At 41.1% G+C, this 56,382-nt stretch carries 60 protein-coding genes (1 of these 60 only partly in view); 38 read left to right on the top strand and 22 right to left on the bottom strand.

Annotation, left to right across the window (positions count from 1 at the left end; genetic code table 11):
- From ACFVS1_RS23715 to ACFVS1_RS23690, 6 genes are all read left to right on the top strand, one after another.
- A protein-coding gene (locus ACFVS1_RS23715; RefSeq protein ID WP_241593478.1) for a DUF1700 domain-containing protein crosses the window boundary here: on the top strand, positions 1-64 show its 3' portion. The gene continues 491 nt to the left of window position 1, outside the view; 64 of the gene's 555 nt are visible here — the last part of the coding sequence; its start codon lies beyond the left edge, outside the window; its stop codon occupies positions 62-64.
- Positions 57-851 carry a DUF4097 family beta strand repeat-containing protein gene (locus tag ACFVS1_RS23710; protein ID WP_387551206.1) on the top strand — a complete coding sequence of 265 codons (795 nt, stop codon included), beginning with the start codon at positions 57-59 and terminating at the stop codon, positions 849-851. The genes ACFVS1_RS23715 and ACFVS1_RS23710 overlap by 8 nt, the downstream gene beginning before the upstream one ends.
- 241 nt (positions 852-1,092) lie before the next feature.
- Complete coding sequence (locus ACFVS1_RS23705) at positions 1,093-1,506, top strand: PAS domain-containing protein (RefSeq protein WP_387551203.1); 414 nt, start codon at positions 1,093-1,095, stop codon at positions 1,504-1,506.
- Positions 1,458-2,054 (top strand): GGDEF domain-containing protein, encoded by a 597-nt coding sequence (locus tag ACFVS1_RS23700; protein ID WP_387551201.1) that lies wholly within the window; start codon positions 1,458-1,460, stop codon positions 2,052-2,054. The genes ACFVS1_RS23705 and ACFVS1_RS23700 overlap by 49 nt, the downstream gene beginning before the upstream one ends.
- A 138-nt stretch (positions 2,055-2,192) precedes the next feature.
- Positions 2,193-3,389, top strand: a complete 1,197-nt coding sequence (locus tag ACFVS1_RS23695) for an MFS transporter (RefSeq protein ID WP_387551198.1) — start codon at positions 2,193-2,195, stop codon at positions 3,387-3,389.
- A gap of 166 nt (positions 3,390-3,555) precedes the next feature.
- Positions 3,556-7,881 (top strand): hypothetical protein, encoded by a 4,326-nt coding sequence (locus ACFVS1_RS23690; RefSeq protein ID WP_387551195.1) that lies wholly within the window; start codon positions 3,556-3,558, stop codon positions 7,879-7,881.
- A gap of 109 nt (positions 7,882-7,990) precedes the next feature.
- Here ACFVS1_RS23690 and ACFVS1_RS23685 read toward each other — a convergent pair whose 3' ends face one another.
- The 3 genes from ACFVS1_RS23685 to ACFVS1_RS23675 form a co-directional block, all read right to left on the bottom strand.
- Positions 7,991-8,239 (bottom strand): hypothetical protein, encoded by a 249-nt coding sequence (locus tag ACFVS1_RS23685; RefSeq protein ID WP_387551192.1) that lies wholly within the window; start codon positions 8,237-8,239, stop codon positions 7,991-7,993.
- Positions 8,240-8,295: 56 nt separating this feature from the next.
- Positions 8,296-8,829, bottom strand: coding sequence for a hypothetical protein (locus ACFVS1_RS23680; protein ID WP_387551189.1), 534 nt, complete (start codon positions 8,827-8,829; stop codon positions 8,296-8,298).
- Between the two features lie 314 nt (positions 8,830-9,143).
- A complete protein-coding gene (locus ACFVS1_RS23675; protein ID WP_387551186.1) occupies positions 9,144-10,070 on the bottom strand; it encodes a glycine-rich domain-containing protein in 927 nt (308 codons plus the stop codon).
- A gap of 252 nt (positions 10,071-10,322) precedes the next feature.
- Here ACFVS1_RS23675 and ACFVS1_RS23670 point away from each other — a divergent pair, with 252 nt between their 5' ends.
- From ACFVS1_RS23670 to ACFVS1_RS23650, 5 genes are all read left to right on the top strand, one after another.
- Positions 10,323-10,553 carry an excisionase family DNA-binding protein gene (locus ACFVS1_RS23670; RefSeq protein WP_048687214.1) on the top strand — a complete coding sequence of 77 codons (231 nt, stop codon included), beginning with the start codon at positions 10,323-10,325 and terminating at the stop codon, positions 10,551-10,553.
- A 221-nt stretch (positions 10,554-10,774) separates the two neighbouring features.
- Positions 10,775-11,794, top strand: a complete 1,020-nt coding sequence (locus ACFVS1_RS23665) for an AI-2E family transporter (protein WP_352926209.1) — start codon at positions 10,775-10,777, stop codon at positions 11,792-11,794.
- Between the two features lie 338 nt (positions 11,795-12,132).
- Positions 12,133-12,954: a basic amino acid ABC transporter substrate-binding protein gene (locus ACFVS1_RS23660; protein ID WP_387551181.1), complete on the top strand. Its 822-nt coding sequence runs from the start codon at positions 12,133-12,135 to the stop codon at positions 12,952-12,954.
- Between the two features lie 78 nt (positions 12,955-13,032).
- Positions 13,033-13,689, top strand: coding sequence for an amino acid ABC transporter permease (locus ACFVS1_RS23655; RefSeq protein ID WP_352926213.1), 657 nt, complete (start codon positions 13,033-13,035; stop codon positions 13,687-13,689).
- A complete protein-coding gene (locus ACFVS1_RS23650; protein ID WP_241593495.1) occupies positions 13,686-14,408 on the top strand; it encodes an amino acid ABC transporter ATP-binding protein in 723 nt (240 codons plus the stop codon). The genes ACFVS1_RS23655 and ACFVS1_RS23650 overlap by 4 nt, the downstream gene beginning before the upstream one ends.
- A 64-nt stretch (positions 14,409-14,472) precedes the next feature.
- Here the strand turns inward: ACFVS1_RS23650 and ACFVS1_RS23645 are convergent, their stop codons facing one another.
- The 3 genes from ACFVS1_RS23645 to ACFVS1_RS23635 form a co-directional block, all read right to left on the bottom strand.
- Complete coding sequence (locus ACFVS1_RS23645) at positions 14,473-14,844, bottom strand: hypothetical protein (protein ID WP_387551177.1); 372 nt, start codon at positions 14,842-14,844, stop codon at positions 14,473-14,475.
- Positions 14,845-15,002: 158 nt separating this feature from the next.
- Positions 15,003-15,887: a cidABC operon transcriptional activator CidR gene (gene cidR / locus ACFVS1_RS23640; RefSeq protein ID WP_352926217.1), complete on the bottom strand. Its 885-nt coding sequence runs from the start codon at positions 15,885-15,887 to the stop codon at positions 15,003-15,005.
- Between the two features lie 153 nt (positions 15,888-16,040).
- Positions 16,041-16,466 carry a universal stress protein gene (locus ACFVS1_RS23635; RefSeq protein WP_241593501.1) on the bottom strand — a complete coding sequence of 142 codons (426 nt, stop codon included), beginning with the start codon at positions 16,464-16,466 and terminating at the stop codon, positions 16,041-16,043.
- A 164-nt stretch (positions 16,467-16,630) separates the two neighbouring features.
- Here ACFVS1_RS23635 and ACFVS1_RS23630 point away from each other — a divergent pair, with 164 nt between their 5' ends.
- The 5 genes from ACFVS1_RS23630 to ACFVS1_RS23610 all read left to right on the top strand — a co-directional run bounded on the left by ACFVS1_RS23630 (position 16,631) and on the right by ACFVS1_RS23610 (position 21,992).
- The gene (locus tag ACFVS1_RS23630) at positions 16,631-17,026 is read left to right on the top strand and encodes a MerR family transcriptional regulator (RefSeq protein WP_352926219.1); all 396 of its coding nucleotides are present in this window, start codon (positions 16,631-16,633) and stop codon (positions 17,024-17,026) included.
- A gap of 73 nt (positions 17,027-17,099) precedes the next feature.
- The gene (locus tag ACFVS1_RS23625; protein WP_387551172.1) at positions 17,100-17,867 is read left to right on the top strand and encodes a 3-hydroxyacyl-CoA dehydrogenase; all 768 of its coding nucleotides are present in this window, start codon (positions 17,100-17,102) and stop codon (positions 17,865-17,867) included.
- 80 nt (positions 17,868-17,947) lie between these two features.
- Positions 17,948-19,093 (top strand): acyl-CoA dehydrogenase family protein, encoded by a 1,146-nt coding sequence (locus ACFVS1_RS23620; protein ID WP_387551169.1) that lies wholly within the window; start codon positions 17,948-17,950, stop codon positions 19,091-19,093.
- A 33-nt stretch (positions 19,094-19,126) separates the two neighbouring features.
- On the top strand, positions 19,127-20,278 hold the full coding sequence (locus ACFVS1_RS23615; protein ID WP_387551166.1) for a thiolase family protein: 1,152 nt from the start codon (positions 19,127-19,129) through the stop codon (positions 20,276-20,278).
- A 133-nt stretch (positions 20,279-20,411) separates the two neighbouring features.
- Positions 20,412-21,992, top strand: coding sequence for a fatty acid--CoA ligase (locus tag ACFVS1_RS23610; RefSeq protein WP_387551163.1), 1,581 nt, complete (start codon positions 20,412-20,414; stop codon positions 21,990-21,992).
- Between the two features lie 386 nt (positions 21,993-22,378).
- On the opposite strand, the gene ACFVS1_RS23605 is transcribed toward ACFVS1_RS23610, so the two are convergent.
- From ACFVS1_RS23605 to ACFVS1_RS23595, 3 genes are all read right to left on the bottom strand, one after another.
- The gene (locus ACFVS1_RS23605) at positions 22,379-22,564 is read right to left on the bottom strand and encodes a YfhD family protein (RefSeq protein ID WP_352926229.1); all 186 of its coding nucleotides are present in this window, start codon (positions 22,562-22,564) and stop codon (positions 22,379-22,381) included.
- 109 nt (positions 22,565-22,673) lie between these two features.
- On the bottom strand, positions 22,674-22,796 hold the full coding sequence (locus tag ACFVS1_RS23600; RefSeq protein ID WP_081088510.1) for a YfhE family protein: 123 nt from the start codon (positions 22,794-22,796) through the stop codon (positions 22,674-22,676).
- A 53-nt stretch (positions 22,797-22,849) separates the two neighbouring features.
- A complete protein-coding gene (locus ACFVS1_RS23595; protein ID WP_352926326.1) occupies positions 22,850-23,770 on the bottom strand; it encodes a TIGR01777 family oxidoreductase in 921 nt (306 codons plus the stop codon).
- A 125-nt stretch (positions 23,771-23,895) separates the two neighbouring features.
- Here ACFVS1_RS23595 and recX point away from each other — a divergent pair, with 125 nt between their 5' ends.
- Complete coding sequence (gene recX / locus ACFVS1_RS23590) at positions 23,896-24,693, top strand: recombination regulator RecX (RefSeq protein WP_387551159.1); 798 nt, start codon at positions 23,896-23,898, stop codon at positions 24,691-24,693.
- Positions 24,694-24,768: 75 nt separating this feature from the next.
- A complete protein-coding gene (locus ACFVS1_RS23585) occupies positions 24,769-25,080 on the top strand; it encodes a YfhH family protein (protein ID WP_125163529.1) in 312 nt (103 codons plus the stop codon).
- 41 nt (positions 25,081-25,121) lie between these two features.
- On the opposite strand, the gene ACFVS1_RS23580 is transcribed toward ACFVS1_RS23585, so the two are convergent.
- Positions 25,122-25,277: a small, acid-soluble spore protein K gene (locus tag ACFVS1_RS23580; protein ID WP_034305387.1), complete on the bottom strand. Its 156-nt coding sequence runs from the start codon at positions 25,275-25,277 to the stop codon at positions 25,122-25,124.
- A gap of 113 nt (positions 25,278-25,390) precedes the next feature.
- Between ACFVS1_RS23580 and ACFVS1_RS23575 the strand changes: the two genes are divergently transcribed.
- Positions 25,391-25,657: a YfhJ family protein gene (locus tag ACFVS1_RS23575; RefSeq protein WP_101225953.1), complete on the top strand. Its 267-nt coding sequence runs from the start codon at positions 25,391-25,393 to the stop codon at positions 25,655-25,657.
- Between the two features lie 49 nt (positions 25,658-25,706).
- On the opposite strand, the gene ACFVS1_RS23570 is transcribed toward ACFVS1_RS23575, so the two are convergent.
- On the bottom strand, positions 25,707-26,684 hold the full coding sequence (locus ACFVS1_RS23570; RefSeq protein WP_387551154.1) for a metal-dependent hydrolase: 978 nt from the start codon (positions 26,682-26,684) through the stop codon (positions 25,707-25,709).
- Between the two features lie 216 nt (positions 26,685-26,900).
- Between ACFVS1_RS23570 and mutY the strand changes: the two genes are divergently transcribed.
- On the top strand, positions 26,901-28,010 hold the full coding sequence (mutY, locus tag ACFVS1_RS23565) for an A/G-specific adenine glycosylase (protein WP_352926329.1): 1,110 nt from the start codon (positions 26,901-26,903) through the stop codon (positions 28,008-28,010).
- A gap of 153 nt (positions 28,011-28,163) precedes the next feature.
- On the opposite strand, the gene ACFVS1_RS23560 is transcribed toward mutY, so the two are convergent.
- Positions 28,164-28,388 carry a hypothetical protein gene (locus ACFVS1_RS23560; RefSeq protein WP_352926234.1) on the bottom strand — a complete coding sequence of 75 codons (225 nt, stop codon included), beginning with the start codon at positions 28,386-28,388 and terminating at the stop codon, positions 28,164-28,166.
- Positions 28,389-28,456: 68 nt separating this feature from the next.
- Here ACFVS1_RS23560 and fabL point away from each other — a divergent pair, with 68 nt between their 5' ends.
- The 5 genes from fabL to ACFVS1_RS23535 all read left to right on the top strand — a co-directional run bounded on the left by fabL (position 28,457) and on the right by ACFVS1_RS23535 (position 32,731).
- Positions 28,457-29,206, top strand: a complete 750-nt coding sequence (gene fabL / locus ACFVS1_RS23555) for an enoyl-[acyl-carrier-protein] reductase FabL (RefSeq protein WP_063234820.1) — start codon at positions 28,457-28,459, stop codon at positions 29,204-29,206.
- A gap of 82 nt (positions 29,207-29,288) precedes the next feature.
- Entirely contained in the window at positions 29,289-29,561 is a 273-nt protein-coding gene (locus ACFVS1_RS23550) for a gamma-type small acid-soluble spore protein (RefSeq protein WP_352926236.1), read from the top strand.
- A 161-nt stretch (positions 29,562-29,722) separates the two neighbouring features.
- Positions 29,723-29,977 (top strand): YgaB family protein, encoded by a 255-nt coding sequence (locus ACFVS1_RS23545; protein WP_063577340.1) that lies wholly within the window; start codon positions 29,723-29,725, stop codon positions 29,975-29,977.
- Between the two features lie 234 nt (positions 29,978-30,211).
- Positions 30,212-30,742: a nucleoside tri-diphosphate phosphatase gene (ntdP, locus tag ACFVS1_RS23540; protein ID WP_063234823.1), complete on the top strand. Its 531-nt coding sequence runs from the start codon at positions 30,212-30,214 to the stop codon at positions 30,740-30,742.
- A gap of 240 nt (positions 30,743-30,982) precedes the next feature.
- A complete protein-coding gene (locus tag ACFVS1_RS23535) occupies positions 30,983-32,731 on the top strand; it encodes an ABC transporter ATP-binding protein (protein ID WP_387551147.1) in 1,749 nt (582 codons plus the stop codon).
- A gap of 75 nt (positions 32,732-32,806) precedes the next feature.
- Here ACFVS1_RS23535 and ACFVS1_RS23530 read toward each other — a convergent pair whose 3' ends face one another.
- The 5 genes from ACFVS1_RS23530 to ACFVS1_RS23510 form a co-directional block, all read right to left on the bottom strand.
- Positions 32,807-33,727 (bottom strand): EamA family transporter, encoded by a 921-nt coding sequence (locus ACFVS1_RS23530; RefSeq protein ID WP_387551144.1) that lies wholly within the window; start codon positions 33,725-33,727, stop codon positions 32,807-32,809.
- Positions 33,728-34,020: 293 nt separating this feature from the next.
- Entirely contained in the window at positions 34,021-34,368 is a 348-nt protein-coding gene (locus ACFVS1_RS23525; protein WP_387551141.1) for a hypothetical protein, read from the bottom strand.
- Between the two features lie 13 nt (positions 34,369-34,381).
- The gene (locus tag ACFVS1_RS23520) at positions 34,382-34,912 is read right to left on the bottom strand and encodes an NAD(P)H-dependent oxidoreductase (protein ID WP_063234827.1); all 531 of its coding nucleotides are present in this window, start codon (positions 34,910-34,912) and stop codon (positions 34,382-34,384) included.
- 18 nt (positions 34,913-34,930) lie between these two features.
- Entirely contained in the window at positions 34,931-36,550 is a 1,620-nt protein-coding gene (locus ACFVS1_RS23515) for a DHA2 family efflux MFS transporter permease subunit (RefSeq protein ID WP_387551137.1), read from the bottom strand.
- 40 nt (positions 36,551-36,590) lie between these two features.
- On the bottom strand, positions 36,591-37,229 hold the full coding sequence (locus tag ACFVS1_RS23510; RefSeq protein WP_387551134.1) for a biotin/lipoyl-containing protein: 639 nt from the start codon (positions 37,227-37,229) through the stop codon (positions 36,591-36,593).
- 322 nt (positions 37,230-37,551) lie between these two features.
- On the opposite strand from ACFVS1_RS23510, the gene ACFVS1_RS23505 reads away from it, so the two are divergent.
- Positions 37,552-38,010 carry a MarR family winged helix-turn-helix transcriptional regulator gene (locus ACFVS1_RS23505; RefSeq protein WP_352926243.1) on the top strand — a complete coding sequence of 153 codons (459 nt, stop codon included), beginning with the start codon at positions 37,552-37,554 and terminating at the stop codon, positions 38,008-38,010.
- A gap of 56 nt (positions 38,011-38,066) precedes the next feature.
- On the opposite strand, the gene ACFVS1_RS23500 is transcribed toward ACFVS1_RS23505, so the two are convergent.
- From ACFVS1_RS23500 to ACFVS1_RS23485, 4 genes are all read right to left on the bottom strand, one after another.
- The gene (locus ACFVS1_RS23500; protein WP_352926244.1) at positions 38,067-39,158 is read right to left on the bottom strand and encodes an FUSC family protein; all 1,092 of its coding nucleotides are present in this window, start codon (positions 39,156-39,158) and stop codon (positions 38,067-38,069) included.
- Between the two features lie 326 nt (positions 39,159-39,484).
- Complete coding sequence (locus tag ACFVS1_RS23495) at positions 39,485-43,957, bottom strand: glutamate synthase-related protein (RefSeq protein WP_387551129.1); 4,473 nt, start codon at positions 43,955-43,957, stop codon at positions 39,485-39,487.
- Between the two features lie 339 nt (positions 43,958-44,296).
- Complete coding sequence (locus tag ACFVS1_RS23490) at positions 44,297-45,586, bottom strand: glutamate-1-semialdehyde 2,1-aminomutase (protein WP_387551127.1); 1,290 nt, start codon at positions 45,584-45,586, stop codon at positions 44,297-44,299.
- 156 nt (positions 45,587-45,742) lie between these two features.
- Positions 45,743-46,051 carry a hypothetical protein gene (locus tag ACFVS1_RS23485; protein ID WP_387551126.1) on the bottom strand — a complete coding sequence of 103 codons (309 nt, stop codon included), beginning with the start codon at positions 46,049-46,051 and terminating at the stop codon, positions 45,743-45,745.
- 151 nt (positions 46,052-46,202) lie between these two features.
- Here ACFVS1_RS23485 and ACFVS1_RS23480 point away from each other — a divergent pair, with 151 nt between their 5' ends.
- The 11 genes from ACFVS1_RS23480 (at position 46,203) to perR (ending at position 54,608) form a co-directional block, all read left to right on the top strand.
- On the top strand, positions 46,203-47,210 hold the full coding sequence (locus ACFVS1_RS23480) for an ABC transporter ATP-binding protein (protein ID WP_352926249.1): 1,008 nt from the start codon (positions 46,203-46,205) through the stop codon (positions 47,208-47,210).
- A 48-nt stretch (positions 47,211-47,258) separates the two neighbouring features.
- On the top strand, positions 47,259-48,050 hold the full coding sequence (locus ACFVS1_RS23475) for an ABC transporter permease (RefSeq protein WP_192207891.1): 792 nt from the start codon (positions 47,259-47,261) through the stop codon (positions 48,048-48,050).
- 4 nt (positions 48,051-48,054) lie between these two features.
- Positions 48,055-48,840 (top strand): ABC transporter permease, encoded by a 786-nt coding sequence (locus ACFVS1_RS23470; protein ID WP_048678294.1) that lies wholly within the window; start codon positions 48,055-48,057, stop codon positions 48,838-48,840.
- Between the two features lie 301 nt (positions 48,841-49,141).
- Positions 49,142-49,627, top strand: a complete 486-nt coding sequence (locus ACFVS1_RS23465; protein WP_387551121.1) for a DUF2975 domain-containing protein — start codon at positions 49,142-49,144, stop codon at positions 49,625-49,627.
- 35 nt (positions 49,628-49,662) lie between these two features.
- On the top strand, positions 49,663-50,142 hold the full coding sequence (locus ACFVS1_RS23460; RefSeq protein ID WP_352926252.1) for a DUF2975 domain-containing protein: 480 nt from the start codon (positions 49,663-49,665) through the stop codon (positions 50,140-50,142).
- 10 nt (positions 50,143-50,152) lie between these two features.
- Complete coding sequence (locus ACFVS1_RS23455; protein ID WP_096339021.1) at positions 50,153-50,371, top strand: helix-turn-helix domain-containing protein; 219 nt, start codon at positions 50,153-50,155, stop codon at positions 50,369-50,371.
- Positions 50,372-50,840: 469 nt separating this feature from the next.
- Positions 50,841-51,260 carry a potassium channel family protein gene (locus ACFVS1_RS23450; protein WP_101225970.1) on the top strand — a complete coding sequence of 140 codons (420 nt, stop codon included), beginning with the start codon at positions 50,841-50,843 and terminating at the stop codon, positions 51,258-51,260.
- A 62-nt stretch (positions 51,261-51,322) separates the two neighbouring features.
- Complete coding sequence (gene bcp, locus ACFVS1_RS23445; RefSeq protein ID WP_352926254.1) at positions 51,323-51,793, top strand: thioredoxin-dependent thiol peroxidase; 471 nt, start codon at positions 51,323-51,325, stop codon at positions 51,791-51,793.
- A gap of 11 nt (positions 51,794-51,804) precedes the next feature.
- Positions 51,805-52,914 (top strand): aminopeptidase, encoded by a 1,110-nt coding sequence (locus tag ACFVS1_RS23440; protein WP_387551116.1) that lies wholly within the window; start codon positions 51,805-51,807, stop codon positions 52,912-52,914.
- 149 nt (positions 52,915-53,063) lie between these two features.
- Positions 53,064-54,008 (top strand): D-2-hydroxyacid dehydrogenase, encoded by a 945-nt coding sequence (locus tag ACFVS1_RS23435; RefSeq protein ID WP_352926256.1) that lies wholly within the window; start codon positions 53,064-53,066, stop codon positions 54,006-54,008.
- Positions 54,009-54,164: 156 nt separating this feature from the next.
- The gene (perR, locus tag ACFVS1_RS23430) at positions 54,165-54,608 is read left to right on the top strand and encodes a peroxide-responsive transcriptional repressor PerR (protein WP_076371177.1); all 444 of its coding nucleotides are present in this window, start codon (positions 54,165-54,167) and stop codon (positions 54,606-54,608) included.
- A gap of 99 nt (positions 54,609-54,707) precedes the next feature.
- On the opposite strand, the gene ACFVS1_RS23425 is transcribed toward perR, so the two are convergent.
- Positions 54,708-55,061, bottom strand: a complete 354-nt coding sequence (locus ACFVS1_RS23425; RefSeq protein ID WP_101225973.1) for a YgzB family protein — start codon at positions 55,059-55,061, stop codon at positions 54,708-54,710.
- A 175-nt stretch (positions 55,062-55,236) separates the two neighbouring features.
- Between ACFVS1_RS23425 and ACFVS1_RS23420 the strand changes: the two genes are divergently transcribed.
- Entirely contained in the window at positions 55,237-56,112 is an 876-nt protein-coding gene (locus ACFVS1_RS23420; protein WP_241593563.1) for a nucleotidyltransferase-like protein, read from the top strand.
- The last annotated feature ends 270 nt before the right edge of the window (positions 56,113-56,382 follow it).

Here is a 56,382-nt window from a genome sequence, read left to right as displayed (position 1 = left end):
AGGATTCATTCGCTATTTAAAATTTAACGCTTCTCTTGTGAAAGGCGGTTTGAAAAATGATTAATGTAAAAAAATTATCGATCATAGCACTTGTATTGTTATTGATCGGAGTAATAGGAAGTCTGTTTACGTTTTCCCAAGTGACGAATAAGGAAACGACTACCGAGAAAAAAACGATTTCGGAAATCGTAACGGACATTCGGATCGACACGGATAATGCAGCTGTAGAGATCGTTCCAACCAAGGATAAGGAGACAAGGATAGAGTTGGTTTCAAAAGGGATGGATGTTTCCAAGTTGGATTTCACCGCAGATGTGGTAGGGAAGAAGCTTTCGGTACAATTAAAAGATCGATGTACCTTTAGCTTTGGCTTTCATATTCAATCCTTACATTTAAAGGTGTATGTGCCTGATGAATCTTATAAATCCTTTGTCGTCGAATCTGATAATGGGAAATTGCAACTATCAGGATTGAAAAGTGATGATCTAAATGTGAAATCTCAAAATGGCCGGGTAGAATTAAATGATATAATGACCGAAAAAGTTGAAGTGAAATCCGCTAATGGAAAAGTAGAGCTTAATAATGTGGAGGGAAAACTGGTTGGGTCATCGAATAACGGTAAAATCACATTGGTCACGAAAGACTTGGATAGGGAGATCGATTTCGAAAGTAATAATGGTAAAATCATGATCAAAACGGAGAATGAACCAACAAATACAACTTTCGATGTTCATGTTGACAATGGGAGAGTGGATATCCTTGGTAAGTATGAGGGAGATACTGTCATTGGCAAAGGTGAAAACCTAGTGAAATTGGAAACGAATAATGGGAAAATCGAGATAACGAAATAGTCGCGAAGCATGAAAAAGCCGATTCAATTGGAGTCGGCTTTTTTCAATTATGCGGCCATTGCGAGAAGCATCCCTCTTTACTTAAGGAGATAAGGAAAAACATTTAAAGTTTTTCCTTTTAGATATTTTGGAATTATAATATATTAAGGATAATTATGTTAAAAGTAATGCGTGTAAGTCCGCCATCAAATCTAAGGAAAAGATTTTAATGAAAATGACTTCAAAGTATGGGGGCTGTGGAATGAAATTCAATAAATTGTCATTTGATATATTTAAACGTACGATCTTCACTCGCAAGAAAAGGGAAAAGGACTATCAGAAGAAAGGATTCGAAGTGCAAAAAAGGGTTTTTAATATAGTGGAAAGTTCTAAGGATATTATTTACTGCTACGAAACAAACCCAAATTCCAAGTTCAGGTATCTAAGTCCATCCATCAATACACTTTTAGGTCAAGGCGTCTTGGAAGAAGCGTACAATGACCCTTCCTCCCCTTTCGAAAGGATTCATCCTGATGACTTTGAAATTCTGAATGAAAAAATATACGTTGGGATTGATTATACTAAGCCGGTCATTCAACGCTGGAGAAATATCGAGGGGGATTTCTTGTGGTTCGAGGAATATGCTACACCATATATGAAAAAGAGCAATTGGTAGCCATTCAAGGAATCATTCGCAATATCGATGAAAGAGTGAGATTCATACAGGATATTGAGTATCAAATGTCCCATGACCCATTAACGAATATCCATAATCGACAGTTTTTTGATAATATGTTTGCCAAATCCAATCTGGATTTTGATACTCCGGTTGCCATGATTATATGTGATCTAGATGAGCTGAAATATATAAATGATACGTATGGCCATAATAAAGGGGATGAATTGATTAAAGAAGCGGCAAATCTATTGAAACGGATTTTCTCGGACATCGCTGTTTTAGCGAGAGTGGGAGGAGATGAGTTTGCCATTCTGCTGATTGATAGAAGCAAGCGAGAAGTAGAATCTCTTTGTGAATTATTAAAGGAAGAACTCCTTTTGCAAAACTCCCTAGAAAAAGGCCCTCACATCAGCATGTCATTTGGGCATGCTTACCGTTCGCATTCCAAAGGGAATATGGATAGTGTATTCATGGAAGCGGATCAAAAAATGTTTCAAGATAAACGGCGAAGAAAAGAACAGAAACTCGTTCGGGCGGGTAGATGAAAGATATAGGGGGAGTCCAGTGGCATACTGGGCTTTTATTTATATATATATATTTAGGTACACGAAATAAATGGCTCGCTTATTTTAACCAATTTTAGTAAACTGGCAATGACTATTTTAATTAGAAGGTGAAGGGATATGAGGGAAACCTTAGTGGATGAACGGGTAAGAGGGACTGATAAGATCTGGACACGTGATTTCATCATGATCTGTTTGGCAAATATGTGCATCTTCATGGGGTTTCAAATGACGATGCCGACCCTCCCGCTGTTTGTGGAACAGCTTGGCGGTGACGATCGACTGGTGGGGGCTGTCCTTGGAATCTTCACTTTTTCGGCCTTGCTCGTTCGGCCAATTGCCGGCAGATTATTGGAGACGAAGGGAAGGCGCATGGTTTTTCTTGCCGGTTTAGTCATTTTTGCATTGTCAGTGGGATCCTTCGGTTTTATGGGGAGCATCGGCTTGTTATTCATGATGCGGATTGTACAGGGCGTCGGCTGGGGATTTTCTTCAACGGCTTCAGGAACGATTGCTTCCGATATAATCCCTGCTAAACGGCGTGGTGAGGGGATGGGGTATTATGGATTATCGGGTAACTTAGCATTGGCATTCGGGCCATCATTAGGTCTTTTTCTAGTTACGGTCCTTCCGTTTCAAGAGTTGTTCTTGATCTGTTCATTATTAGGATTGTTTGCCATCGTTACAGCATCACTTATTCGGTATCAAAAAGTGGAAAGTGATTCTTCCGCGGCTGTCAGAGCAAAAAGGTTTGATATATATGAAAAGAGTGCCCTTCAGCCATCATTGCTCATTTTCTTCATTTCCGTTACATTCGGTGGAATTGCAACCTTCCTTCCCCTATATACAGCGGAAAAAGGGGTAGATGGAATTCAGTGGTACTTTTTAGTATATGCAATGGCCCTCATGGTCACGAGATTATTCGCGGGTCGATTATATGACAGAAGGGGACATCGAGCCATATTCGTGCCTTCAACAGTACTCATCATGGCTGGGATGCTCCTGCTTGCATGGATGCCGAGTGAAGCGGCCCTTTACATTGCGGCAGTGCTTTATGGATTTGGATTCGGTTCTGTCCAGCCGGCGCTGCAGGCATGGTCGATTGAAAAGACGGCACCTAATCGGAAGGCGATGGCGAATGCCACATACTTTTCATTTTTCGATCTTGGAGTGGGCATAGGTGCCATCGTGTTCGGGCAGATAGGCTTCCTCTTCGGCTATAGGACCATCTATATTACGGCAGCCGCCTCGATTTTCATTTCAATGATCGTTTATTTATGCATTATCAGGAGTGAGGATAAAGTACAATCCATATAGGGACGTTGGATGGCTTCAATGGAAGTCATTCTTTTTTTTGTGAGCAGTAGGAACACCCAAGGTGCATTATCCTAAATATTTTAAAAATGGAAAAACTTTGTTATTATCGAAAAGGGAATATACATAAGATGATAGAAGGTCTATTTGAAGGAAGGGGAAGCTTGGAATGAATGATTCTTCAAACGAAGAAATGACATTAGATAGAAGGAAGCGTATTTTCCAAGAAGAGCTGGATGTTTTATGGGAAAGGCGGCTCATCCCTAAATCAGAATATATCCGGATTAGCAGGGCATACAATCGGCATTTCCAATTAGCCCTCCATAAACAAAAGCGTTTAGAGCAAGAAAAAAAGAAATCCACCCATGGAAATGAAACGATAATCGGTGAAAGTGCCGATAAGAGGGTTCAAGATAGCCTGATTGAAGAGTCTTCATTTGAATTACAGGAATCCGGTGGATTGAACGAATCGATAATGAAAGATGAGAAGGCCAGGTATGCTCCTATTGAATCAGGTATCGAGGAAAGCCTTGAACCTATCAAGGAAATCATTGATAGGAAACTGGTTATTCAACAGCAGGCCATCAAACGGGAGAAACCGGTAAAAGCGGAAAAGCCGAAGAAAACACCTGAGCAAATCAGGGAACGGAATATTTCTGTCATCCTGCTCACTGGGGTCATATTGCTTCTGTTTGGCGGGTTGATTTTAGCAACCACTTCATGGGGGGATCTGAATGCGGCCCTGAAAGTTCTCTTCATTGGAATGATTTCCGTCATTTTTGCAGGGATGGCCTTCATCGCTTCGAAGCTGAAAATTACACAGACCTCTTTTGCATTCCTGACGCTAGCCGGTTTATTCGTTCCGATTACGATTTTATCAGCTTCATATTATCGGATTTTTGGAGAGTATCTTTCACTTAATGGTGGTGGGCGGGGGCTTCTGGGGTTTCTTGGGGGATTACTCTGCTTAGCCATTTATTGTAAGATTGCTGACTACTTCAAGTCGAAAATATTCATTTTCATTTCACTATTCACGTTTGGCATTACTTGCTATTTCGGATTGGCTTTTGTGACGCCGACTTTTGAGTGGATGTTTTTGGCGATTGGCATTCTTAATTTAATGCTAATATGGAATATTGAGCAATTGAAAAATCAAAAAGCATTAACGTTATTTAAACCATTCATTTTTCAATTTATCCAGTTTAAGATTATCGTGGAGGCCTTTGTAATCCTGACGTTATTTTCAAGCAACTTTGTGTATTCGTTAACGTTGATGGTCTTTTCTGTTTTGTTTTTAATTTTTTCGGTCAAATTCCAAAAAAAATATTATGAAATGGCTTTTAGCGCCGTTTTCACGTATGCATATATCCATCTTGTTTATAACTCGTTTTTAAGTGAGTACATGATCATTGCATTTGCACTTGTACCGATCATTTTTACTATGCTATCGAAATATCTAGCTAAATCCAAAAAAACTAAGCTTTCCAAGAACTTCATGTTCACCAGTTTGATTGGGAGCGGGATCGTTTTCTTATATAGTAACGCGATGGTGTACCAGGAGAACTATGCGCAAATATTCGTCGCGCTCATGTTAGTATCCGCGCAGCTTGCTTATGTTTCCCTTCAATCGAGAAGTTCAAGCCTCACGTACCCGGCTGTTGTTATTTTCGATTTAGCGTTACTATATCTTTTCTTTGCATTGCCAATCTCTTTTTCTACCATCTTAAATCTGATTTTTGTTATTCAGGTCATTCAATATCTTGGAATATATTTATATAATCGTCACCCAAGGTATAGCCTGTTTAAGAAAAGTATCTTACTTATCTCCCCATTGCTCATGTTAGTGATACTGACCATTAAATTCAGCGAAATGGATTGGATTGCAGTTAGTGCTGCGCTCGCCATGATCTCTGGGCTTTTCTTCATCACATATATAAAAGACGAATCAAAGCATATGAAGGAAAATGCCTTATACGGATTTCCAATCACTTTCGTACTGGCTTTGGTTGCTTTGTATCCATATTTGATGGAGAGTTTTGAATGGGTTCAGTCAAAGATCCCGCTCAGCGTCTATTTAATGGGTGTTTCACTGATTTCCATCGGTGCAGCTTACACATTTAAAAAAGGATACCATAAAATATTTCCAGTTTTTGCATATAGCGGACAGATTCTTTCCTTCCTTTCCTTGATATCGATTCCATTCGATTCACTGAATCCTTTGGAGGCAAGCGGAGTGATTGCCGTCGCTACTGCAATAAACGGCTGGTCCGTCCACATCCATCGGAAACACATATTCTGGGTGCCTGTCGTGATTACTAGTGCCAACTTATATGCTTCACTCTACGATGTTTTTGATTTTGGTTCAATGGTGTTGAAAATTGCGTTCGTGTTGCTCGGCCCTATTATCTTTTTCCTATTAGGAGAATGGCTTGGTAAATATTCGAAAAAGGGGAAACTGTATTTCTTTTATGCAAGTCACCTTGCCAATTTACTGGCGATTCCTGTTGGATATTTGGTCATTATGTATACGGAAAGCTCACCGTTACTATATGTTGCACAACTGTTGATTTATATTTTAAGTGCTTTAAGGGCGCATGTGAAATGGGAAAAATGTGTTTTTACGTACCTAGGGTTTTCGGTCCTTTTCCTACAGGTCCATTTATTTGTGGTAAACATGGAGCAAATGGTATTCATTACATCAATATGCATGATGATTACAGCAGGACTCATAACCATTCTGTGGGCGTTATCCAATAAGAATTGGAAAGGCATCATGGAGTATTACCTTATTCCATTCATTCATTTAGGGATAAGCCTATCCATTTTGGAAACGGCAATCCGGGACTTTCCACTTAACCGGGAGCTGGTCTGGGTAGGGGTGATGACTGCACAGCTCTTGTTTGCCTGGTATCTGCTCATGCAAAGGAATTGGCGGAACTATGTTGTGGTTCCTCTAGGCCTGGCGTACATCTTCTATAATATGTATGTAAATACATTACCACTGGTTATGGCGATTATCGTATTGCTTGTATGTATGGGTGTGATGGTCATGGCTAGCAGACGACTTTTCAAAGGATTGCTCAACGAAGAGGGAACGAAGAGAGTCATTGATTATTATCGGATTTTTGGCTTGTTATATCTGTGTACTCTGAATCTGGAAGTGTTTATGAGCGATACAGATTCTGCGATTTTGGGGATTTTTGTTTCCCTGCTGTTGCCGGGCTACTTCATCCTAATGGAAAGATTCACGATCTTTAAGAAAGAAAAAAGCATTTACTCAGGGCTAGCAGCCATTATCGGCCTTTTCCCGTTCATCAATATCTTGGACTATGCCCATACACTCCCAATCGTCACGAGTTTGGCAGTTCTTTTTGGCTGTATGGCAGGAATGTTGTTGTTAAGCAGGCTGTATTCCAGCGGATTACTCAAGAAAAATGAATCAGGTATCATCAGTTTTGATCCTTTCAGGATTTATGGTTTATTCTTTTTGATCGATATGAATGCAGAGGTTTTTAATGATACTAAGCATCAGTTACTTCAAGTCTTTGTATCGCTGCTGTTAACCGCTTATTTCATTTTCCTGAGAAGCTTGACAGCGGAAAAGCCAGAAAGGAAAATCTATTGCAATATTGCTGCACTAGTCAGTCTGTATCCCTTCGTAATCATCGTCGGGTATGCCGACAGCTTATCGGTTGTAATGGGATTGTTGTTCCTTTTCGTCTGTATGTCAGTGGTGCTGCTTTTAAGCCGGCGCTATTTCGATGGTTTAATCAAAAAGGAAGAAACAGGAATTGCCATCGATGCATACAGGATATATGGCCTGCTGTTTTTACTGGCCATGAATATGAATGTTTTGCCGGTGGAGCCTGCACATTTCATTCTGGAAATTACCGCAGCCCTTCTAATACCAACATATTTCATCCTGATGAGAAGCATGACAGCAGGAATGATAGAAAGAAAAATCCATTTGGCTGCAGCGATATTGTTAAGTCTATATCCGTATTGGGTCATCATCAATCAAATCACGATACCTGTTGTCCTTGAGGAAGAGGCAGATATTCTCCCGCTGTTCATCGTCAGCACCATTCTGCTGAGGAAAGTCTATGTTAAAGGCAAAATCACGCAATATATTGAGATTGGCATCGTCTTTCTCTTGTTTTTGGACTTGATCATTGATGCAATGGCAAGCAATACCTTATATGATGCGCTCATTATTGGTACGGTGTCGTTGGCGGCCATGCTCTTTGGATTCATGATGAAATATAAATCCTATTTCATCGCTGGAACTGGCACCATTTTGTTCAATGTTTATAGTAACACCAATTCGATGTGGGGCGAGATGCCATGGTGGCTGTATTTAGTCATCGGCGGAGGGCTGCTTATCGGAATTGCCTCTTTCTTTGAATGGAAAAAACAAAAAGATAACCGGACATCGAAGGAGGTTCTTGAGAAAAATAAACAAAGGATCAAGAATTGGTTCAATCGCTGGAATTAATGAAGAAGGAAAGGGAAATGCGTCAGAGGCGCCCAATCTCTTAACATTGGACAAAAGGGGTTCGGAATTTATAAATTCCGAACCCCTTTTGTCTACAAACCGAGAGTACTTAAAAGCTCTCTTTCTCTGCTTCTATTTTTTTTATTTCCTCTTGCCAATCATGAATTTCTATTTCCCACTGATCTATATTAGTTTGCAAAATATTAATTAAAAATGGAGAAAGAACATTTTTATATTTTTCTAATTCTTGAATTAATTTTATTCGATCTTCATTTAAACCTTCCACTAATTTTTTTTTGCTTTCCAAATTTGCATATACAAAAACTGGCCTGAATTTTCGTATCTCATTATCATCCATATCAGTAGTAACTCCTTACAAAAGATAAATTAAATATAATTTTTAAAATTTTATAATCACATTATAAACCAAGTGATTGCCCGAGCAAAAGAATCGGCAATTTGTAAAGAATATTTAGAAGGTACCCCAGCATTCTTTAAATAAGTATTTAATCGTGATTTAATTGTTGATTGAGTAACACCCTCAGCTTCATCAATCCAATTATCAAGTTTATCTAATGCTTTTGTCATTTTAGATGAATTACTTTTCACATATTTAGCAGCATCTTTATCTAAAAACTTTAGAGCATAAGACAAGATACTTCCACCTTGTTTTACTGCTACTTTAAGTGCATCAATCCCAATTTGTATTGCCCATCCTTTAAATCCAGCAGGTTGAATTCCTACCACTCCTGAGGATGTTTCTTCTGTAGCAAATTCATATGAATTGTTATACATTGAATCTGCTGTATTAGTTGAATATTCATCAGTCATATCTACATCTTCTTCAATATTAACTGTTGTCTTATTCCCAACAGCAAAACTAAATGTTGGAGCAATAGTGGAAAACATTAAAATCATTACTAAAATTGCTAAAAAACGTTTTTTCATTTTTTCTTCTCCTTTTAATTAATAATCTAAAAGCTATAAATTAAATTCTAAAAAAATTAATAGAGGACATTGTTCCAATTTTGGTTAATATCTTGTCAATTTTGAATTATTTTCTGAAAAAACCAAACTCATAGTAGAATCACTCTTACTTTCATGGAGCTGGTTTTGAAGTCTTTCAAAACTTCTAGGATTAAGTTTGTGAAGAATTAGTAGAAATTCATTATGAGGACATCATCAAAATCACAAAAAACCACTCTGAAAACATACTGAGTGGTTTTTTCGCGTTTATTCAAATGTTTTTCCAAGCGAAAAGCTCAAGACGAGCAAGAACTGCATGAAGAGCAGCTAGATGAGGAATCAGAACTGCTGTCATGGGAGCTGCTATGTTCACCATGACCGGCATGGCCGGATCCAGAGGAAACTGTGTTCGATACATTTCCGAAAATATCTTTAAATTTGCTGTCAAAATCATCGGTGCTCGTATAAGTGAAATAGGCAGGAGTTGCGTAGTCCGTCTGGTCGTACGTTTTCCGCCAATTCAATTCTGTCATGGGGCAATTTTCTTTAAATTGGGAAGTGAAAGATTCAAAGGTCCGTTCCGCTTGTATACTTGTCGGTTTCCGCATATATTTCTCTTTTAACTGCTCCAGCTCCAACGTTTCAAAATCGCGGAGAAGCGTTAGCCCTTTATCATGTTTGAAAAATTTGCCCCATTTTTGAATCGAATGGGAGTCCACCGTAAATAGCTGTACATAGTAAAAGTCAAAAAGAGTGCGCTCATCGGGTTTGAAAACAGGTTCTGAATGAGGGTGGTGTTGAATGGTCCTACCGATGAAAGCCTGGCAAAACTCATCATATTCCTGTCTATAGTTCAGCATGATATGCCATAACTCATCGATAACTGAATTAAACATTTCAACTTTTCCAAATACAGCAGCCATGATCAAGTAGCGTTTCAATTCACGCCAAGCCTGATTGACCTTTAACTGTGAGTCCCGTGGATGCTTCAGTCGGAATTCAGTATTGACCCTTTCCATATAATTGAAATCCAGTGCTGTATTAAGCTTTTCTATCAATGCTTCTGAAACGATTTCCGTTGCATGCAGATCTAAAGTTTCACCATGGTATTTGCGGAATTCATTTTGATAGCGTTCTAATTTTGCAGGTTCACTTAGCCCTTTAAAGAAATTGACCAGGAAAACAGCAAAAATCGCCGCAAGAATGATATAAAAGAAGGTCATTTTTTTTCCACTCCTCTTAATATATGGATATATTGCAATAACATTATCTTACAAGTTATTGGAAGTAATTGTAAGTTTTTTTGTCCGAAATGTTCCATTGGTGGAAATTGATAAAGCTGGTGAGGTTGCAGGACAATACCCTGAATCGTGTATCGTCATTTCTTTGGCATGTAAGGGGTCGTCAGTTAAAAATCAAGCGCTTCAAATAATGCCTCATATCTAGTATAGTTAGAGAGGAAAAGGGGTGAAGGCATGTACTTGACAGTAAAAGAGACTGCGGAATATCTATCGATGCCGGAATCTTATATAGAAAGTTTGATCGTTCAAAATAAAATTCGCACCGTTCATGATGGTGAGCAGCATTTGATTTTTAAAGATCAGTTTAATATGCATCTTGAACAGATGGAGAAATATAAGAAGGACTTAGCGGATTATTATAACGAACCCATCCCCGAAGATATCGATGTGAAAGATGAAGATTAGCATCTGTCCATTTGGCAGATGTTTTTTCATGCAGAACTGGCTGTGAAATTAATGATCAATTTTCGAAAAAGGTCTTAACTGCGTCTCCATCCTGGGTCTTACTGATCATTCAAATAATTTTGTTGTCAATCGAAGGTAATTGTAGTAGAATCCCTCAATTCCGTGTAAAATGAAAGGTAGATGGAATTATCACGGCAGAATGGTAGTTAGGAGATAGGTAAGTGGTAAAAGAGTATTTGCAAAGCGAAGGTTTTTCAAGGTTAATTACATTAATTGTGTTAGTCCTCTTTTTAATAAGCATCGGCAGTATGGTTAATATCGTGTTATTTACATTTGTTTTCACTTTCCTGATGGGAAGGCTGGAGCAATTTATCATGATTCGGCTGAATAAAGTGATGCATATCAACTCCAAGGTTGTTATAAGCTTTTTATATGTAGTCGTCATTTCTTGTTTAGCCATCGTACTTTATAAATATCTACCGGTCATTACGCTGCAATTCACGGAATTAGTGACACAGATCGTTTTCTTCTTTCAACATCCACCAGATAGCAGGGTCATTCAATATGCCATTAATATAATGAACGAGCTGGAATCGCCGCTCGATCTTCAAAAACAGATGAATACACTCTATCTTTATATATCTGATTTCGGTAAACTGGCATTTCAAATTTTCATTTCCATGTTGCTTAGTCTATTTTTCTTATTGGAAAAAGATAAAATCATTCGTTTCACTTCTAAATTCAAGCGGGCCAAATTTAAATCTTTCTTTATAAACTTGAGCCACTTTGGCGTCAAGTTCATCAATTCATTCGGAAAGGTGATTGAGGTCCAGTTCTTGATAGCCATCACGAATGCTGTCCTATCTGTAACTTTCTTATGGATTCTTGGCTTCCCTCAGTTGCTCGGTCTAGGAATCATGATTTTCTTCCTTGGTTTGATTCCGGTTGCAGGGGTCATCATCTCCCTCATCCCGCTTAGCATGATTGCCTATAGTATCGGCGGCATGCCCAAAGTGATTGCTGTATTAATCATGATTGTTGTGATCCATGCAATTGAAAGCTATATTTTAAATCCGAAATTCATGTCGGCAAAAACAAATCTTCCAACATTTTTCACCTTCATCATCTTATTGTTTTCCGAGCATTTCCTTGGAATATGGGGATTGATCATCGGAATACCGATCTTCATCTTCCTGTTGGATATGTTGGATATTGAAGAGGGGAATAAGGAAGTCCCATAATAATCATTTGAGCAGCGACCACTAATATGGCCGCTGCTTATTTTTGTTCTATTAAACCTTTTGAAAGGTAGCGCTAACTGTTTTCAATATAATATCCATTAATTCGAGTAAATGGGGAAAGGGTGCAACTTTCCCTATTAGAGCATAGTTGCATTTTTGATTTACCAAGTTAATTGATTAAAATTTTATTTTACTAAAGTTATTTATCGACTTTTTATTGCATAAAAAAACAAATAAACGTATAATATTCTTACAAGAATATACTGAAAGTTCTCTAAAGTTAGATTTATCTGTTTTTTTAAAAAAAGAGAGTTTACGAGAGAGAAGAGGGGATTATTTTGAAAAAGGTTTCTTTTTTAGTGTTTGCCATGGTTGCTTCTTTGTTACTAGTCTTGACAGGATGCGGGAAAGATAAGGAAGTCTCGACAACTGGTAAAGAGGAAGAGTCTAATGGGAAAACACTCAGAGTCGTGACGGACGCCAACTATGCTCCATTTGAATATCTCCAAGGAGATAAGATTGTAGGATTCGATGTTGATTTCATCAATGCCGTTGCAAAAGAGGCGGGTTATGAAGTTAAAGTGGAAAGTGTTGGCTGGGATCCGATTTTCGTTGAAATCGAAGGTAAGAGAGCGGATGTCGCCATATCTGCGATTACAGTGAATGACGAAAGAAAACAATCTTATGACTTCTCTGTTCCGTATTTCTTATCCACAAATAAGATTCTCGTTCCTGAGAAAAGTGATATAAAATCAGGAGATGAATTGAAAGGAAACGTCATTGCCGTTCAGACTGGTACTACTGGACAGGAAGCGGTAGAGAAACTCCTTGGAAAGAATCACAAGGATATCAAAAAATTCGAAAACAATAACCTGGCCATTCAGGAATTACTAAAAGGCGGGGCTGCGGCTGTCGTAGCTGATAATACGGTTGTTGAAGAATATGTGAAAAATAACCCCGATCAAAAACTGAAAGTCGTTGAAGATAGCAAAAGCTTCAATGAGGAGTTTTATGGTCTTATGTTCCCAAAAGGCAGTGAATTGAAATCGGAGTTCGATAAAGCCGTGAATGCCATTTATGAAAATGGGAAATATGCAGAAATCTATAAAGAGTGGTTTGGTACTGATCCAGATATTGAAACTCTGAAAGCACAACAATAAAAACAAATGGAAAGTAAAAGATTGCGTAACTTTACGTGTGAAGTTACGCAGTTTTTTTGGTCATAGGAGGGAAACAAAATGAGTTTTCGCTGGGATATTATTTTTGAATATGCTCCTTTTTTACTAAAAGGAACGTTGCTTACAATAGGGCTGTCGGTTTCCTCCATCCTCATCGGTACTTTTTTGGGGTTATTGATCGGTTTAGGGAAACTTATGAGAAACAAAGTGCTTGCCTTTCCATTTTACTGTTATGTCACGGTTTTTCGCGGAACACCGCTTTTAGTTCAAATCTTTTTAATCCATTTTGGAATTGTGCCCTTTTTTACCGGGGAAACGAATGCAGTAACTGCCGGTGTCATTGCTTTATCTTTAAATGCAGCCGCATATATTGCCGAAATTTTCCGGGCGGGGATTCAATCCATCGATAAAGGGCAAATGGAAGGGTCGCGTTCATTGGGAATGACCCATATCCAAACAATGATACATGTTATATTGCCCCAAGCTTTCAAACGGATGATTCCTCCATTAGGAAATGAATTCATCGTATTATTGAAGGATTCATCCCTGCTTTGTGTCATTGCTGCCCCGGAATTGATGTATTGGGGGAAAGCGATGGGGAGTCAGTACTTTAAAGTGTGGGAGCCATACTTGGCGTGTGCCTTCATCTATCTATTCCTTACCCTCATTTTAAGTTTTGTATTAAATAGACTCGAAAGAAGGTTGAAAACAGAATGATAAAGGTGGAGAATCTTAAGAAGTCATTTGGCCAAAATGATGTATTGAAAAATATCAATGCAATCGTTTCCCCTCGCGAAGTAGTCGTGGTAATTGGTCCTTCTGGATCGGGAAAGTCCACTTTCCTGAGGTGTATCAATCAACTTGAAACGATAACGGGAGGCCATATTTTCATTGAAGGACTTGATACGACAGACAAGAAGGTCAATATCAATAAAGTCCGGACGGAAGTTGGCATGGTATTTCAGCATTTTAACTTATTTCCACATAAGACTGTTCTTGAGAATATAATGCTTGCGCCTATAAAGGTCCGCAAAATATCCAAAGAACATGCTTCCCAAAGAGGGATGGAACTGCTTAAGAAAGTCGGACTTGCCGAGAAAGCGAACGCTTATCCGGATTCATTATCAGGGGGACAAAAGCAGCGCGTCGCAATTGCCAGGGCGTTGGCGATGGAACCGAAAATCATGCTATTCGACGAGCCGACTTCCGCTCTAGATCCGGAAATGGTCGGCGAAGTCCTTGAGGTCATGAAGCAGCTGGCTAAGGAAGGAATGACCATGGTAGTTGTGACCCATGAGATGGGGTTTGCAAAAGAAGTGGGAGATCGCGTGATTTTCATGGACGAAGGTTATATTATTGAAGAAAATATTCCTAGTGAGATTTTCAATAACCCCCAGCAGGAAAGAACTAAAGCCTTTTTGAGTAAAGTGCTTTAATTACACCTAAAGAAAAAAACCTTCCATAAAGGGAGGTTTTTTTTTTGGAGTATATCAGGGGACTTCATTTGATGGATGAAGCGCCTAAAAGCGATTCAGGGCTTTTACCGAGCACAAGCATGCTGATTTTGGCATATCCAATATTTTTATTTTGGGAGAGGGTCTGAAGTAATGCCTGGATATTCGGATCATCCTTTAACTTTTGAACTTCCTCTATATATAATCCGATAACGGAGGGCATAACGAATTCAGGGGTATATTCGTTAGGGTTTTCATCCATGAGTAATGTGCCCATAAATTGATATTTAAATTGAAGAGCCCGTGTTAAAGCAACGACATGGAGCAGTTTATCAAATAGTTCGGGGTATGAATATTTAATTTTCTCCAGCGCTGCTTCTGTTGCCATTAACTCATCGACACTAGATAAAGTGATCATGAATATCTCCTTTTTAGAATATATGGATCCATCAGCATGTACCGTGCTATTTCCTTATTCTAGTCTAACCCCGCCCTAATCCATTGTAAAATGGTTAGATGTTATCATGTGCATAACCTAAATCTATGATAGTGCTTACATCAATCAAGCTGGATAATTCACTGCCTATGTGATAACGCTTCCCTCGTATATTTCAGCCATTCTTTTGCAGCGTATGAAAGGTAATGCTCCTTACTCCAAATAAATCCTAAATTCCAACTAATGGAGGGATTTTTAACCTTGATTGTCTTAACGCGCTCATCATGGCGGCATAAACTTTCAGGTAAAAGAGCAACGCCAAGTTTACAGTAAACCATTTCCTCAATAAAATCCCAGCGTGAGCTTTCCGTGACGATATGTGGAGAAAAGCCAGCTTCATTACAGGATGAAGTGATGAGATCTCGAAGGACGTAATCTTTATTGAATAAGATGAAAGATTCATTTTCCAGGTCGGCCAAATCAATTTCTTCCACACACGCATGCCGATGGGAGGGATGAACAATCAAGTTGATGTCTTCTTCCAAAAAAGCAAAATGATGAAAAAGTGCGGTGTTGGTTGGCAGGACTATTAAGCCTATATCAATTAAGTCATTTTGAACGGATTCTTCTATTTTCTTTGAACCATCCTCTACTAATTGAAAGGTAATATTAGGATAATCCTCGTGAAAACGGCTAAGTATCCGGGGGAAGAAAGAAGCGTCTATTATTGGCGGAAGCCCGATGCGTATATGTCCCTTTTTCAAACCTAATAAATTGTCCATTTCCGTTTCTAAATTGTGAAAGGCCTTATCAATCAATTTTGCCTGCTCTAAGACGACCCTGCCTGCATCGGTCAAGATCAGTTGCTTTCGTGAACGATCAAAAAGCTCAACGCCTAGCTCGGTTTCCAGGTTTTTAATCATCTTGCTGATGGTCGGCTGGGTAATGAATAAATGATCGGCAGCCCGAGTGAAGCTATTGAAATTGGTAACCTCTATAAAGTATTGCAAATGTTTAATATCCATTGCTTCACCTGTTATCCTCGTTTAAAATTAGTTTCATTTTACCCGTAAACGGAAGTGTTTGTAAAACATGATAAGTTCAGTTTCCTGCATAAATAAGCTGGATCCCTAAGGGGGACCCAGCTTATGAAAGGGCTGGCTAGTAACCCGTAATTTTTATTTGATCAACAAGACGGGCACTGGGGAATGTTGAACGATATAGTGGCTCACGCTGCCTAGGAATTCCTTGAAACCACTTAATCCGCGGCTGCCCATGATGATAAGGTCACAATTTTGGGATTTTGCATGTTCCAATAACGTCGTGATCGCTGAACCCTCTACCACAAATGTTTGGGATGCATTCGGGATTTCGGATAAAAGCGCTTCCGCCTTTTTTATTACTTCCTTGCCATACTTGAGCATGGATTCTTCAATTTCCTGAAAGGCATTGCCATATATATTTGGCTTGATTGGAAGCGTAACAGCGTGAAGCACCTGGATTTCGATAGCGGGATCCAGCTTCGCTAATTCAATCGCTTTTTCTAAAGATTTTAGTGCCAATTCAGATTCATCATAAGCAACTAATATTTTTGAACATAGCATGGAGCGATCATTCCCTTCTTTAAAAGAATATATCCTTAGTATATCAATTTAAATCTTTCATACAGTTTCATATATTATAAATTTTGTGAATAATTATTGAAGTTTACGTTAACGTCAATGTTAAAATGAAGGTAAATAATCCCTTTGCAAAGTGTGGTTTTAACATGTACACCATTTCTGATTTAGCAAAAGAATTCGGATTGACGACAAGGACCCTCCGATATTATGAGGAACTGGGTATGCTTAGACCAAAGCGTACCGAAACGGGAAAAAGGGTTTATGGAAAGAAGGAATATGCACAGCTCAAAATCATAATGCGCGGTAAGAAGTATGGATTTTCGTTAGTGGAAATAAAGGATATCGTCCTTTTATTCGATAAGGATAGGACAGGTATAAAGCAATTGGAAAAAACGATTGAAACAGCAGGACAGAAGCTAAACGAAATAAATGAACGCATTAAAGAGCTGGAGGGGTTGAAGCAGGATTTTGAACAGGTAATTAAAGGCTTTACCGAAACCCTTCATGACTTGAAAGTGAACGATAAAACAGGCAAGCGGTGAAATTAATCTTGAAAATGGGTTTTGATGATAGTGAAAGATGAATATATATTCTAGAAACAAATGGGGTGAGGATTTGGAAATTCAAGAAACGATTGCAGTTGTGACAGGAGGAGCTTCAGGTCTTGGAGCCGCGACAGTAAGAAACATCATTAAAAAAGGCGGAAAAGCGGTCATATTTGACCTCTCTGAGGAAAAAGGCGCTAAAATGGCTCAGGAATTGGGAGATTCAGTTCTGTTTATTAAAACAGATGTAACAAGTGAAGAAAGCGTATCGGTGGCAATGGATGAAGGGATGAAAAAATTCGGGAGCATCAATGCGGTCATCAACTGTGCAGGCATTGCAATTGCAGAGAAGGTCATAAGCAGAAAAGGTACACATAAATTGAAAGCGTTCTCAAAAGTCATTCAAATCAATTTGGTCGGTACGTTTAACGTAATCCGGCTTGCAGCGGAAAAGATGGTCGAAAATGAACCGAACCAAGAGGGGGAGCGTGGGGTCATTATCAATACAGCTTCGGTCGCTGCATTTGAAGGGCAAATCGGACAAGCCGCATATAGTGCCTCCAAGGGAGGGATTGTTGGTATGACTTTGCCAATCGCAAGGGAGTTAGCCAGCAAAGGGATACGTGTCGTATCAATTGCACCGGGTCTATTCCATACTCCGATGTTCGATTCGTTACCTGATGAAGCTAGGACGTCATTAGGGAAAACCGTACCATTCCCATCGAGGCTCGGGTATCCAGAAGAGTACGCTAAACTAACGGAAAGCATCATAACGAATCCAATGCTGAATGGGGAAACCATCAGACTGGATGGGGCCATTAGAATGTCACCGAGGTAAGTTGTTAATTCCTTCAGGGCAATCCATTCTAAATCCAGGAAAAGAGCCTCCGACAAAGAATTGGAAAGGAGATAAAACAGATGAAACATCCATACCTAAGTGAAGATCATGAGATTTTCCGTAGGTCATTCCGAAAGTTTTTAGAGAAAGAAGCAGTTCCCCACTATGATCGATGGGAAGAAGAGAGGATCATACCCCGGTCTTTTTGGATGAAAATGGGGGAACAGGGTTTTTTATGTCCGGACCTCGAAGAAAATTATGGGGGTTCCGGGGGAGATTGGGGATTTGCCGTCATAATTAATGAGGAATTGGAAAGAGTCGGTTCTGGGTTCATTGGTTTCGGACTTCACAGTGACATCACTGTTCCTTATATTTCCGCCTACGGAAATGAGTCGCAGAAACAGCGTTGGCTTCCCAAATGCACGACGGGGGAAATCATTACAGCCATTGCCATGACAGAGCCTGGTACAGGTTCGGATTTGGCCAATATTAAAACGACTGCCATTTTGGATGGAGATCATTACATAGTAAATGGCCAAAAGACATTCATCACGAATGGCATACATTCCGATTTGGTCATCGTTGCCTGTAAAACGGATCCAAATGCCGTTCCGAAACATAAAGGAGTTAGCTTAGTCGTAGTCGAAAGGGATACACCCGGGTTTTCCAGGGGGCGAAAACTGAAGAAGCTTGGTTTGCACAGTCAGGATACAGCGGAGCTCATCTTCGAGGATTGCCGTGTTCCAAAGGAAAACCTGCTTGGTGAAGAAGGCAAAGGGTTTAATTACCTAATGGATAAACTGCAGCAGGAACGACTTGTGGTGGCTATTTGTGCTCAAACAGCATCTGAAGATATGCTGGCCGATACGATTGAGTATGTGAAGGGCAGGGAAGCATTCGGAAAATCCGTAAGTCAGTTTCAAAATACTCAATTCAAAATCGCGGAAATGGCAACGGAAATCAAAATGGGGCGTGCCTTCCTAGATCAATTGATCGCCAAACATATGGCTGGTGAACAGGTTGTAACGGAAGTTTCGATGGCAAAATGGCGTTTGACGGAGACTGCCAGAAAAATATCCATTGAATGCATGCAGCTCCATGGCGGCTATGGATATATGGAAGAATACAAGATTGCAAGAAGGTATCGGGATGTTCCGGTAGCGAGCATCTATGCCGGGACAAATGAAATCATGAAGAAGATCATCGCTAAGAATATGGGTCTTTAATTTTAAAAAAAGGTTGAGAAGGGAAGAGAGTATATGCGGGAAGTGGTTATCGTTGAAGGGATTCGCACGCCAGTAGGCAGAAGGAACGGTGTCTTGAAAGACGTCCGCCCTGATGATCTGGCAGGGGAAGTATTGAAGAAGCTGATTGAAAAGGCGGGCATCGATCCGGCTATTGTCGATGATGTCATTTTAGGCTGTGTTTCACAGTCGGGCGAACAGGCTGGTGATATAGCAAGGGTTGCTGCACTGATTGCTGGATTTCCGATTGAAGTGCCGGGAACGACGATTGACCGTCAATGCGGATCAAGTCAGCAGGCAGTCCACTTCGCTTCCCAGGCCATCTTGTCGGGTGATATGGATGTGGTAGTGGCAGGTGGAGTGGAAAACATGTCACGAGTTCCCATGGGGTCTAATTATCAAGGTGCTGTAACAAGCCAAAAGTATATGGACCTTTATGAGGTGATCAACCAAGGATTATCAGCTGAGAGAATTGCCGATAAGTGGGGAATAACACGTGAAGATTGTGATCAGTTTTCCGTGGAGAGCCATGCCAAGGCAATACGTGCCCAAAAAGAAGGACATTTTAACCGTGAAATGATATCAGTATCGGGTAATGATAAAGAAGGAAATCATATCGAAGTTACGGAAGATCAAGGCCCAAGGGGTGGAACTACGCTTGAAGTACTTGCTGGATTGAAACCGGTTTTCCAGGAAGACGGTTTAATCCATGCGGGGAATTCAAGTCAAATCAGTGACGGTGCTGCAGCATTATTATTGATGGAACGCAGTAAAGCCATAGAGCTTGGATTGAAACCGCGCTTTAAAGTGCATACCCGGGTTGTTGTCGGGTCAGATCCCACCCTGATGCTTACGGGGCCGATTCCCGCCACCCAAAAAGCTTTGGAAAAAGCAGGTCTTACAATTGATGATATCGACATCTTTGAAGTGAATGAGGCTTTCGCTCCTGTACCGATTGCCTGGCTAAAAGAAACGGGGGCAGACCCGAGGAAACTGAATCCAAATGGCGGGGCGATTGCCTTGGGCCATCCTCTTGGCGGCAGCGGGGCCAGATTGATGGTGTCATTGATCCATGAGTTAGAAAGGACGGGCGGCCGTTATGGGCTGCAAACAATGTGTGAAGGCCATGGGATGGCAAATGCGACCATCATTGAACGATTGGACTGAATCTGGACATTCCATGTATGAATATTCGTAATTCGCACGAAAGTAAAAGCTGAAAAGGGATGAAGCCGACCATCGCAGGCTTTGCCTGAACTCTTCCTGTTGATGGTGGGGCCTACTTGAGGAGGAAAATGATATGTCAGTAACGATTAAAAATATCTTTGATCAGACGGTTCAGGAATTCCCCATTAAAGAAGCTATCTACGACGTGAGAAGAAATATCCGCTATACGTACATTCAATGGAATGAGCAGGTGAATAGGTTGGCGGCGGCCCTTCAAGCGGAAGGGGTGCGAAAAGGGGACAGGGTTTCTACGTACCTTTACAACAATGAAGAGCTTGCAACAGCATTCTTTGCCTGTGCAAAAATCGGTGCAATCTTTAATCCAATCAACTTCCGTTTAATGCCGGAAGAGTTGGCCTTCATCTTGAAAGACGCTGCTCCAAAGGTCATTTTATTCGAACACGAATTGGAAGCGAACGTTGCCGCGGTTGAAAAAAGATTTTCGGAAACGGCCTTCTGGTATATTGATGATGATGTGCCTGGATATGCCAAAGGTTACCGCCAGAAAATGGCCAGTATCTCATCAAAGCCAGAAGAAGTGGATGTTCACGAGGATGATATCTATGCCATCATGTATACGAGCGGGACTACCGGACGTCCCAAAGGGGTCATTCACCTTCATAAAGATATGGTCAAACAAGCAGAGATTTTAATAGAGGCAATGAAGTACGAACGCTCTGATATCGGTTTGATTACTGCACCGATGTTCCATTGTGCTGAATTGCACTGTTCCTTTTTACCTCGCGTACAGGTCGGGGCCGCAAATGTCATATTACATCAGTTTAATCCCAAAAAGGTCATGGAACTGATTGAATCCGAGGGGATCACCAAGTTTTTTGCTGCTCCTACGATGTGGAACATGCTCATTCAGGAAAACTTGGAGAAGTATAAATTCCAGAGTTTGAAGCTTGGGCTTTATGGAGCAGCCCCGATGGCCCCCTCACTTGTAAGGGCCTGTCAGGAGAAACTCGGCATCCAGTTCATCCAAGCTTATGGAATGACTGAAATGGGTCCCGCCATCACTCTCCTATTGGAGGATGATCAAATTAGGAAAGCGGGTTCTGCCGGCAAGGCGTGTTACGATCATGAAATCATCATTGCCCGTCCGAATGACGAAGGGCCATCGGATCCCGAGGATATGCTGGAACCAGGGGAAACAGGCGAGATCCTCGTAAAGGGTCCATGTATCATGCAGGGTTACTTTCAAAAGGATAGAGAGACCGAAACGGCGCTTTACAAAGGCTGGTACCATTCCGGTGACATCGGCTTCCTGGATGAGGATGGATATCTGTGGGTCAAGGACCGGGTGGATGACATGATCATTTCTGGAGGGGAAAATATTTATCCACGTGAAGTGGAAGATACCTTATATGAGCATCCAGGAGTTCTCGACTGTGCAGTCCTTGGTCAGCCAGATGAACATTGGGGGGAAATGGTAACGGCTTTCATCGTGCCCAAAGACCCAACGCTAGCGGAATCTGACTTAGAAACCTGGTGTAAGAACAGTGAAACACTGGCGAACTATAAACGTCCAAGAAGATATATCTTCAGTAATGAGCTGCCTCGAAACGCAAGTGGGAAGATACAAAAATTCATGCTTCGTAAACAGTTGGAAGAAAATGCTGATGGAAAAAGTTTGGGGAACCTTCTTTAATGCCGGGGTCAATAGCGATAAAATTACTGACAAGTTACGGTTGGAAAGGTCATTTGGAATCCGATAATCCTTGGAGGGGAGACATTTAATAAAGACCGTAACAGATAGTTATTATATAAATAATAATCCTGTGGACCAATTCAAGGAGAGAGAATAGTTATCCACAACAATAATGCTGAGTGGTTAGCTTAAAATCCCCTTTATCCACATAATCCACAGGGTTATCCAGAAATAACATTATTTTCATGTTGATAAGCTGGTTTATTGTACTTGTTTTTTATCAGTATTTTCAGAATATATCCACAATATACACAAGGCTGTGGATAAGCTATGTAAATAAAAAACCTAAGGGGCTAATTGACAGCCCCTTGATTGGTTTCTCCTGCTTATAAGCGGCGATTATGAGCACGGCTGTCAGCCGCATTTGCCCGGGCTTGTGCTTCGATGTCTTCCTGGTCAGCAAGCTCGGAAGAATATTCAACGTCAAGTCCGTCACTTTTCAGGTTTTTAGGAACCTGAGGAAGTTTCTGTTTGTTCTTATCTCGATTATGGTGTATGTTATTGCGTCCCATGTTAGCGCCCCCTAGAGTAAAAAAATAAGCTGGAGATGAATTCATTAATCATCTCCAGCTTATTTTGTGTTGAGTGGCTGTTCAAAATGTACGGGAAAAAACTCCAAACTTAACGACGGGATTTCTTTTCGGTATATCCACCAGCTCGATCTGCTTTTTTAAATTCCCGAGCATAAAGAATCGCTTGTGTACTAGTTAAGTTACTTTTTTCTTTATCGTGTTTTTTGAGCAATTAGATCATCTCCATTCCACTTAATATCCCTATTTTTTCCTAAAATGACCCTTTCATACGTGAGAATCTTCTTTCAAGATATTTTGTAAAGCTTCTTTAAGGGTTGGAAAGGAGAAGGTGAATCCTTCCTCTTTAAGTTTAGTGGGAAGGACATTTTGCCCTTCAAGTACAAGTATGCTCATTTCTCCAAGCAGTTTCTTGAGGAAGAAGGGAGGTACGGGTAACCAATGGGGCCGGTGCAGGACAGCTCCTATCGTTTTCCCGAATGTATCCATCTGAACGGGATTCGGAGCAGTAAAATTAACTGGACCTTCTATCCGTGCATCGTTCATGCAAAAGATGATTGCACGGACCACGTCATGGATATGGATCCAGGAAAGCCACTGACTCCCTTTGCCCATCTTCCCTCCGCCGAATAGTTTATAGGGGAGGGCCATCATTGGCAATGCACCGTCTTTTTCTCCAAGAATCACCCCGAATCTTGTCAGGATCAACCTTTTACTGTAAGAGCGTGATTTAGCCGCTTCCTTTTCCCATAATTGAACTGTACGGGCCAAGAAATCATCACCAATGGATTCAGAGGTTTCGGTAAAGGTTTCATCGTCCGAAATACCATAATATCCGATTGCACTTGCATTAATGATGACCGAAACATTATCGGGCAGTATGGAAATGATCCGGTTCATTTCTTTGGAAGCTTCGACCCTGCTTTCGACAATCCGGCGTTTTCGTTCAGGTGTCCAACGCCCGCTGTTTAAAGATTCACCAGCAAGGTTAATGAAAACATCGAGCCCCGCCAAGTGCTGTTCCGGCTTTGCGTCCTTGGTCAACCAGCCGATATATGTCAAATTAGTCTGTTTATTAAATTTTTCGGGATGACGGGTCAAAATATATATATCATGATTTTCTTTTGATAATTCATCAATAAGGGCTGTGCCGACAAAACCGCTTCCACCAGCAATGGCTATTTTCATGAAAACCACTTCCTTTCCCTTTCTTTCCTTCACTTTAACATGCCCATGTTCTTTTTTCATTTTTAGACATGCTATATATAGAAATGGTAAACGTAAAGGGGTAAAGTAGGTGTGGGGGTGGATTTATGCCAAACATAACAAAAATAACAACCCAAAAGAAGCGTAAAGATCGTTATAACATTTTCGTTGACGAAAAATATGCTTTTAGTGTAGACGAAGAAGTGCTATTGAAATTTCATTTGAAAAAGGGTAGGGAACTTGATGACCTGCTTTTGGCTGAAATACAATTCCATGATGAAATTCAAAAAGCATTTACCGATGCACTTAATTATTTATCATACCGGATGCGCTCGGAATCGGAAATTCGCCTTTATTTAAAAAAGAAGGAAACGGAAGAGCCGATCATTAAGGAAGCGATACATAAACTTTACAGCTTTAATTATTTAGACGACCTTGAATTTGCCAAGGCTTACGTACGGACCCATGTGAATGGAGGCAATAAAGGGCCAACTACCCTTAAGCTCGAGCTTAAGGAAAAAGGGGTGCAAGAAAAGTTGGTTGTCGAGGCATTGAAGGAATACCCCTATGATATTCAGATTGAACATGCAAGCAATCTTGCTGGAAAAGCGGTCAAAAAGGAAAAAAACATTTCCGAACGAGCTTTAAGGCTAAAGGTTGAACAAACCTTGTTACGGAAAGGCTTCCCTATAGATGTCATCCATGTAGCACTTGAAGATGTGACGGTTGAAAAGGATGAAGATGAACAATGGGATTCTCTTTGCCACCATGCCGAAAAAATGCAGCGTCGATATAAAAACCATGAAGGCTTCGAATATGAACAAAAAATGAAGCAGGCATTATACCGAAAAGGGTTTCCAATAGAATTGATTGAGCGTTATCTTTCCAATACAGATGGGGATTAAGTGCATCGATAGCCAAATCACAAAATTTTGTTTAATATAGAGGTAAATTAATATTTCATTTAAGGAGTCATATATATGAGCGACGTAAGATACAGCAAGTTGTCGGCCTATGAACTACAGCAGGAAATTGCAGCGTTGACTGAAAAAGCGAGAAAAGCAGAGCAATTGGGAATGGTTAATGAATTTTCAGTATTGGAACGAAAAGTGACGATGGCCAAGGCCTATTTGTTAAATCCGGATGATTTCAAAAAAGGTGAAATATATCAAATTGAGGGAGATCCCGGTGTCTATTTCAAAATTGATTATATGAATGGCGTATTCGCCTGGGGATACCGCTTAGGTGGAAGCGGTAAGGAAGAAGCACTGCCGATTTCAATGTTAAAATAAAAAGGAACCGGGGAAGTACCCGATTCCTTCTGGTGCATCTTTTAATTCGATCGCTCGTTTGATGCTTTCATTCTTTCTTGAGGGTGTGTATTTATACTGCCATCTGCACGCTTTGAAGCATATCTTGCTTTGGCACGAGGCTCGCCTTGGAATTTATTATTGTTTTGGTTGGGGAATCCTTTTTGTTTATTTCGCAAATTTTTCTCCTCCAAGCATCAGATTAAAGACAGAAGCGTTTCCGCTTACCACTAGTATGGGTATGAAACAGTATAGTTCATTCTGTAAAAAAATTGGCAATGAGGTGGTTCTAATGAATGATTACCATGAAAGATTAACCAAGATACTGCTTGAGAAAAATGAACACATCACGTATGAGCAAGCTCTGACTTGGGTGGAATTATTATGGGAAGATTTCGAGGCGACCTATGCAAAGGCCGGGCATGAATATGCCGGAGAAGAAATGACATCGCGCGTTGTAAGGACCTGGATTGATAACTACGGAGAGCAATTCCACGAATTCATTGCAAAAAACCCTAAATATCAACAGTTATTAAATCAGCAGAATCGAGTGCATTAAAAAAGCTGATTCCAGAGGGGTTCCCTGGAATCAGCTCTTTTTCAATATACTACAAAATAATATTCAATTTCTTCTGCAGCTTCGCTTCGCTAAAGATCCAGCCGGTATAAGAATTCAAGATATTCAATTCGCTGTCTAAGTGGACCACTGCCACAAACGGGTAATATCCATTGCTGCGGTATCTTAAATCGATAAAACGGACTTCATAATATTCTTTTATCTGTTCGATTTCAAAGCGGTAAACCGGCGAAAAGGACAGAAAGGCTGCCAAGTTGATATCCTTCTTGGCGACTTCGAGAATTTCACTTTCAGGCAATGGCACTCGATCGAACGTATCCAGAATCGTCACATGTCCATTAACGGCCCGTGCCACATAATAATTCTTTTCGGTAATCACTGCAATTTTCCAGCGATGAAAACGCATGGTCGGTGATAATAGAATTTTCCTTGCTCCAGGAATTTGCCTTTTGACCACTTTTTTTATAAAAGCTTGTTCCCTGAACCTGGAAATATAATAAATGACGAGTATTCCGTAAATCGAAAGAAATAAATAGCCTGGAGGAAATCCAAAGCCCCATAATATCAGGCCGGCAACATGTATTCCAAAAATGAACGGGTCAAATGTATTGATGACCCCTAAAGCTACCCATTTTGACGAAATCGGTCTAAGAGCCTGGGTCCCATAAGCATTGAATATATCCACGAATACATGAAGGAAAACGGCTAAAAAGGTCCAAAGCCAAAGGTGTAGGTAATTTGCTTCAGGTATGATGGCGAAAAGTGCTCCGCTGATAATCAAGGGCCAGAGTAAAACAGCGGGAATGGAATGCGTGATTCCACGATGGTTTCGTATATATACAGCGTTATTCCTTAATTTTAAAACAGTATCAATGTCCGGAGCTTGTGATCCCAATATCGTACCTGCTATGACTGCACTTGCAGTGACTGGGCTCTGCGCTATAACAGGATCTAATGTGGCAAGACCTCCAAGAGCAATTCCCATGACAAAGTGAGTACCTGTATCCAAAAAACTAACCTCCCTGCCACAATTTGAAAAAAATGGTCTTCTTTCATCATACCGTATTTATATATTAACCATCAAATGAATATAATTTTGATTTTTTTCCGTGAACCTTTACAAATAAATGAATATGAACATGATATTAAAAAAAGAATGGCCTACTATAGGTATTCCCAATTTTGATAAGAGTGTAACATCTTTGGAGGAACTGATGTGAAAGAAATGATGATCCCGACAATAGAAAAAATAAAAATCGATGAATTTCAAAAAGATTTGGTTTCCTGGTTTCTCGAAGAACAAAGAGAATTGCCATGGAGGGAAAATAAGGACCCGTACCGTGTTTGGGTTTCTGAAATAATGCTGCAGCAAACGAGAGTGGACACGGTGATTCCATATTTCAACCGGTTTATGGAATGGTTCCCTACACTCGAGGATTTTGCCAATGCCGATGAAGAGAAAATCCTAAAAGCATGGGAAGGGCTTGGATATTATTCACGTGTAAGGAATCTGCATAGTGCCGTTCAGGAAGTGAAGGCTACCTATAAAGGGATTGTACCGGATGATCCCGGGGAAATATCCAAATTAAAAGGTGTCGGCCCTTATACAGCTGGTGCGATTCTTAGTATCGCATACGGTAAGCCGGAGCCAGCCGTTGATGGAAATGTCATGCGTGTTTTATCAAGGATATTGATGATATATGAAGACATAGCAAAGCCAAAGACAAGAAAAACTTTCGAAGCAGCCGTCAGAAAGCTGATCGATCATGAACATACCTCTGCCTTCAATCAAGCGTTGATGGAACTTGGAGCATTGATTTGTACACCAGGTAAGCCTGCCTGCCTATTATGTCCCGTTCAAAGTCATTGTCTAGCATTTGAAGCTGGGGTTCAGTCGGAATTGCCGGTAAAAATCCAAAAGAAAAAAACGCGGGATGTACCAATTGTAGCTGCCGTTTTAACGAATGGAAAAGGTGAATTTTTAATTCACAAGCGAGCATCAGAAGGATTGCTTGCAAATCTTTGGGAATATCCGAATTTCGAAAACCATTCATCCCTTTTGCATAAGAGGGAATTCTTCGAGAGCCGGTTTCAGGAAATGTATGGCGTCAAACCGGAAATCACAGAATCACTTGTGAGAATTGAACATGTTTTCTCACACCTCGTTTGGAAAGTGGACACGTATATCGGAATGATCAAAGAAGCCATCAGTGAAGAGACATTACTACAACAGCAACTTAAGTGGGTGAGCGAAGCAGAGATGGCTGAGTTAGCATTTCCGGTTTCCCACCAAAAAATGATGAGAGCGTATAAAGAAAAAGAGTGTATTGAATAAAAGATTAGAGTCATTCAAGCATTCGTGGGTTCAATCATCATACATTATTTATATTTTGGGTGCGACGTGGGAACAGGGTTTTATGCTAAAAAGAGGATATCCTTCAGATATCCTCTTCCTTTTGTTGATTTACTAAGCCATATCCGTATAAAATCAATCGTAAATGGTTTTCGTTCCATGAGTATAATCTGCTTCTTGCCTATTAAGTCCGCCTCTATTTTCAATTTCTTTGATGATTTCGCTATGGATACTCTGTCCTTCTTGGTTTAAATAAGGTACCATTTGTTGAAGGGAGTGATGAAAATAGGCAAGTTCACTATTTTCCCAATCCGATTTGTTCATCATCGACAACTCTGTCATATCACGTCCAACATACATAACAGTAACACTCCTTAAAAAAATGATTTTTATTACTCGGTGTTTACCCAGAAAGGATGAATAAACGAATGGAACAAAAAGTGGCACTCGTTACAGGTAGCAGTAAAGGTTTAGGCAGAAGCACGGCAATAAGGCTTGCAGAGGAAGGTTACGACCTCGTTATTAATTATGCCCGGAGCAAGTCGAAAGCATTAGAAGTGGCAGCCGAAATAGAAGCATTGGGGCGGAAAGCCCTTGTAGTTAAGGCAAATGTCGGTGACGTTGCGAAAGTGAAAAGCATGTTCGAGGAAATCGATGCTTATTATGGACGTTTGGATATTTTCATTAATAATGCGGCTTCTGGAGTGCAGCGTCCATTGATGGAGCTGGAGGAATCCCATTGGAACTGGACCATGGACATCAATACAAAAGCCCTCCTTTTCTGCGCACAGGAAGCGGCGAAATTAATGGAGAGGAACGGCGGGGGGAAAATCGTCAGCATCAGTTCACTAGGATCGATTCGCTATTTGAAAAATTATACAGCTGTTGGAGTTTCCAAGGCTGCCCTTGAAGCCCTGACAAGATATTTAGCGGTCGAATTGGCTGCAAAAAATATTTGTGTCAATGCCGTTTCAGGCGGTGTAATCGATACAGATGCCCTGAAGTCTTTCCCGAATCGGGATGAAATGCTTGCCGAGGCGGCAGAACAGACTCCGGCTGGACGGATGGTTGAGGTGGAAGATATGGTGAATACCATCCTGTTTTTAATTTCCGATGGAGCCAGTATGATTCGTGGACAAACCGTAATTGTCGATGGCGGCATCTCATTGCTTGTTTAATGTAACTGGAAAATTTTAAATGTTTTTAGTTGGATAACACTCCTGGATAATGGTTATCTTATTATTTGTGGAGGTGATATCAATGGCTAACAACAATAAATCACAAGCAGGAACTAATGTTCAACAAGTGAGACAACAAAACGCGCAATCTCAACAAGGTCAAGGCCAATACGGTACAGAATTTGCTTCTGAAACCAACGTTCAAGAAGTGAGACAGCAAAACGCGCAATCTCAGCAAAAAAAAGGTCAAGGTCAAGCACAAGGCCAATACGGTACAGAGTTTGCTTCTGAAACTAACGTTCAAGAAGTGAAACAACAAAACCAAAAATCTCAAAGCAATAAAAGCCAAGGCTAATCGCCGATGAAAGGCACCCTTCTTTTGAAGGGTGCTTTTTTTTGCCTTTCATTGGATTCGACAAATGTTTCGATGCGTTTACATAATATGTCAAAGGAAAAAACGGATAAAAATAGAATATACATACTAATAGGAAAAATACAGATTAGGAAGGTGCATTCATGGAGGAATTTAACCGGCTTATAAACAACCAGTTGAAAACGATGGATAAGCTTTTACTTTTACAATCCGAAATCGAAAGATGCCAAGATATAGAGAAGCAACTCCTTGCCCTGGAAGAGGAGAGTGAAGCAGTCACCATCCAGGAAGAGATTCAACTCAAAAAGCAGGAATTGAAAAGTATCCATGATATGTTCGAGAAGCAAACGGAAGAAGTCATCCGTTATTTTCAGCAAGGACAGGCTGCCATACGATGAATTACCGGCTAATTTCTTAGTTAAAATGGGTGGATGGTCAGACTTTTTCGACTTATTTACACATTTTCACTGGGAGATTAGCCACTTTTGTTTTAAATTTATGAATAAATCGCTATAATATAGGAATATAGGGTAAATGGAAAAAAGTATATATTTTTAAATACACACAACAACTGCAAACGGAATAGGGCACAGTACGCTGTCAGGGTGTCTATAGAAAGTAGGGAGAGATAAATGGGGATTGTTCCTGCCGAAGGAGGAAAAATCCAAATCCATAGCTATAAACATAATGGACATATCCATCGTATCTGGGAAGAGACGACCGTTTTAAAAGGGACCCAAAATCTGGTGATAGCAGCGAATGACCGTACTATGGTAACGGAATCAGATGGAAGGACCTGGATTACGAGAGAGCCGGCGATTTGCTATTTTCATTCAAAGTATTGGTTTAATGTTATTGGTATGTTGAGAGAGGACGGGGTTTATTATTATTGCAATATCAGTTCGCCGTTCACATACGAATCGGGAGCATTGAAATACATTGACTATGACCTGGACATTAAAGTATTCCCAGATATGACGTTTAATTTGCTGGATGAGGATGAATATGAAAGGCATCGGAAAGAAATGAATTACCCGGATGCCATCGATTCAATATTGAAACAGAACGTAGACTATTTGATTTATATGATACGCCAGCGAAAAGGACCATTCTCCGCAGAGTTTATTGATAGTTGGTATGAACGCTTTTTAACCTATCGATGATAGAAAAGGCCTGCTGCTTAATTGGCAGGCTTTTTCATTGTGTAACATATCTAAACAACTGATTCAATCTATCAAGATGCAGGATCCATAAAATGTGTTTGAAAGTTAGTGAATGAAATCCTTTTGATACTTAATCATCGAAAAGGAAAATATAATTGGACAAGTGCATATAAGATTCCAAATTGGCTGGTATGGACTTTTTTTCATTTGGCTTTAATGATTCAGAAAAGGAGGTATTCCGTGGGGAGCATTAAAAGATATTTGCAATTCGTCAAACCATATAAATGGCAGATAATCGGGACGGTACTGATTGGATTGCTAAAATTCGCGATTCCGCTTTTGCTTCCATTGCTCAGTAAGTATATAGTGGATGACATCATCGGAAATGGTGACCTGTCCAAAGCCGTGAAGTCCGAACGCCTTCTATGGGCAATGGCCATCATGATTTTCATTTTCGTTGCAGTTAGACCGCCGATTGAGTATTACAGACAATATTTTGCGCAATGGACCGGAACGAAAATCCTATATGATATTCGCAATGATTTATTTACTCATATACAGAAACTGAGTTTTAAATATTATTCCAATACAAGGGTGGGCGAGGTCATTTCAAGGATGATCACGGATGTGGAACAAACGAAGAACTTTGTCATCACGGGTTTGATGAACCTTTGGCTCGATATAGCAACGATCATCATAGTGATAGTCATCATGTTTACGATGGACGTGAAGTTAACCGTTGTATCGATCATCATGCTTCCATTTTATGCATTTTCGATTAAGCATTTCTTTGGCAAGCTAAGAACCTATACAAGGATTCGGTCCCAAGCGTTAGCTGATGTACAGAGTCACCTTCATGAACGGGTTTCAGGGATGTCAGTCATCAAAAGCTTTGCGATAGAAGACAGGGAACAGGAATTATTTGCGAAGCAGAACAAGAATTTCCTTGATAAGGCCCTAAAGCATACGAGCTGGAATGCCAAGTCATTTGCTGTCGTGAATACGATCACGGATATTGCCCCCCTGCTCGTGATCGGATTTGCCGGTTATCAGGTCATTCATGAACAATTATCACTGGGTACCATGGTTGCCTTCGTAGGTTTCATTGACCGGCTTTATAATCCCCTCAGACGTTTAGTTAACTCTTCGACGACAATGACCCAGACATTGGCTTCCATGGACAGGGTTTTTGAGTTTGTGGATGAGAAATATGATATCGATGACGAACCAGGGGCGAAAGAGCTGAAGCATGTGGAAGGCCGAATAACCTTTCAGGATGTATCGTTTGCTTATGACGAGAAAGAGTCACCCGTTTTGAAACATATAAACTTGGATGTCAAACCAGGGGATACCATTGCACTTGTCGGGATGAGCGGCGGCGGGAAATCCTCAATCGTCAGTTTGATTTCCCGTTTCTATGATGTGACGGAAGGAAGGGTATTATTGGATGGGACCGATATCCGTAAGTATCAAGTCCGCAGCCTAAGAGATAAAATAGGAATGGTTTTACAGGATAATATCTTATTTAGTGAATCGGTTAAGGCTAACATCCTTATGGGACGACCTGATGCAAGTGATGAAGAAGTATTTGAAGCGGCAAAGGCGGCGAATGCCCATGACTTCATCATGGGTCTGAAAGAAGGATATGAAACGAAAGTCGGGGAGCGGGGAGTTAAATTATCCGGAGGCCAAAAGCAACGGGTGGCCATTGCGAGGGTATTTTTGAAAAACCCGCCAATCCTTGTACTCGATGAAGCCACATCCGCATTGGATTTGGAAAGTGAACACTATATCCAGGAGGCGCTGGATATTTTAGCGAAAGACAGGACCACCATCATCGTGGCCCATCGGTTATCAACCATCACCCACGCCGATCGGATCGTTCATATCGATAATGGGGAAATTACGGAAATGGGGACACACGAAGAACTTATGAAAAAGCAAGGGCATTACTACAACCTATTTCAAGTACAACAATTGGATTCTTAAGAAGAATAGGAAAACAATATACAAAAGAAGACCATTCCGCTAACGGGAATGGTCTTTCTTGTGCAAGCATGCAAGTTATGAAATCCTTTTTTCATGCAGCGTTTTTTTTCTGTCAGGAAGGAAATGCGGCAGATGCTTTATTCCCTCAGGCAAGGCGATGCCTACGATGATCAAGCACATCCCGAACCATTGCAGTGACGTAACCTGTTCATGCAAGAAGATGACGGAAACGACCATCGCTGAAGGCAGTTCCGCAGCACAAAGAATCGTTCCAAGTCCGACACCCACTTTGGGCAAACTGACAGCAAAGAAAAAGAAGGGAACTAATACACCTAAAGTGCCGAGCAGCAGACCGTAGTACCATAGGTTCGTTTGGACAAGATTCGTTACAAGTGTGACGGGATTAGTCGTGAATACAGCAGTCAGCATACCACCTGTTGCAATGAAAAACAGCCGTTTCATTGAGGATTCCCCAACTGCGAATTGAGAGTTGCAATACATATATAGCGCAAAAAGCAAGGCTGACAATAGACCGAACAATACGCCTTTTAGGCTTAAGCCGGATAGAGGCTGACCAAAAATGGAGCCTGCCAATAATGTTCCGATGAAGAGAACGAAAATGGCAATGAGTTTATTTTTATCCGGGCGTCTTTTATTTATGAAACTTTCAATGAGGACGCCTATCCAGGTAAATTGAAATAAAAAGACAACGGCAATTGAAGCGGGAAGCTCGGATACGGAAACGGCATATGCCTTTCCGACGAAAGTGGACATCATGCCCGTGATTAAAAGTAATCCGGCACTCTTCCATGAAACTTTATATTTAAACGAAAAAAGAAATAACACGGAGACAATCAGCCAACCGACGAGGTATTGACTGCCGACCAGTTCTCCGGATGAATGGCCATCCATGAATCCAAATTTCATCATGGTGGATAATGTGCCATATGAGATCGAACCGATTAAGACCATTATGGAATACTTCAAAAGTTGCATGTTTTTCACCCCTGTAAAAATAAAAATCGCCACCTGCCAAAAAGGCAAGTGACGAACGAAAAAAGGAAATCCTTTTAAAATTCCGTCTCTCAACAAAAGCTGAGTTTAAAAAAATGTTTGTGTTGCATTACTTTAGCTTAGAGTCTTTGTGAATATTTGTCAACCAGAAAAATAAGTTAAGCCTGCAGGTCGATCTTTAAGCTAAAGGCTTGGGAGAGGCAGGGGATGTTCCTTCCATCCAAAGTAATTGAAACCCTCCAAAAAGGCGAATATGCCGAATGGGGTGACGTGCTTCAATCGCCTTTTTGCCGGAAGTCTTTCAATGTACCACGGTATTCCTCGTCTTTCATTTTTCGAAGATTAGGCTTTTTTTCTGCAGTTGGCTCATCATTTGGCTTTTGATTGTGAAGTTTGGAAAGTGCCAAACGATAATCCTGATCTTTCATTTTCAATTCATCATTGTCTGTTGGGGAGATGATTTCGGTAATGGAATCATCAGCCGAAGGGAAAGCGGACTCTTCCAACGAGTTCTCTTCCTCGTCACCCGGCGGCTTACCTTCAGGCGATAAGGCTTTGATATTGTATGTGATCAAGCCCGTGACCGCTAATATAGCAACGATGATAATTAGAATTATGCCCATTGAATCAAGCCTCCTAGAGCTCGTTTATGAATGAACGGGTGACATGGGCAACCCGTTTTCCTAATGCTTCTCCAAGCTGCAAGTCATTTTTGGTGATGTTGTCATCCACACCGGGCGGACAGCTTATTCCTACTCCATAATAGGAACCATATAAGGCGTTTTCCGGGACAGTGCCGGGCAATCCGACAATGATCATGCCTTGATGAAGCATAGGGGTGATTAAGTTCAGCATGGTAGCCTCGAGTCCGCCATGTACGGTGGCCGTCGTACAGAAAACAGCACCTACTTTATTGATCAGCGCACCTTCCGCCCATAGATACCCAAGTTTATCGATCCATGTTTTCAAACTCGAACTGATGGTGCCGAAATGACCGGGACAGCCCCAAATGATGGCATCCATTTCCTGGAGCTTATAAACATCCGCCTCGTTCACATGGTCTATGAGAACCTCAGCGCCAGGGACCGCGGCGGCCCCTTGAGCTATTGATTCGGCAAGTGCTTTCGTATGGTTGCCTTCACTGTCGTAAACAACATAGATCTTCATTTTTATTCCCCCATTTAATTAAACCGATTTTTTTACTGGTGAAGGAAGCAAAGGTACATCCAAATGTTCTTGTTTAGCTTTTTTCATTGCTTTGTCCTTCCGAACGTCACGCAAAAACAGTGAAAGAACGATACCGGCAATTGCAAAGCCTGTTGCCCAAAAGAAGGCATCATTGATTCCCATCACATTTGCTTGACCCTGGATTTGTGAAGAAATCAGAGACATGGCAGTTTCCTGTGCCTGTTCACTAGTTTGATTCATCGAACTCATGATGGATTGAACGATTGTTTGGAAATTCTGAACAAAACCGGGATCACTCGTACTCATTTCCGTTCCTAAAGCAGTTCCATGGAAAGATGCACGGGTTGTATAAATGGTCGTCACGAAGCTCGTACCGATGGCTCCGGTCACTTGTTTCAGCGTATTGCTCATTGCCGTACCATGTGTATTCAAATGCTTAGGAAGCTGATTCATCCCAGCCGTCATGATCGGCATCATCAGTAAAGACATTCCAAGTGCGCGGATGGCATAGATGATGACCAAAGTCGAATAGGTTGTTTCCGTAGTCAATTTAGCGAATTCGAAGGTTGTGACGGCAGTAATCGCTAAACCAATCAGTGCTAATGGACGAGGTCCGATTTTGTCAAATAATGCTCCTGAAATGGGTGACATCACCATCATCACAAGGGCTCCGGGTAACATCAATAGGCCGGATTGAACTGGTGTGAAGCCTCTTAAAGTCTGCAAATATATAGGCAATAAGAATATCCCGGTAAACATCGCCACTGTGACGATGGCGGAAATGATATTCGATAATACGAACATGTCATACTTAAATACACGGAAGTCGAGCATAGGTGTTTCCGATTTTAGCTGTTGAACTACAAAAAGCGTCAAAAGGATCAGCCCAATGATGATCGTTCCCAGAACGATCGAATCCGTCCAGCCTTTGGAACCAGCTTCACTGACACCGTATAGTAAGGATGCAACACCTAGCAAGGATAGAGACGCACCCAATAAATCCAATTTGATTTTCTTTGGTTCTGCTACATTACGCATACTTAAAAAGGCGAGTGTCATGACTATCAAGCCTAATGGCACCATTGCGTAGAACATGACCCGCCAGCTATATTCCTGAATGACCCAACCAGACAAAGTCGGGCCGATTGCAGGGGCAAACATAATGGCAAGTCCAAAGATTCCCATTCCTTTCCCGCGCATTTCCGGAGGGAAGATGAAAAGAATGATCGTCATGACCAATGGCTGCAGGATCCCGCCGCCAGCCGCCTGAATCAGCCGGCCTGTAAGGATGACGGGGAAATTTGGTGCGATGCCGCAGATCAATGTCCCGACGGTGAATAAAAACATGGCAGCAAGGAATAAAATGCGCGTGCCAAACCGTTCTATTAAAAAAGCGGACAGTGGGATCAAAGCTCCATTCACGAGCATGAATCCAGTTGATAACCATTGAATCGTAGTCGCAGCTACATTGAATTCTGCCATCATCCTGGGCATGGCGACACTAAGCAGGGTTTGATTCAAAATGACCATGAACAAACCTAGCATTAAGATAATTAACATGGGGGCAAATTGCTTCATTCCCTTGTTTTCATTTACTGTGATGGTTTGAGAAGCCATTTAAAGAAAAGCCTCCTTTCTGTATAACTGTGTAGCCGGTTTATTTAGTTGAAATTTTCACTTCTGCGTTCATTCCAGGCAGAACTTTATCGGATGGTGCTTTGATGGAAATTTTAACTGGTACTTTTTGGGTGACTTTTGTATAGTTTCCGCTGCTGTTTTGGTTGCCCATCACTGAAAAGACAGACGTTGTAGCATAACCGATCTGTTCCAACGTGCCTTCGAAGACCGTATCGGGATCTCCATCGATGATAATATCGACGCTGTCACCTTTTTCGATATCCTTTAATTTATTTTCTTCAATATTAGCCGTTATGGACAGATCATCCATATTGATGGTCTGAGCCAGCGTTTGACCCGCTTGAACAAGCTGCTCATCATGCACTTGTGTTTTAACGATAGTACCTTGTGCTGCGGTTTTTACCGCTTCTTTTCCGTCTAAGGTGGCAACATTGGCAACATTGGCATCCTTACTTACACTGTCTCCTTCATGCAAGTCCCAATCTGCTAGTTTACCGGCAGCGGGGGCAACGATGGTATATAGCTCTCCCGACACTTTCGCTTCATCCGTTTTAATGAAATTCGTGCTTTCATAATAGTAATAAGCCCCACCGGCCAATACCGCTATGATAATAACCAAACCAATGACATTGATTAAAACTAAACGTCCTCTATTCACTTGTTTCGCCTCCAAAAAATATTGATGATGTATTGCCTTTTTCGATACTGTTCGTTAGGTAGAAATGACGCCTCCTATTCTAATGTTTATTTGTTAAATTAAATAAATATTAACTTTTGTAAGTATTAATATTATTAAGTAAAGAGTTTACCAGTTTAATTATTTTTTGTCATGTAATTTATTCGGAAAAATAGTGGGAAATAAATACAGTGAAATAGTAAAAATTTGAATTTTTTTTAGTTTTAAGGATATTTGGAAAGTAAAGTTGACATTGGAATGCCATTTAATTAAATTTAAGAGGTAGGATTGTCCTATATAAGGAGTGAGAAGGCTGGATTTTAAATGGGAAGTAACTAATAGTATAGAAATGCAGATTTTTCGGATTAGGAAGAAGCTTAGGGCCATCGTAGCAAAAAATCTTCAGCCTTATGGATTAACGTCGCCTCAATTTTTCATATTATTGATATTAAAAAAAGAGGGGTCAATCAAATCGACCAAGCTGGCTGACTTCTTAACCGTTAAGCCAAGTGCAATTACCGTATTTGTAGATAAGTTGGTCGAAATGGATTATGTAAAAAGGCAGCCCTCTGAAAAGGATCGCAGGGTCATCAACCTTGAATTGAAAGAGGCAGGAGAAGCGATTTTGGGGAGAGTCCTTGCGGAACATAACCAATTGATGGGTAAGAACTTCAATTCATTCTCGGAAGATGAGCTGCAGGATCTTTTGAAGAAATTGGATACGATCGAAAAGGCAGCTGATAAGAACCTTTTGGATGATTAAGATGAGGGCATGCTCTAAATAGAGACGAAAAAGACGGTTCCAGGGAACCGTCTTTTTTAATCTTCTTCATACTGGATAGATATTTCGTTATCTTCCTTATGGAAGGACTGGAAGCTGACAATCAGCTTTTCAAGATGTTCCAATTGTTCGTCATATTCTATGACTGCAGAAATCAATGGCACTAGGCGGGCAGAGAGATGGCCCAGATTATCATGCATTTCGTCCACTTGATTTTGCTGTTCGAAAAAGTGGGCAAGCAGCTCTTTGCGACTTAAACAATCCTGATCCCAATCTTCAATCTCCTCGATGGACTTGATTTTTTCGATATGCAGTAATATCAACTGTTCATGCTTGCGGATCAAGGAATCAAGCTGCTGTAAGATGCTCCGTTGGAAATCCTCAGGCATTTGATATACTTCATTCTCGAATTTATGGACTCTCTTCAAGGTTTCAAACGCCTTTTTTGTCGTTATGATCATTTGCCGATAAACGACAAGCTTTCTTGCTTTAGCTACACTGTTCTTCTTGAAATATTCCCGTTCCTCTTTGTACATGGAATAGATATGTTCCAGATCGAGTAACTCTGCCTTCAATCGGCTGATGTCTTTTTTCAATAAAGTGTGTTCTGTAGCATGTCTTGTGCTGATTCTGATCCATTTCAAGATGTCTTCGGTTACATCTGTAATGCGTGTATAAAGCTTTGATTCGTACTTTGGAGGAATGAAAACCAGATTCACGATAAACGAAGAAACGATTCCAAGCAAAACGGATGAGAGACGAATAAAGGCAAAATTCAGGAATTCCCCTTCCTGGCTTTCCATGATGGCAATGACCGTCACGATGGAAAGGACAATCGTTTTATCCATTTTCAGTTTTAAATTGATGGTTATGACAACCATTACGGCAAGACCGATTATAAAAATATCATTTCCGAACAACAAAACGAAGGAGACAGCAACCAATGCGCCAATTATATTTCCTTGAATTTGCTCCAACACCGTTTGGTATGAACGGTAAATGGTCGGCTGTATTGCAAAAATTGCAGCAATCCCAGAAAGGACAGGAGCAGGAAGGTTAAGCAGTTCCGATAGATAAAGCGCTAAAACAATTGCTATTCCTGTTTTGAGAATGCGGGCACCAAACTTCATATATGGGTTAATCCTTTCTTTGTATTGTAATGTAATGGATCGTGGCTCTATTTATATATAGGCTTTTACTTAAAGTTGTATTCTACCTTATTTGTTAGTACTTTACACTAAAATAAGAAGATGTAAACAAAAAGTAATATACAGGATTTTCCTAAGAGTTACAATAGCTAAAATCAAGTTTAATATATAAAGAAACGATAGGCAATTTCTTGATTGCTTTCAAATTTGTTTTTCCAATGTTTGAGAACATTCCAGAGGTAAATGAAAGGAAAAGGCTGACGCTCGCATTTAAGAGCATCAGCCTTTATTAATATATATTTTCGGCATCACTCCGTGGAAACAGCAGGGTCCGCCTGTTCTTTAACTGGAACGACCTGAAGGAAGTGCTCTTCAGGATTTTGAAGCAGTGCCTCTAAAGAGGCCGCTTCTTCGCTTTGGCCATGATCTTTCAAGAGGGCCGTATATTTGCCCAGCAGTTCGGCCACATCCTGCAGGCCTCTTGCGGATAGGGACTCAATGGAGATCTTTGCCCCTTTCGCAACCCGCTTCTTAATGACCTCTTTGGTTAATCCAGATTCAGGCTGTTGCCGTAAATAAACGACACCGCCTGTCATCCCTGCGCAAATCCATGGACCGGGATCTCCCAGAACCAAACCTCTTCCATTTGTCATGTATTCAAAAGCGAATCCCTTAATATTGGAAGTTACCGCAATATTACCGGTTTCCTTTTTAGGAAGCGGTTGTTTCAATAATCCTCCAATGATCATATCCGCTCCGGAAAGCCGGATTCCCGCCCTGGCATCGGCATCACCTTGGGCAATGAGAAGACCATGCTGTGCACCGTAACCAAAGCCCTTGCCTACAGAGCCATTGTAGAACTTTCCATCTTTTCCTGGAGATTTAAAGATGGAAATATTACCGCCAATCGATGTTTTGCCGATACCATCCTGGGCACCGCCATTCACGCTGATTGTAATTCCCTCCGTATTGTATGCCCCGAGTCCGTTACCCGGAATGGAACCATCCTGGTAGGATAGGTGAACGGGAGGAAGTTTTTTGTATGATCCGTCCAATCTGCCCCTAACGCGGTGACAGGACACCCTGCTTCCGAGTACACGCTGCTCGGAAGTGATCGAGCTATAGCTACGGGATTGCTGCAGATCATCTACATGCGAATCAAGATATTCAGCGCCAACGGCTACTTGCATCGAGCCTTCATTCAAATATGCAGCCGTTTCCTTATGTGAGAAAGGTGTTATATCCAAGTTTTTCAATAAATAGGTTAAATCCAATGATTGTTGACCTTTAACTTGCTGCAGTAAATCAGAACGTCCGACGATATCCTGAAGATTCTTCACCCCAAGTGATCCGGTCAAAGATTTGAGTTCTCTTGCAAATGCACTGAACATATTCGTTAATCCCTGAACGGCTAAATCAAATTTTCGTGGAACAAAACGGCGCAGCCCGTGTTCTTTCGCCTGTGCTTCCGATTCAATTTGTGTGGCGATGCCCACATGGCAAGTATCAAGGTGACATCCGCGGCACGTTGTACAGCCGACGGCAATCATAGAAAGGGTTCCAAAGCCTACACGGTTTGCACCAAGCAGCATTACCTTCAATACATCCATCGAGCTTTTTAACCCACCGTCAGCCCAAATTTCAACATTCTGTCTGATACCTGACTCAAGCAGCGCATTATGGGCGGCTTTCACACCTATCTCAACTGGCAGACCGACATGTGCGAGTGCATGGATCCTGGCAGCACCCGTTCCGCCATCAAAACCGGAAAGCGTAATGATATCGGCCCCCGCTTTTGCGACGCCGACAGCAATCGTACCAATGTTTGGAACGACCGGTACTTTGACGGCAACTTTTGCCTTGTCGTTTGCCGTTTTTAGCTCATGGATCATTTGGGCCAAATCTTCAATTGAGTATATATCATGATTATTGGAAGGGGAGATCAAATCGGAACCGATTGTTGCATTTCGGGCTTCTGCGATTTTCGCTGTGACCTTGGAACCTGGAAGGTGACCGCCTTCACCAGGTTTTGCCCCTTGACCAATTTTAATTTCCAATAGATTTGAAGAGTTCAATAGCTCTGCATTGACACCGAAACGGCCGGAAGCGATTTGCTGTCCGCGGGATTTCGGGTACTTGCCAAGCATATCCTTTATTTCCCCGCCTTCACCATTCATGCTGATCATGCCTAACCTCTCGGCAGCTTCAGCATAGGCCCGGAAAGCAATCTCATTTTGTGATCCAAAAGACATGGAGGCTATGACGAACGGCAATTCCTGTTCGCCGACCGAAAGACTGACTTCTTCAGAAGGGATGGAAGCATCTGAAGTCTTTAATGATGTCAAGTGGCGGATCGTCGTAGGATTGGATTCTTCCTGTTCGGTGATCTTTTCGCGATAAGCATCATAGTCCCCGGTTGAAGCAACTTCCCCGATGGACTTCCAAATTCTTGGGAACAGATGAAAGGTTTTGCCCATCCGTTCTTTTTCATTGCCGTAATCTTCTGCTCGCTGGATGGCATCTGTCTTGATTTTATCAAAATTATAGTCCAGATCATTGGATCCGAAGAAGTTAGCCACATTTAAATATTTCGCGATTTCCTCATGTAAACCGATGCTTGAGAAAAGTCTTCCATAGCCGCGCAGCTCATGAATGCCAATGGTGGAAATGACTTTCTCAAGACCTTTCGTCAAGGAGTTATATAGATTGGTAACCCCCTTGAGGTCATCCGAAGATAAAGAAAGGAACATATAATAGGGGCTGATTAAGTTGGCCCCAAGACCATAAGAAACGATGATATCATGCAGTGACCTTAGCGATGCTGAACGTAAAAGGATGGAACAATCACGGCGCTTGCCTGTGCGGACCAACGCTTGATCGACGGCTGAAGTGACAAGGTGGGGATCAAGCCAAAGGTTGCCGTTTTGATGGGCGAGGGCATCATCCAGAACGAGCAGCGTTTTTCCTTCATCCACTGCATTGACACTTTCATCCGTAATCCTGGACAAGGCATCCGTGATGTTTTCATCTTCTTTAAATGTGCTTGAAATGAAGTGTACGAGTTTTTGATCTTGGTTATATTTAATGAACTGATCATAGCTTGGCTGCGATAAGATAGATGAACACTCATAACCCGTTGACCCTTCTATCAATAAGGGAGTCAGCAGCTCCGTAACCCTTCCTGCCTTATTCGCTTCGAAAAGGGAAGGACGTTTTCCGATGATCGTTCTTGTTGAGAAGTGCTCGGTTTCCCGGTCCCGGTCGATCGCTGGGTTAGTTACAACGGCCACACTTTCCTTAATGAAATCAGCGATGTTGGTCCGTTGGGGATTAAGTGCTGCGAGTGGCGCATCATGACCAAGGGAACGAATGGGCTCAGCGCCCTTTTCAGCCATCTGTTCCACTAATTGAACATGCTCCCTTTCCCACCCAAAGGCTTTATACTGACCATTATGAATGGCTTGTGTATTTGTCATGGAGACAACCTTTTCAAACACTTGGGGCTGTAAGCGGACTCGGTCATTGGAAAGGACGAAACGATCATTGAAGAGTTCAAATACTTTATCCTGGTAATCCTTGTATGTGTACAATTCAATACGGTCGCCGTTCCATTTCAAACCGATTTTTTCCCCTGGCCCCATCGGTTTCGGATCACCGGTATATTCACTGGAAGGGATGATTCCTGGTTCGGAAGTGAACATATAGGATGATTCCGTTTCAATATTCCATAGTGGGCGCAAGCCTAAAGAGTCGACTGAGAACACGGCTTCATCGCCGAAACGGGAGATGATGCCTGCCGGACCTTGTGCAAAATGACCCCATGCTTCCCTTAAATACGTATATAAGTCTTGTAAGTGCTCGGGGTATTCCTTGATTTCATTGATGATTGGCGGGAACATAAGATCGACAGCTTCAAATAAAGAGTAGCCATGACGGCAGATGAAAGTTTCGATCGTCTTGTTTAAATCCTGTGAGTCGCTTCCATCTTTAGCGATGGGAACTCCGATCATTTTCGCTTCATCACGCAATTTGGCGATGGTATTGATTTCGCCATTATGACCAAGTACACTGAAAGGCTGAACCCGGAAGAAGCTTGATAGAGTATTAGTTGAAAAACGATTATGCCCCAGTGTCATGGTGGAGGCAGCCAAAGGGTCGGCAAGATCAAGATAATAGGCAGGGAGCGTATCTCCAGCACCCATCACTTTGTATACCGCATGGTGCTGGCTTAAAGATGCAACATGGATGAAATCACTTTTTTCAATGTCGGAAGTCAGCTCGAAAAGAACATTTGAAAGCTCCTGGTTTTTATTGATGGTGGAGGAACAGGCAAATTGCCAGAACACTGGGTCTTCTTGAATGGCAATCGGACCCAATGCCTCGGAACGGTATGCTTTATCCGTTTCGAATATCAATGAGAGACCATGTTGGAGCAGTTTCTCCTTGACCTCGATTTTTAAGTCGTTAGCTTCTGTTTTTTTGCTTAAAAATAAATGGCCGACTATGAAGGAATCTTGATCGACGATGCTTGAATCGACATTTACCGCTTCAAGCTTCTTTTTCCAAAGAGCCCGGGGAATATCGATATGGATGCCGGCGCCATCGCCCTCACCATTGATGAAGCCGCAGCGATGGTTCATTTTAACCAGGGCGTCGATACAGGCAAAGATGTTTTCGTTAGTAGGGACCTTCTTTTTTTCGATGCAGGAAACGATACCGCAGGCATCATGTTCTTCCTTGTGAAATTCTTTGAATGTAGCGGGTGTCCATTGTTGGGTCATATTTGTGGCTTGAATAAGGTTACCCTTATTCTCTGCCTTTCACCTCCTGTAGCATGTGATTAATGGGGGAAATATTAGTAAACCCGAACAATAGTCCAAGTTTTGATAGATTGAAAGAAAGTGTATAAATGTATATAAATGTATCTATATCATATCATTTAAATATTCAGAAATCAATTTTTTATACAATGGACTGGATGCTGTAATTGGTGGGATTTTTGTAAGGAGTGGCTTCAAATGCCAATATTAAAGATTTATTAAAGGGGAATAAGAAACCCTCAAGATTAATGAACAACCTGAGGGTGTATAAAAAATGCATAATTATGCTGATTCTTTTTATTATATTAGGTTTTTGAATGCATGTTCAACCGCTTTTAGAGTATAAGCGATATCATCATCCGTGTGAGCAATCGTCAAGAACCAGGCTTCGTATTTGGACGGCGCCAAATTGATTCCTTGGTTGAGCATGAGCTTGAAGAATTTAGCGAACATTTCGCCATCCGTATTTTCCGCCTGCTCATAGTTTTCAATCTTTTCTGTCGTGAAATAGATCGTCAATGCCCCTTTAAGGCGGTTGATGGTGATCGGTACATTATATTGGCGGGCCGCTTTCAGGATACCTTCTTCAAGGATTTTCCCCAGCCGGTCCAGCTCGTCATACAGCCCCTCTTCTTTAAGTACTTCTAAGCAAGCTATCCCGGAAAGCATGGAAGCTGGATTTCCTGCCATCGTACCCGCTTGATAGGCTGGTCCCAGCGGCGCGACAGAATCCATTATCTCTTTTTTACCGCCGTAGGCACCAATAGGAAGCCCGCCCCCGATGATTTTTCCAAGCGCGGTCAAATCGGGTTGAATTCCCAAAAAGTCCTGTGCCCCTCCGTACATGAAGCGGAACGCTGTGATGACCTCGTCGAAAATGACGAGTGATCCGGCTTCATGAGACAATGAAATGACTTCTTCCAAAAAGCCGGGATTTGGTTCCACGATTCCGAAGTTGCCAACGATCGGTTCAACCAGCACGCCAGCAATTTCATTGCCCCATTTATCCATTGCTTCTTTAAATGGCTCAATATCATTGAAAGGTACCGTGATGACTTCTTGTGCGATGCTTTTGGGAACGCCGGCAGAGTCCGGTGTACCTAAAGTGGACGGGCCGGAACCTGCAGCGACGAGAACAAGGTCGGAGTGTCCATGGTAACAGCCTGCAAACTTGATGATCTTATCGCGTCCTGTGTAAGCGCGGGCAACGCGGATGGTGGACATGACGGACTCGGTTCCTGAATTGGTGAAGCGGACTTTATCCATGGATGGTATGGCTTCCTTCAACATTTTGGCAAATTTGACTTCATGTTTTGTCGGTGTGCCGTATAAAACGCCCGTTTCTGCTGCTTTAACGATCGCCTCCGTAATATGTGGATGCGCGTGACCTGTGATGATCGGGCCATATGCAGCTAAGTAATCGATATATTTATTGCCATCAACATCCCAGAAATAAGCACCTTTGGCATGATCCATCGCAACAGGTGAACCGCCGCCTACAGCTTTGTAAGAACGGGACGGGCTGTTAACCCCGCCAACGATATGTTCCAATGCCTCTTTATGTAAACGCTCCGAAATACTAAAATCCAATCTTAAAACCTCCTAAAAATATAAACATAATACTCCTTAATCATAGCACTTTTCCATCCGTAAATCTGGGGTCGAAGTCGGGGAAATGTGAATCATTCACTGATGGAAGCGCTCCAGCCCTATAAGCATCAGGGTTCCGGGCCTTCATTTTGTTTGCTAAATAGGGTAGGACTTCAAAACTCCGGTTATGAAAGTAAGAATGGCCAAGATGGTGTCAGGGTTTTCGATGTCGAAGGATTGGCGGTTTATTTCGCCATGGGCTTGGTAATAGATTAGCTGGCCGGTTCCTTTCTCTTCATTAATGCGAAGGTGGAAACTGATGGGTGTGCTTTCAATCGACCCGCTGGAATCCCTTTGGATGACCTGGCATAATAATTCACCGTACTCATCTTCATAAAGGAAGTCATATCGAAGGTCGAAAACGACTTTTTCAATTTGGGATAGTAATAATTTTTTGATATTCATAGCATACTCGTCTCCTTTATATATGTATCTGGTGCAACGGCTATTCCCTCCCTGAAAATGGTAAATGGCAGCCAAGCATTTTTATTGTCTAAAAAGCTTAGGTTGGATAAACTAATTCATTAGGACAAGAGATTACGGAGGATGTAACAGGATGAGTGATGCAATTCAAGTGAAACAGCTTCGGAAGGAATTTAAGTCGGCATCAAGCCGTTCAGGGTTAAAGGGTGCCTTCCGGGATTTACTTACCAGAAATTATAAGGTCGTCCCTGCCGTCAATGATATCAATTTTACTGTAAAAAAGGGTGAGATGGTAGCGTATATCGGGGAAAATGGTGCAGGGAAATCGACCACGATCAAAATGCTGACAGGTATTTTGGAACCGACAGCAGGTGAAATCACGGTCAATGGCATGAACCCGCATAAAGAAAGGGAAAAGTTCACTCAAACAATCGGAGTCGTATTCGGTCAGCGCTCACAGCTTTGGTGGGATATTGCGGTTCAAGAGTCGTTTAGGCTGTTAAAAAAGGTCTATAAGGTAACAGATGAACAATATAACGATCATATGGAACATGTCATCAAGACGCTTGATATCGGTCCTTTGCTGGACAAACCAGTGCGTAAACTCTCGCTTGGTCAGCGGATGCGCTGTGAGCTTGCGGCAGCTTTGATCCACAATCCGCCTTTACTGTTCCTGGATGAGCCGACAATTGGACTTGATGTGCTCGTGAAAATGAAGATTCGTGAGTTCCTGAAAGAAATCAATGAGAAATATAATACGACTATCCTTTTGACTACACATGATCTAGGAGATATTGAAGCATTATGTGAGCGTGTAATCATGCTTGATGAAGGACAAATCATCTATGATGGGGAATTGCAGAGTTTGAAAAATAACTGGGCGGAGGAAAAACAGATCCATTTTCAATTCATCGAGCCAATCGCATTGGAGGAATTACAATCATTAGCGCTCCCATTTACCGCTAACTGGGTTTATGATGAGAAAAATCAAACTTACATTGCCTTGTTGAAAGAAGAAAGTGATCATATTTCACAGCTTGTTTCAGCTGTCGTATCTCATTTTAAAATTAAAGACATCAAAATCCATGAAACGTCCATTGAAGAGATCGTTCGCAATATTTACGAAGAAGGCACTGTCTGACTCTCTTATCAATAAGAAACAACGTGTCTATCAAGAAGGGGGAGGGCCATGGGGAAGTATGTTGCCATGATCCGCATGCGTTTTTTAATGATGCTTGCGTATCGAACGGATTATTATACCGGCATTTTAATTTATAGCATTAATATCGGTGCTTATTATTTCTTATGGAATGCCATATATGGAGAAAAAAGCTCAATCGAAGGACTTTCAAGCATGCAGATGACGACCTATGTCGCGGTTGCATGGATGGCGCGCGCATTTTATTTCAATAATATTGACCGCGAAATCGCCACTGAGATTAAAGACGGCAAGGTTGCCATTGAGATGATCCGGCCTTATAACTATTTAGGCATGAAAACGATGCAAGGACTTGGGGAAGGGATATTCCGTTTCTTCTTCTTCTCGATTCCGGGGATGCTTCTGGTAGCATTCATTTTTCCTATCGAATTGCCGCACGAGCCGGCTACGTGGGGGATGTTCGGCATTTCCTTGCTGTTCAGCTTCATCATCAATACACAAATTAACTTATTGACGGGAATCACTACCTTTTTCTTATATAATAATGCCGGATTAATCCGCGCGAAAAGGGTTATCATTGATTTATTTTCCGGTCTGCTGCTGCCCATCAGTTTCTATCCTATATGGGCGCAGGAAGTGATGAAATATTTACCCTTTCAAGGGATCAGCTATGTACCAAGCATGATTTTTACGAACGGGTACAGTTCAGGCGAAATTGGCATGGCACTTTTACAGCAGTTAATTTGGTGCATCATTCTCATAATACCGATTCAGCTTTTATGGATAGTCGCAAAAAAACAGCTGATTATTCAAGGAGGTTGACGGGATGTTTTATGTATCGATGTTTTTTCAATATGTGAGTCAATATATGAAAACAAGACTGCAATATCGAGCCGATTTCTTCATGGAAATCCTATCTGACCTGCTGAATCAGGTCGTGAATCTGGTATTTATCTTAGTCGTTTTTGGACATACACAATTTTTAAGCGGCTGGAGCCGAGAAGAAATCATATTCATTTATGGATTTTTCCTTATCCCATTCGCCCTTTTTTCAGCCTTTTTCAACATCTGGGATTTTAATGACCGCTATATCGTCAAAGGTGAAATGGACCGGATATTAACAAGACCGATACATAGCCTATTTCAAGTCATTTTAGAAAGAATCGAGCTTGAAGCGTTATTTGGTGTTGTGACCGGTTTGATCATTATATTCTATTCGGGGATTTCATTGGATCTACAGCTTGCGTGGTATGACCCGATCCTTTTCATCATTTTTGCAATAGGCGGGGCTCTTGCTTATGCAGCCATATTCGTTGCGATAGCAAGCATTGGTTTCTGGTCGGATGCGAAAACCTCCATCATGCCAATGATGTACAATATCGGGAACTATGGGCGCTATCCTGTAGATATTTATAATAAGGTCATTCGTTTTGTCCTTACATGGGTGCTGCCATTCGCGTTTGTTGGTGTCTATCCGGCATCTTATTTCCTTAGAAAAGAAGAGTGGTATGCATATGCATTTGCCACACCTGTAATTGGGGTAGCCTTTTTCGTGATATCCGTATTCATATGGAATCAGGGAGTGAAGAGGTACCGCGGGGCAGGGAACTGAAAGAAACCCCTTCAACAGCATTCATGTTGAAGGGGTTTTTGTTTAGTTGCGTTTATTACAGTGTAATTTTTACTGTGAATTATGATGGTGGAACAGATATGGAGTTTTTTTAACCCAGGAAAACCCAAAGCAGTGGAAGTATGGGCATATCTTTGTAATGAGAAATGATTTTTATTTTTGTTAAAATCAAAAGGATATTTTAATAACAATAATAATATAATATTAAACAATACTAATTTATTGTTAATCGATAAATGATGTGCTAAAATCAGGTTGTCACTAAATAGGTGAGGTGTTTTAAATGAATGTTAAACGAGGCTCAACCACTTACTTAAAGGGAATTATTTTTCTGGCTGGAATTGCAGTGCTTGCTTTATGTATCTATTGGTTGCCTGAGATAGCCATTAAAGATGCAAAGGTACATCCAGATACGGCTTATTTCTTAATCCCCTTTTTAGTATGTGCATATGGATTCTGTATTACGTTTTCTGTTGCGTTGTTTCAAGCATTTAAACTACTAACCTATATCGAAAAAAACAATGCTCTGTCTGAATTATCCCTTAAATCTTTGAAGGTTATAAAAAAATGTGCTTTTACAGTCATTTTCCTCATTCTATTAGGAATAGTAAGCTTAAAGGTGCTTGCTAAAATCACAGGAGACGACCCCGCAGGTCCTATATCACTAAGTCTAATGGGTGTTTTAGCAACAAGTATCATCGCAGCCATTGTGGATGCACTTCAAAAGCCATTAAAAAATGTCCCAGATATTAATTCAAAAAATGATTAACGGTTTGAGAAAATTTAATTAACGAGGTACTTTTTATGAAACGAGTTACGACACTCTTTTTAAAGCTAGCTGTTATTTTTATAGGAATCCCAGTTCTTGCATTGTGTATATTTTTAGTTCCCCATATGGCGAATTTCGCAGCAAAATTGTATCCAAATATTGCCCTAATGAAATATCTCATTTTCATCGTGATGTATGGAGCGGCTATTCCTTTTTACGTTGCTCTCTATCAGGCATTCAACCTTGTACGGTACATTGACGAGAACACAGCGTTCTCGAAATTATCTGTAAAAGCGTTAAAGAACATAAAGTGCTGTGCGATTACAATCAGTGGTTTGTATGTATTAGGTTTGCCACTCTTTCATTTTATAGCGAAGAAAGTTGACCCTCCTATTGGATTAATGGGACTCATCATCATTTTTGCCTCGTTGGTTATCGCCGTTTTTGCTGCTATCCTCCAACGGCTTCTACAAGAAGCGATTAACATAAAATCAGAAAATGATTTGACGGTCTGAGGTGGGGGATATGGCAATTATAATTAATATTGATGTGATGTTAGCAAAACGAAAAATGAGCGTAACGGAGCTTTCGGAGAGGGTTGGAATTACTATGGCTAATATTTCCATTCTGAAAAATGGGAAAGCAAAAGCGGTTCGTTTTTCAACATTAGAAGCGATATGTAAGACTTTGGATTGTCAGCCAGGTGAGATTTTGGAGTACAAAAGCGACGAAGACACTCAATAAAAACAGACAACAAATTTATTAACTAACGGGAGTGGATAGAGAATTTAAGGGATAGCCATTAAGCTATCCCTTCTTTGCGTTTATTGATGTTATTTACTCAGAGAATTCCATTGAGAATTGCATTGATATTAGTGACAAAAAACAGGATGTGATTTGCCATGTTTGCACCTCAGCTATTTGATCACCATAGGCCATTGCTTTCCCGCCAAAGATGGTAATGTGATGATCCGGTGGAAAAACAAGGTCGGTTAAAAAAGTCCGTGACTGCTGTGTTGGATGGGCAACATCCCGTAGCCACGGAGAGCTTGCTTCCGCATTCGAGGAAAAAACGTATGAAAAAGAAAAAGATTCAGGAAAGTATCCGGTTATTAAGTGTGTAGGAGGATGAGGTCTGTTCCTAAAAAAGAATATATTGTTTGGACAGGGAGTATGTATAGAGGAAGTGGCGTTTTGAAATGGGGCGTGGGGGATGACTTTCTACATCTTGATTGCAGGAATCATTTTTTGCATGGTGATGAGCATTCGTACGTTATTTCTTGTTGAGTCGGGGGGAAAGAAGTTTTCTCTGGAGGATATGCTGTGGCTTGGCAATTTATATGCGACGATATTAGTCGGGTTTGCACTGATCTATTTATTATACGAACTTCAGAATCATTCGGTGATTCTTGATATGGGCAATCGATTGGATGGCACTTTCTATGAACAGTTGAAGACTTCTTTTTATTTTAGTGCGATGACGATGTTTTCTGTAGGGTATGGAGATATAGCCCCGATTGGCATGGGCAGGATGATAGCTACGATTCAGGCTTTCATCGGTTATACACTGCCGGCAGCGTTCGTAATCCGGACGGTGATCGATTTGGAGCACAAAGATAGGAAGGATAAATGAAAGTTGTGTTTCTTTCAATTATTGGGTACTCTTACCATAATGAAAGAAATGGAGGGTTCAATATGACTGTTAAAATTGGAGAAAAAGCACCTGATTTCAAGCTTCCTGCAAACAATGGCGAAATGGTGTCCCTATCGGATTTTAAGGGGAGATATATTGTATTATATTTTTATCCAAAAGACATGACGCCAGGCTGCACGACTGAGGCCTGTGATTTCCGGGACCATAATGAGCAATTTGAGGAATTGGACGCTGTCATCATTGGGATAAGCCCAGACCCAGCTGCACGTCATGAAAAATTCATCGAAAAACATGGATTGCCTTTTCTGCTGCTGGCTGATGAAAATCATGAAGCGGCTGAAATCTTTGATGTGTGGCAATTGAAAAAGAACTTCGGCAAGGAGTATATGGGCATTGAACGTTCAACTTTCCTGATTGATAAGGCTGGTAAGGTAGTCAAAGAATGGCGTAAAGTAAAAGTCAAAGGCCACGTCGAAGAAGCTCTTCAAACTCTTCGCGACCTCGAAAAATAAGGGACAGGCAGATGAAGGATGAGCGAATAACGAAGCTTGCAGCCAGGCTGATTCATCATTCGATACAATTACAGCCAAAAGAGAGGATCCTCATACGGGGGCATATCAACACGAAACCATTATTGAAAGAGCTGATTGATGAAATTTACAGAGTGGGTGCATACCCATATGTAGAACTCGAAGACGATGAAATAAGCCGCCACCTGTTACAAGGGAATGTAAAGGAACAACTTGACACCTCTTCGCAATGGGCCTTGAAGAAATATAAGGATATCGATGCGGTCATCATCATCACCTGGGAAGAAAACGATGTGAAAATGACCAATGTTCCCATCGAGAGGCACCGTCTTCAAGGGGAGGCTATGAATTCGCCCACTCTTTTCTATGTAAACAACCGACGTTGGGTCTTGCTTAATTATCCTACCAACGCATCTGCGCAAAAAGCCGGCATGACCTTCGACAGGTACGAAGATTTTCTTTTGAATGTATGCAACATGGATTATGGGAAAATGGAGACGGCCTTGAAACCGTTAAAACAATTGATGGAACGAACTGATAAAGTCAGGATCGTTTCGCCAGGAACAGATTTGACCTTTTCCATCAAAGGTATGCCGGCCGTCATATGTGCCGGAAAAAAGAATTTACCGGATGGGGAAGTGTTTACGGCACCCATAAAAGATAGTCTCAATGGAAGGATATCCTTCAACACACCAACAACCTATGAAGGATTCACCTTTAGTGACATAGAATTAAACGTGGAAAAGGGAAAAATCATTAAAGCTACTTCCAATCGTGACTCTGAAATGACCCAAATTCTGAATATTGATGAAGGGTCCCGGTTTATCGGCGAGTTCGCAATTGGGATCAATCCATACATATTGGAACCTATGGACGATATCTTGTTCGATGAGAAAATAAGCGGGAGTCTGCACTTGGCTCTTGGACTTGCCTATGAAGAAGCGGATAATGGAAACCGATCATCGATTCATTGGGATATGGTTTTGATTCAGCGGCCCGAATATGGGGGTGGTGACATCTTCTTTGACGACGTCCTGATCAGAAGGGATGGCGTTTTCATTTTGCCGGAATTGGATGCATTAAACCCAAATTCCTTAAAATAAAGCCTTTTTTAATAAGGCTAAGGCTTTTGTCCAACTCAAAAAGGGGACACCTGAATATGCTTTATTAAGGGAATACCTCCTCAGAGAAAGTTGCGCGGGACACATAGAGCCCGTGTTTTTTTTATGTTAATTAAAAGGGAGAGATAAACATGTTAATACTTTCAACTGTCATTCCGAATGAAGGCATCCAAAAGAAGATGAAGGAAGCTTTTCCTGACTTGAGCTTCATTTATCAAAAAGGATGGACGGATGGGCCGCTTCGTCAAGCGGAAATCTTAATTACATATGGTGAAGACTTAACGGAAGAAATCATTGGGAAAGCTGAAAAGTTGAAATGGATTATGGTCATGAGTGCAGGGATGGAATTAATGCCATTTAAAGCCATAGAGGAACGGGGCATTCTGGTGACGAATGCTAGAGGCATTCATAAAATCCCGATGGCAGAGTATACGATAGGGATGCTTTTGCAATATGAAAAGAAATTGAAACTGCTTATGAAGAATGAAAAGGATGAATTGTGGGATAGAAAGATTGAAGTAGGGGAATTGAATGGCAAGACGATGTTAGTTATTGGTGTGGGTGCAATTGGAGGGGAAGTGGCTCGTCTTGGGAAAGCCTTTCGGATGACGACGATAGGAGTGAACCGGAGCGGGAAACCCGTGGAATCCATAGATCAACTCTATGCCCTGGATAATTTATTGGAAGCCTTACCGGGGGCCGATTATATCGTATCCGTCCTGCCAAGTACGGATGAAACGAAGGGCCTTCTGCAAAAAGAACACTTTGAAGCAATGAAAGAAACTGCAGTATTCGTGAATATTGGCCGCGGCGACCTGATTAACGATGAAATGCTGATCGAAGCCCTGAATGCCGGGGAATTATCTCATGCCATCTTGGATGTATTTGATCCGGAACCATTAGGAAAAGGGCATCCGTTTTGGAGGATGGAGAATGTTACAGTCACTCCGCATCTTTCAAGTAAAAGCGGAGAATATTTACCAAGAACCTTTGCCATATTCGAAAAAAACATGCGCGAATACCTGAAAGGTGGAAAAGACTTCACCAACGTAATCGACTTATCCAGGGGATACTAAACTCATTGCAAAAATGGGAAAGATTCAATGTGTTCATGAATAAACTAAAAAAGAATGGTTAAGCCATTGAATTATTGACAAATTCAACGCATAAAAGGTACACTATTTATAAACATTATAATTTAAGAATGCATACTTAATGAGAAAAAGAGGTGGATGACGGTGTCTGAAGTTCAGTTAAAAGAAGCGTTGGATTCCTTAAAAGATACCGGTGTAAGAATAACTCCTCAACGCCATGCGATACTTGAGTATTTGATAAGCTCCATGTCCCACCCTACCGCTGATGATATATATAAAGCGCTGGAAGGCAAGTTTCCGAATATGAGTGTGGCAACGGTTTATAACAACCTGCGTGTGTTCCGTGAGGTAGGTTTGGTAAAAGAACTTACGTATGGTGATTCTTCAGCAAGGTTTGATTTTGTGACGACGAATCATTATCATGTAATTTGCCAAACTTGCGGGAAAATTGTGGATTTCGATTATCCTGCATTGGATGAAGTCGAGCATTTCGCAGCACAAGTCACCGGTTTCAATGTTAGTCACCATCGGATGGAAATCTACGGCGACTGTACGGATTGTGCGAAAAAAGAATCGCATTAAAAAAAGTTCCTCCACTTGGTTGGAACTTTTTTTCATGTTATGAAGAAATGATACAATTGTTAAAGACTTCTTTAAAGGGAATTCAGCTAGTCGAATTCATTAGTCGTGCAGGCTTTTCCGGTTATATTTTTCGTTGAATTCTTCGCCTTCCAACTTTTTGTCAAGTGTCAATGGTTCTTCACAATGCATGCAAATATCTACACGCCCTAGTATTTTTGTAGGTTTGCCGCAGTTAGGACAGACAACCTGGATCGATTTTGTGGAAAGCATTCCAATCCAAAAATAAACCCCTGTACTTGCGATTATGAATAAAAGGCCCAGCCCCATGAAAATCGTCATGACAACAGGATGCGTTTTGAAGAAAAGTCCCAGGTACATTACGATGAAGCCGATGAAAATCAAACTCAAAGCAAAAGTGCGTATTTTATTGATTTTGCTAGAATATTTAGCCATGGATTGTCCCTCCTAAAATATAACTTTAACTATAACATAAACAATGGATGGAACAAAAAAGAAATAAAGGATACATATTACTTTTGAATTGAGATGGTTTGGGGTAAGGGACATAAGCAGGAATTTGAAGAGTTTTGTCGAAATTCTAAAAAAAAAGGTTATGGAGGAATTTATGATGGAAGATATCCTTCGCCCGATTTATCAAGAGCGAGCAAGTTTAAAATCTACACTTGGAATCTTGTTAATAGAAAAAAGGGATGATAATAGCCCGATTACCGATACATTTGACTACATCCTTTTTGTGATTGCAGACGAAGCCGAAGAGGCCGTGTTTTTAAAACATTACACATACCGGGATAAAAAGGCAGCCTTACATATCGTGAAGGAAGACCAGTTAAAAGAATGGCTTCTATTAGGTACGAACCGCAAAGTGGTTGACTGGATATATAACGGGAAGGTTCTTTTTGACCGGAATGAATATTTGGACCGTTTGAAAACAGAAATCCGGGAGTTCCCCTTCTATGGAAGGAAGTTAAAGATGGGGATGGAGTTTGCGAAGTTAATTCGCAGGTACATGGATGGGAAAAGCTTCTTTGAAAAAGGCCATTATCTGGAGGCATACAACCATATCGTTCATTCCTTGCATCATTTGGCCCGTTTGGAAATAATAGAACAAGGTTTTTATCCGGAGGTTACGGTTTGGAACCAAGTGAAGCATATGGAACCTGAGATCTATAAGTTGTATAAAGAATTGATCAGCAGTGAGGAAACTCTCGAAAAAAGATTGGAGCTTCTATTCCTTGCGAGCGAATTTCTTATTTATTCGAGGACGAATGCAGGTTCACAGCATTTGGTCGAAATAATGGGGACGAAAGAAGATCCGTGGACGATTGCGGAACTTATGGAGCATCCGGAAGTTAAGTTTTATTCAGTCGACCTAGGTGTTTTATTGGAATATTTGATAGAGAAGAAGGTAATCGACGTCATCAAAGCGGAGACAAAAGGTCACGAGGTATATCACCGGTTTTATCGAGTGTCAAAAAACTTTTAAAAAAATGCATTTTTATTGTTGACCAATAGTATTATAGGTGTTATATTAATACATGTCGCTGCGGGACATCAGCTTTCGCAGCTTCATTAAAACAAAAAAACTCAAAAAAACATGTTGACAACAATGTTGAAAACATGATAAGATGTAAAAGTCGCTTACGAAGTAAACGACAACGAAATTGCTCTTTGAAAACTGAACAAAACAAAGCGCCAACGTTAAATTTTAAGTGAGCACACACTATCAAAAAAGCAAATGAGCAAGTCAAACATT

The organism is Peribacillus sp. NPDC058075 (assembly GCF_042885195.1).
Lineage (GTDB): Bacteria > Bacillota > Bacilli > Bacillales > DSM-1321 > Peribacillus.
The sequence above is the reverse complement of the archived record's forward strand: the minus strand, read 5'-3'. Positions and strand labels throughout refer to the sequence as shown.

What these genes read in the sequence shown, in the direction of transcription:
- ACFVS1_RS23710 (WP_387551206.1), top strand. Translation starts at nt 57, where the DNA reads ATGATTAATGTAAAAAAATTATCGATCATAGCACTTGTATTGTTATTG.
- ACFVS1_RS23705 (WP_387551203.1), top strand. Translation starts at nt 1,093, where the DNA reads ATGAAATTCAATAAATTGTCATTTGATATATTTAAACGTACGATCTTC.
- ACFVS1_RS23695 (WP_387551198.1), top strand. Translation starts at nt 2,193, where the DNA reads ATGAGGGAAACCTTAGTGGATGAACGGGTAAGAGGGACTGATAAGATC.
- ACFVS1_RS23690 (WP_387551195.1), top strand. Translation starts at nt 3,556, where the DNA reads ATGAATGATTCTTCAAACGAAGAAATGACATTAGATAGAAGGAAGCGT.
- ACFVS1_RS23685 (WP_387551192.1), bottom strand. Translation starts at nt 8,239, where the DNA reads ATGGATGATAATGAGATACGAAAATTCAGGCCAGTTTTTGTATATGCA.
- ACFVS1_RS23680 (WP_387551189.1), bottom strand. Translation starts at nt 8,829, where the DNA reads ATGAAAAAACGTTTTTTAGCAATTTTAGTAATGATTTTAATGTTTTCC.
- ACFVS1_RS23675 (WP_387551186.1), bottom strand. Translation starts at nt 10,070, where the DNA reads ATGACCTTCTTTTATATCATTCTTGCGGCGATTTTTGCTGTTTTCCTG.
- ACFVS1_RS23670 (WP_048687214.1), top strand. Translation starts at nt 10,323, where the DNA reads ATGTACTTGACAGTAAAAGAGACTGCGGAATATCTATCGATGCCGGAA.
- ACFVS1_RS23655 (WP_352926213.1), top strand. Translation starts at nt 13,033, where the DNA reads ATGAGTTTTCGCTGGGATATTATTTTTGAATATGCTCCTTTTTTACTA.
- ACFVS1_RS23650 (WP_241593495.1), top strand. Translation starts at nt 13,686, where the DNA reads ATGATAAAGGTGGAGAATCTTAAGAAGTCATTTGGCCAAAATGATGTA.
- ACFVS1_RS23645 (WP_387551177.1), bottom strand. Translation starts at nt 14,844, where the DNA reads ATGATCACTTTATCTAGTGTCGATGAGTTAATGGCAACAGAAGCAGCG.
- cidR (WP_352926217.1), bottom strand. Translation starts at nt 15,887, where the DNA reads ATGGATATTAAACATTTGCAATACTTTATAGAGGTTACCAATTTCAAT.
- ACFVS1_RS23635 (WP_241593501.1), bottom strand. Translation starts at nt 16,466, where the DNA reads ATGCTATGTTCAAAAATATTAGTTGCTTATGATGAATCTGAATTGGCA.
- ACFVS1_RS23630 (WP_352926219.1), top strand. Translation starts at nt 16,631, where the DNA reads ATGTACACCATTTCTGATTTAGCAAAAGAATTCGGATTGACGACAAGG.
- ACFVS1_RS23620 (WP_387551169.1), top strand. Translation starts at nt 17,948, where the DNA reads ATGAAACATCCATACCTAAGTGAAGATCATGAGATTTTCCGTAGGTCA.
- ACFVS1_RS23615 (WP_387551166.1), top strand. Translation starts at nt 19,127, where the DNA reads ATGCGGGAAGTGGTTATCGTTGAAGGGATTCGCACGCCAGTAGGCAGA.
- ACFVS1_RS23610 (WP_387551163.1), top strand. Translation starts at nt 20,412, where the DNA reads ATGTCAGTAACGATTAAAAATATCTTTGATCAGACGGTTCAGGAATTC.
- ACFVS1_RS23605 (WP_352926229.1), bottom strand. Translation starts at nt 22,564, where the DNA reads ATGGGACGCAATAACATACACCATAATCGAGATAAGAACAAACAGAAA.
- ACFVS1_RS23595 (WP_352926326.1), bottom strand. Translation starts at nt 23,770, where the DNA reads ATGAAAATAGCCATTGCTGGTGGAAGCGGTTTTGTCGGCACAGCCCTT.
- recX (WP_387551159.1), top strand. Translation starts at nt 23,896, where the DNA reads ATGCCAAACATAACAAAAATAACAACCCAAAAGAAGCGTAAAGATCGT.
- ACFVS1_RS23585 (WP_125163529.1), top strand. Translation starts at nt 24,769, where the DNA reads ATGAGCGACGTAAGATACAGCAAGTTGTCGGCCTATGAACTACAGCAG.
- ACFVS1_RS23575 (WP_101225953.1), top strand. Translation starts at nt 25,391, where the DNA reads ATGAATGATTACCATGAAAGATTAACCAAGATACTGCTTGAGAAAAAT.
- mutY (WP_352926329.1), top strand. Translation starts at nt 26,901, where the DNA reads ATGATGATCCCGACAATAGAAAAAATAAAAATCGATGAATTTCAAAAA.
- ACFVS1_RS23560 (WP_352926234.1), bottom strand. Translation starts at nt 28,388, where the DNA reads ATGTATGTTGGACGTGATATGACAGAGTTGTCGATGATGAACAAATCG.
- fabL (WP_063234820.1), top strand. Translation starts at nt 28,457, where the DNA reads ATGGAACAAAAAGTGGCACTCGTTACAGGTAGCAGTAAAGGTTTAGGC.
- ACFVS1_RS23550 (WP_352926236.1), top strand. Translation starts at nt 29,289, where the DNA reads ATGGCTAACAACAATAAATCACAAGCAGGAACTAATGTTCAACAAGTG.
- ACFVS1_RS23545 (WP_063577340.1), top strand. Translation starts at nt 29,723, where the DNA reads ATGGAGGAATTTAACCGGCTTATAAACAACCAGTTGAAAACGATGGAT.
- ntdP (WP_063234823.1), top strand. Translation starts at nt 30,212, where the DNA reads ATGGGGATTGTTCCTGCCGAAGGAGGAAAAATCCAAATCCATAGCTAT.
- ACFVS1_RS23530 (WP_387551144.1), bottom strand. Translation starts at nt 33,727, where the DNA reads ATGCAACTTTTGAAGTATTCCATAATGGTCTTAATCGGTTCGATCTCA.
- ACFVS1_RS23525 (WP_387551141.1), bottom strand. Translation starts at nt 34,368, where the DNA reads ATGGGCATAATTCTAATTATCATCGTTGCTATATTAGCGGTCACGGGC.
- ACFVS1_RS23520 (WP_063234827.1), bottom strand. Translation starts at nt 34,912, where the DNA reads ATGAAGATCTATGTTGTTTACGACAGTGAAGGCAACCATACGAAAGCA.
- ACFVS1_RS23515 (WP_387551137.1), bottom strand. Translation starts at nt 36,550, where the DNA reads ATGGCTTCTCAAACCATCACAGTAAATGAAAACAAGGGAATGAAGCAA.
- ACFVS1_RS23500 (WP_352926244.1), bottom strand. Translation starts at nt 39,158, where the DNA reads ATGAAGTTTGGTGCCCGCATTCTCAAAACAGGAATAGCAATTGTTTTA.
- ACFVS1_RS23495 (WP_387551129.1), bottom strand. Translation starts at nt 43,957, where the DNA reads ATGACCCAACAATGGACACCCGCTACATTCAAAGAATTTCACAAGGAA.
- ACFVS1_RS23485 (WP_387551126.1), bottom strand. Translation starts at nt 46,051, where the DNA reads ATGAATATCAAAAAATTATTACTATCCCAAATTGAAAAAGTCGTTTTC.
- ACFVS1_RS23480 (WP_352926249.1), top strand. Translation starts at nt 46,203, where the DNA reads ATGAGTGATGCAATTCAAGTGAAACAGCTTCGGAAGGAATTTAAGTCG.
- ACFVS1_RS23475 (WP_192207891.1), top strand. Translation starts at nt 47,259, where the DNA reads ATGGGGAAGTATGTTGCCATGATCCGCATGCGTTTTTTAATGATGCTT.
- ACFVS1_RS23470 (WP_048678294.1), top strand. Translation starts at nt 48,055, where the DNA reads ATGTTTTATGTATCGATGTTTTTTCAATATGTGAGTCAATATATGAAA.
- ACFVS1_RS23465 (WP_387551121.1), top strand. Translation starts at nt 49,142, where the DNA reads ATGAATGTTAAACGAGGCTCAACCACTTACTTAAAGGGAATTATTTTT.
- ACFVS1_RS23460 (WP_352926252.1), top strand. Translation starts at nt 49,663, where the DNA reads ATGAAACGAGTTACGACACTCTTTTTAAAGCTAGCTGTTATTTTTATA.
- ACFVS1_RS23455 (WP_096339021.1), top strand. Translation starts at nt 50,153, where the DNA reads ATGGCAATTATAATTAATATTGATGTGATGTTAGCAAAACGAAAAATG.
- ACFVS1_RS23450 (WP_101225970.1), top strand. Translation starts at nt 50,841, where the DNA reads ATGACTTTCTACATCTTGATTGCAGGAATCATTTTTTGCATGGTGATG.
- bcp (WP_352926254.1), top strand. Translation starts at nt 51,323, where the DNA reads ATGACTGTTAAAATTGGAGAAAAAGCACCTGATTTCAAGCTTCCTGCA.
- ACFVS1_RS23440 (WP_387551116.1), top strand. Translation starts at nt 51,805, where the DNA reads ATGAAGGATGAGCGAATAACGAAGCTTGCAGCCAGGCTGATTCATCAT.
- ACFVS1_RS23435 (WP_352926256.1), top strand. Translation starts at nt 53,064, where the DNA reads ATGTTAATACTTTCAACTGTCATTCCGAATGAAGGCATCCAAAAGAAG.
- perR (WP_076371177.1), top strand. Translation starts at nt 54,165, where the DNA reads ATGACGGTGTCTGAAGTTCAGTTAAAAGAAGCGTTGGATTCCTTAAAA.
- ACFVS1_RS23425 (WP_101225973.1), bottom strand. Translation starts at nt 55,061, where the DNA reads ATGGCTAAATATTCTAGCAAAATCAATAAAATACGCACTTTTGCTTTG.
- ACFVS1_RS23420 (WP_241593563.1), top strand. Translation starts at nt 55,237, where the DNA reads ATGGAAGATATCCTTCGCCCGATTTATCAAGAGCGAGCAAGTTTAAAA.